This window comes from Streptomyces panaciradicis (assembly GCF_023516615.1).
In the GTDB taxonomy this organism is placed as follows: Bacteria; Actinomycetota; Actinomycetes; order Streptomycetales; family Streptomycetaceae; genus Streptomyces; species Streptomyces panaciradicis.
Genome location: NZ_JAMGBF010000029.1, coordinates 1 through 57671, shown reverse-complemented (window position 1 = coordinate 57671; position 57671 = coordinate 1). Strand labels below are relative to the sequence as shown.

Annotated in this window: 42 protein-coding genes and 1 pseudogene (1 of these 43 running past the window's edge); 19 read left to right on the top strand and 24 right to left on the bottom strand. The window is 71.6% G+C overall.

What is annotated here, in order from left to right; genetic code table 11:
* The 12 genes from M8J74_RS12770 to M8J74_RS12715 all read right to left on the bottom strand — a co-directional run.
* Positions 1 to 121: the 5' end (the start) of a nitroreductase family protein gene (locus M8J74_RS12770; RefSeq protein ID WP_249836490.1), read on the bottom strand. Its footprint begins 1304 nt before the window's first position; the window shows 121 of its 1425 coding nt (coding positions 1–121); the start codon lies at positions 119 to 121; its stop codon lies beyond the left edge, outside the window.
* 184 nt (positions 122 to 305) lie between these two features.
* Positions 306 to 1283 (bottom strand): lantibiotic dehydratase C-terminal domain-containing protein, encoded by a 978-nt coding sequence (locus M8J74_RS12765; protein ID WP_249836489.1) that lies wholly within the window; start codon positions 1281 to 1283, stop codon positions 306 to 308.
* Positions 1276 to 3939 (bottom strand): lantibiotic dehydratase, encoded by a 2664-nt coding sequence (locus M8J74_RS12760; RefSeq protein ID WP_249836488.1) that lies wholly within the window; start codon positions 3937 to 3939, stop codon positions 1276 to 1278. Before M8J74_RS12760 ends, M8J74_RS12765 begins: the two co-directional genes overlap by 8 nt.
* Positions 3939 to 5504: a SagB family peptide dehydrogenase gene (locus M8J74_RS12755; protein ID WP_249836487.1), complete on the bottom strand. Its 1566-nt coding sequence runs from the start codon at positions 5502 to 5504 to the stop codon at positions 3939 to 3941. The genes M8J74_RS12760 and M8J74_RS12755 overlap by 1 nt, the downstream gene beginning before the upstream one ends.
* Positions 5501 to 7153, bottom strand: coding sequence for a TOMM precursor leader peptide-binding protein (locus M8J74_RS12750; protein WP_249836486.1), 1653 nt, complete (start codon positions 7151 to 7153; stop codon positions 5501 to 5503). Before M8J74_RS12750 ends, M8J74_RS12755 begins: the two co-directional genes overlap by 4 nt.
* Positions 7146 to 9140 (bottom strand): hypothetical protein, encoded by a 1995-nt coding sequence (locus M8J74_RS12745; RefSeq protein WP_249836485.1) that lies wholly within the window; start codon positions 9138 to 9140, stop codon positions 7146 to 7148. The genes M8J74_RS12750 and M8J74_RS12745 overlap by 8 nt, the downstream gene beginning before the upstream one ends.
* 122 nt (positions 9141 to 9262) lie before the next feature.
* Positions 9263 to 9430 (bottom strand): thiomuracin/GE37468 family thiazolyl RiPP peptide, encoded by a 168-nt coding sequence (locus tag M8J74_RS12740; protein ID WP_159027190.1) that lies wholly within the window; start codon positions 9428 to 9430, stop codon positions 9263 to 9265.
* 65 nt (positions 9431 to 9495) lie between these two features.
* Positions 9496 to 9663: a thiomuracin/GE37468 family thiazolyl RiPP peptide gene (locus tag M8J74_RS12735; RefSeq protein ID WP_107067791.1), complete on the bottom strand. Its 168-nt coding sequence runs from the start codon at positions 9661 to 9663 to the stop codon at positions 9496 to 9498.
* 65 nt (positions 9664 to 9728) lie between these two features.
* The gene (locus M8J74_RS12730; protein ID WP_249836484.1) at positions 9729 to 9896 is read right to left on the bottom strand and encodes a thiomuracin/GE37468 family thiazolyl RiPP peptide; all 168 of its coding nucleotides are present in this window, start codon (positions 9894 to 9896) and stop codon (positions 9729 to 9731) included.
* Positions 9897 to 9972: 76 nt separating this feature from the next.
* Entirely contained in the window at positions 9973 to 11037 is a 1065-nt protein-coding gene (locus tag M8J74_RS12725; RefSeq protein ID WP_249836483.1) for an LLM class flavin-dependent oxidoreductase, read from the bottom strand.
* 377 nt (positions 11038 to 11414) lie between these two features.
* Positions 11415 to 11960 (bottom strand): EF-Tu/IF-2/RF-3 family GTPase, encoded by a 546-nt coding sequence (locus M8J74_RS12720; RefSeq protein WP_249836482.1) that lies wholly within the window; start codon positions 11958 to 11960, stop codon positions 11415 to 11417.
* A gap of 144 nt (positions 11961 to 12104) precedes the next feature.
* Positions 12105 to 13016: a LysR family transcriptional regulator gene (locus tag M8J74_RS12715; protein WP_249836550.1), complete on the bottom strand. Its 912-nt coding sequence runs from the start codon at positions 13014 to 13016 to the stop codon at positions 12105 to 12107.
* Positions 13017 to 13160: 144 nt separating this feature from the next.
* Here M8J74_RS12715 and M8J74_RS12710 point away from each other — a divergent pair, with 144 nt between their 5' ends.
* Complete coding sequence (locus tag M8J74_RS12710) at positions 13161 to 14279, top strand: PrpF domain-containing protein (RefSeq protein WP_249836481.1); 1119 nt, start codon at positions 13161 to 13163, stop codon at positions 14277 to 14279.
* Complete coding sequence (gene dctA / locus M8J74_RS12705) at positions 14276 to 15673, top strand: C4-dicarboxylate transporter DctA (protein ID WP_249836480.1); 1398 nt, start codon at positions 14276 to 14278, stop codon at positions 15671 to 15673. Before M8J74_RS12710 ends, dctA begins: the two co-directional genes overlap by 4 nt.
* 136 nt (positions 15674 to 15809) lie before the next feature.
* Here dctA and M8J74_RS12700 read toward each other — a convergent pair whose 3' ends face one another.
* Positions 15810 to 16727 (bottom strand): EamA family transporter, encoded by a 918-nt coding sequence (locus tag M8J74_RS12700; RefSeq protein ID WP_249836479.1) that lies wholly within the window; start codon positions 16725 to 16727, stop codon positions 15810 to 15812.
* A gap of 30 nt (positions 16728 to 16757) precedes the next feature.
* On the opposite strand from M8J74_RS12700, the gene M8J74_RS12695 reads away from it, so the two are divergent.
* Positions 16758 to 17282, top strand: coding sequence for a MarR family winged helix-turn-helix transcriptional regulator (locus tag M8J74_RS12695; protein WP_249836478.1), 525 nt, complete (start codon positions 16758 to 16760; stop codon positions 17280 to 17282).
* 66 nt (positions 17283 to 17348) lie between these two features.
* Here M8J74_RS12695 and M8J74_RS12690 read toward each other — a convergent pair whose 3' ends face one another.
* Positions 17349 to 18338, bottom strand: coding sequence for an alpha/beta fold hydrolase (locus tag M8J74_RS12690; RefSeq protein WP_249836477.1), 990 nt, complete (start codon positions 18336 to 18338; stop codon positions 17349 to 17351).
* Between the two features lie 140 nt (positions 18339 to 18478).
* Between M8J74_RS12690 and M8J74_RS12685 the strand changes: the two genes are divergently transcribed.
* Positions 18479 to 19087, top strand: coding sequence for a helix-turn-helix domain-containing protein (locus tag M8J74_RS12685; protein ID WP_249836476.1), 609 nt, complete (start codon positions 18479 to 18481; stop codon positions 19085 to 19087).
* 50 nt (positions 19088 to 19137) lie between these two features.
* On the opposite strand, the gene M8J74_RS12680 is transcribed toward M8J74_RS12685, so the two are convergent.
* Positions 19138 to 22545: a glycosyl hydrolase gene (locus tag M8J74_RS12680; protein WP_249836475.1), complete on the bottom strand. Its 3408-nt coding sequence runs from the start codon at positions 22543 to 22545 to the stop codon at positions 19138 to 19140.
* A 592-nt stretch (positions 22546 to 23137) separates the two neighbouring features.
* Between M8J74_RS12680 and M8J74_RS12675 the strand changes: the two genes are divergently transcribed.
* From M8J74_RS12675 to M8J74_RS12635, 9 genes are all read left to right on the top strand, one after another.
* The gene (locus tag M8J74_RS12675; protein WP_249836474.1) at positions 23138 to 24409 is read left to right on the top strand and encodes an ABC transporter substrate-binding protein; all 1272 of its coding nucleotides are present in this window, start codon (positions 23138 to 23140) and stop codon (positions 24407 to 24409) included.
* 219 nt (positions 24410 to 24628) lie between these two features.
* Positions 24629 to 25933: an ABC transporter substrate-binding protein gene (locus M8J74_RS12670; RefSeq protein ID WP_249836473.1), complete on the top strand. Its 1305-nt coding sequence runs from the start codon at positions 24629 to 24631 to the stop codon at positions 25931 to 25933.
* Positions 25934 to 26053: 120 nt separating this feature from the next.
* On the top strand, positions 26054 to 27001 hold the full coding sequence (locus M8J74_RS12665; RefSeq protein WP_249836472.1) for a carbohydrate ABC transporter permease: 948 nt from the start codon (positions 26054 to 26056) through the stop codon (positions 26999 to 27001).
* A complete protein-coding gene (locus M8J74_RS12660; RefSeq protein WP_249836471.1) occupies positions 26998 to 27906 on the top strand; it encodes a carbohydrate ABC transporter permease in 909 nt (302 codons plus the stop codon). Before M8J74_RS12665 ends, M8J74_RS12660 begins: the two co-directional genes overlap by 4 nt.
* Before the next feature lie 365 nt (positions 27907 to 28271).
* The gene (locus M8J74_RS12655; protein WP_249836470.1) at positions 28272 to 29675 is read left to right on the top strand and encodes a GH1 family beta-glucosidase; all 1404 of its coding nucleotides are present in this window, start codon (positions 28272 to 28274) and stop codon (positions 29673 to 29675) included.
* Between the two features lie 102 nt (positions 29676 to 29777).
* Positions 29778 to 30827: a LacI family DNA-binding transcriptional regulator gene (locus M8J74_RS12650; protein WP_249836469.1), complete on the top strand. Its 1050-nt coding sequence runs from the start codon at positions 29778 to 29780 to the stop codon at positions 30825 to 30827.
* An 80-nt stretch (positions 30828 to 30907) separates the two neighbouring features.
* A complete protein-coding gene (locus M8J74_RS12645; protein ID WP_203237791.1) occupies positions 30908 to 31210 on the top strand; it encodes a hypothetical protein in 303 nt (100 codons plus the stop codon).
* On the top strand, positions 31207 to 31593 hold the full coding sequence (locus M8J74_RS12640; protein WP_249836468.1) for a fic family toxin-antitoxin system, toxin component: 387 nt from the start codon (positions 31207 to 31209) through the stop codon (positions 31591 to 31593). The genes M8J74_RS12645 and M8J74_RS12640 overlap by 4 nt, the downstream gene beginning before the upstream one ends.
* Before the next feature lie 250 nt (positions 31594 to 31843).
* Positions 31844 to 32053, top strand: coding sequence for a hypothetical protein (locus M8J74_RS12635; protein WP_249836467.1), 210 nt, complete (start codon positions 31844 to 31846; stop codon positions 32051 to 32053).
* Between the two features lie 86 nt (positions 32054 to 32139).
* Here the strand turns inward: M8J74_RS12635 and M8J74_RS12630 are convergent, their stop codons facing one another.
* Entirely contained in the window at positions 32140 to 32733 is a 594-nt protein-coding gene (locus M8J74_RS12630) for a hypothetical protein (RefSeq protein ID WP_249836466.1), read from the bottom strand.
* A gap of 483 nt (positions 32734 to 33216) precedes the next feature.
* A complete protein-coding gene (locus tag M8J74_RS12625; protein WP_249836465.1) occupies positions 33217 to 33717 on the bottom strand; it encodes a hypothetical protein in 501 nt (166 codons plus the stop codon).
* A gap of 167 nt (positions 33718 to 33884) precedes the next feature.
* On the opposite strand from M8J74_RS12625, the gene M8J74_RS12620 reads away from it, so the two are divergent.
* Complete coding sequence (locus M8J74_RS12620; RefSeq protein ID WP_249836464.1) at positions 33885 to 34304, top strand: nuclear transport factor 2 family protein; 420 nt, start codon at positions 33885 to 33887, stop codon at positions 34302 to 34304.
* A gap of 95 nt (positions 34305 to 34399) precedes the next feature.
* On the opposite strand, the gene M8J74_RS12615 is transcribed toward M8J74_RS12620, so the two are convergent.
* From M8J74_RS12615 to M8J74_RS12605, 3 genes are all read right to left on the bottom strand, one after another.
* Positions 34400 to 35239 (bottom strand): oxidoreductase, encoded by an 840-nt coding sequence (locus M8J74_RS12615; protein ID WP_249836463.1) that lies wholly within the window; start codon positions 35237 to 35239, stop codon positions 34400 to 34402.
* A complete protein-coding gene (locus tag M8J74_RS12610; protein WP_249836462.1) occupies positions 35236 to 35826 on the bottom strand; it encodes a TetR/AcrR family transcriptional regulator in 591 nt (196 codons plus the stop codon). The genes M8J74_RS12615 and M8J74_RS12610 overlap by 4 nt, the downstream gene beginning before the upstream one ends.
* A gap of 945 nt (positions 35827 to 36771) precedes the next feature.
* Positions 36772 to 38043, bottom strand: a complete 1272-nt coding sequence (locus tag M8J74_RS12605; protein WP_249836461.1) for a helix-turn-helix domain-containing protein — start codon at positions 38041 to 38043, stop codon at positions 36772 to 36774.
* Positions 38044 to 38779: 736 nt separating this feature from the next.
* Between M8J74_RS12605 and M8J74_RS44820 the strand changes: the two genes are divergently transcribed.
* Complete coding sequence (locus M8J74_RS44820; RefSeq protein ID WP_249836460.1) at positions 38780 to 39418, top strand: helix-turn-helix transcriptional regulator; 639 nt, start codon at positions 38780 to 38782, stop codon at positions 39416 to 39418.
* An 85-nt stretch (positions 39419 to 39503) separates the two neighbouring features.
* Here the strand turns inward: M8J74_RS44820 and M8J74_RS12595 are convergent, their stop codons facing one another.
* Together M8J74_RS12595 and M8J74_RS12590 are read right to left on the bottom strand one after the other, a co-directional pair.
* On the bottom strand, positions 39504 to 40022 hold the full coding sequence (locus M8J74_RS12595; protein ID WP_249836459.1) for an RNA polymerase sigma factor: 519 nt from the start codon (positions 40020 to 40022) through the stop codon (positions 39504 to 39506).
* Between the two features lie 103 nt (positions 40023 to 40125).
* Positions 40126 to 41448 (bottom strand): phthiocerol/phthiodiolone dimycocerosyl transferase family protein, encoded by a 1323-nt coding sequence (locus M8J74_RS12590; RefSeq protein ID WP_249836458.1) that lies wholly within the window; start codon positions 41446 to 41448, stop codon positions 40126 to 40128.
* Between the two features lie 470 nt (positions 41449 to 41918).
* Between M8J74_RS12590 and M8J74_RS12585 the strand changes: the two genes are divergently transcribed.
* From M8J74_RS12585 to ccrA, 3 genes are all read left to right on the top strand, one after another.
* A complete protein-coding gene (locus M8J74_RS12585; protein ID WP_249836457.1) occupies positions 41919 to 50654 on the top strand; it encodes a non-ribosomal peptide synthetase in 8736 nt (2911 codons plus the stop codon).
* The gene (locus M8J74_RS12580) at positions 50647 to 54441 is read left to right on the top strand and encodes a type I polyketide synthase (RefSeq protein ID WP_249836456.1); all 3795 of its coding nucleotides are present in this window, start codon (positions 50647 to 50649) and stop codon (positions 54439 to 54441) included. Before M8J74_RS12585 ends, M8J74_RS12580 begins: the two co-directional genes overlap by 8 nt.
* Before the next feature lie 74 nt (positions 54442 to 54515).
* On the top strand, positions 54516 to 55751 hold the full coding sequence (gene ccrA / locus M8J74_RS12575) for a crotonyl-CoA carboxylase/reductase (RefSeq protein ID WP_249836455.1): 1236 nt from the start codon (positions 54516 to 54518) through the stop codon (positions 55749 to 55751).
* A 250-nt stretch (positions 55752 to 56001) separates the two neighbouring features.
* Here ccrA and M8J74_RS12570 read toward each other — a convergent pair whose 3' ends face one another.
* Entirely contained in the window at positions 56002 to 56433 is a 432-nt protein-coding gene (locus tag M8J74_RS12570) for a MarR family winged helix-turn-helix transcriptional regulator (RefSeq protein ID WP_372500163.1), read from the bottom strand.
* A 73-nt stretch (positions 56434 to 56506) separates the two neighbouring features.
* On the opposite strand from M8J74_RS12570, the gene M8J74_RS12565 reads away from it, so the two are divergent.
* Complete coding sequence (locus M8J74_RS12565; protein ID WP_249836454.1) at positions 56507 to 57172, top strand: MBL fold metallo-hydrolase; 666 nt, start codon at positions 56507 to 56509, stop codon at positions 57170 to 57172.
* Here M8J74_RS12565 and M8J74_RS12560 read toward each other — a convergent pair.
* Positions 57106 to 57671, bottom strand: a pseudogene (locus tag M8J74_RS12560) (enterobactin synthetase); the annotation flags it as partial. The gene M8J74_RS12565 and the pseudogene M8J74_RS12560 sit on opposite strands and share 67 nt — an antisense overlap.

Below are 57671 nucleotides of genomic sequence, written 5' to 3'. Positions count from 1 at the left end.
GCCGCGGCGCGCCCGGGTAGCTCTTGACCACCAACGGCGGGTACGCCCCCGGGTTCGCGACCTCGGTCGGCGTGTGGACGGTCTCGTGATAGCGCGTCGCCTGGTTACTGGCGGGACTCATCGGGCTCGCGGGGGTCGCAGCGTGCGCACCTGTCGCCGGATCCGCGGGGGCCGCAGCATTCGCGGGGGCAGCAGAGCCGGCGGGGGCCGCAGGACTCGCAAGGGTCTCAGGATCAGCGGGGACCTCGGGATTCGCCGGGGTCGTGGCGCTCACGGCGCTCGTGGGGCTCGTAGGGCTCATCAGGTCACACCGCGCACAGGTCGAACGCGGTTCTGGTCAGCAGCAGCCGCAGATGGGACTCCTGCGCCAGGCTGATGCCGAGGCGGTTGCACATCAGATGCGCGCAGCGCTCCACGATCAGCTGCGGCACCAGGTGGTTGATGTGCTCCAGGACGTCGGCGGGCGCCTCGAAGGCGGGATAGGCGTCCAGTTCACCGAGCAACTCCAGTCTGACCAGGGTGTCGTTGAGGTCCCGCGTGGCCGTCAGCCACTTGCCGGCCACGGAGCCGTCCGGCAGGGCCACACCCCGCGTCGACGACCACACCGCCTCCAGGCCGGTGCGCAGGTGGGCCTTGTTCGCGTCGAAGTGCTGCTCGAACTCCGTCGATTCCAGCAGGCGTGCCGCCCCGCCGCCGCTTTCCACCAGGAACCGTGCCTGGTAGGCGAGTTCGGGCAGGATGCCGGTGAACAGGGTGCGGTTGGCGGCCAGCATGGCGAAGGCGTCCATGGCGCGCTGTCCGGGCGTGCGACCGCGGGCGATCAGTTCGACCGCCAGCACGCTGGTCGCCATGAGCTGTTGCTCCACCGCCTCCAGCGAGCGGCCGGTGCCGAACACGTCGGTCTCGGGCACGTAGTCGATGAAGGCGACCGAGTTGTCCGGGTGCAACTCAGGGTCGTAGTCGGTCATGTGCTCCAGCTTGGCGAGGCCGGGCGCGGTGTCGGCGTATTCCTGCGCCGACATCGACGACCGCGACGGCGACGTCCGGTAGAACTCCGCGGCCGTCTCCTCGATGACCGAACGGACCTCCTGGACGTGGTCCGGAGAGGTCAGCACCCGCAGTCGCAGGTGCGGGCCGCCCTCCCAGTAGCGGAGGAAGAAGAAGCCGTCGGCGATGTCGGCCCGGCGCAGCCGTTCGGCCGCGGGCCTGACGATGCCGACGATCGCGGCATCCTGATCGGCGTGGTAGAAGAGGTGGGCGCTGACCCAGCTGCGCTCAGACATAGGTGACTCCGGGCTCGTTCAGTTCCACGATGTACTCGGCGACGTGCTCGCCGCGGACGTGGCCGGGGTCCGGCACCATCTCGCTGATCTGCACGATCGCGTTCGGCTCGGCGAGCCTGCGTTCCAACCCGAGCAGCAGCAGCATGCTCGCGAAATCCACGTAGTTCGGTTTGGTGTCGTTGCTCGGTGCCTGGCCGGTCTCGCCCTGGCCCAGCGCGGCCGGGTCGAGAACGGTGACGAAGCACCGTTCGGGGATGCCGTGTTCGGTCAGCCAGCCGGCCATCCGCAGCATCCAGGCCGCGTCGGTCGTGACGTCGGCCCGCCGGGGCAGCCGGTCGGCGCGGGTCATCCACATGGCGCGCCGCAGCACCACGTTGCCGACCATCAGCCGGGGCAGGTGGCGTACACCGCTGTCCGCGCGCGGGTCGGACGTCATCCTGAGCTCGGTGTGCGCGCCGAACCAGGTGTTGGACTCGCCGAACGCCTCCAGCATGAAGCGGGCGGCGGGCGGCAGCAGCCGGTCGGCGCCCAGGCCCGGGTGGACCGGGCAGATCCGTCTGCCCAGCCGCCGCGACATCAGCGACAGCAGGCCGTCGTCACCGCGCCGCACGTACAGGTCGTTCACCGGCAGCAGGGCGTCGGCCTCGCGCATGCTGCGCACCCCGGGATAGTCGACGACCAGCGGGACGCCGGGTTTGCGGACGTTGACCGCGGACCGGGCCACGGCTTCGAACTCGGCGAAGAGCATGTCGCCGCGGCTCGCGGCCAGCCCCGGTTCGGCGGGCAGGTCGGCGCGCAGGTCGAGCACGTCCAGGATCTGGCGCACCCGGTTGCGGCCGCGGCCGAAGCCGCAGCCGATGTTGTTCACCACCAGTTCCGGGCCGTGTCCGGCGTCGGCGAGCTGGCAGTAGACCGCGACGGACGTCGGGGTGCGGACCCACTCCGGCCAGTTCTCGGCGAGTGCCCGCACCTCCTCGGGCCGGATACGGACCACACCGTCGCGGTCGGGCGTACGCTCCCCCAGCAGCCGCTTGCTCGCGGTGCGCAGCCGGTACAGCTCGCGCACCGCCTCGACCGGACTGTCCGGGCCGGCGAACCGGCTGTGTGCCAGTACGGACGGCCCCGCCGACGCCGGATCCGGCCCGGACCCGGCGGCCTGCTCGGCCAGCACGTCCCGGTAGAAGACCAGCAGCGGCACCTCCGCGCCGTCCGCGTACCGGCTCTCGAACAGCGAACCGAGCGTGAGCTTGAAGGGCAGGTCGGGCCCGATCAGGCCGAGCAACGTGCGGACCGCGTCGAGGTCGTCCAGCAGCGGCTGCCAGCTGTCCCGGTCCAGCACGGCCGTCGTGCCGGGGTGGACCGCGTTCTCGTAGAAGCTGTAGCGGGCGAACTCCTGGGCTCGTTTGGGGTGGTCGGCGTGGGCGTGGTCGCCCACTTCGCGCAGTGCCGTGTCCAGACCGCGGATCACGGCGTCGCGGACGGCGACCCGGTCGGCGGGCGCGGTGATCGTCGGGTAGGCCGACAGCGCCTCGTGCACTCCGTGCAGGGTCCGGTCGAGCCGTTCCAGACCGGGCTGCCGGTGCTCGTGCAGCCAGGAGCGCAGGTCGGCGACCGGGTCCGGGGCCTGGTCGGCGAGCGGCGGGACCAGCTCCAGCAGGCCCAGCGCCACCAGCCGGCGCAGGAAGGCGTCGACCCGCTGCCCGTCGCTCGCCAGGGCCCGCAGCTTCCCCCGAAGGTCGTCCAACGTGAGGTCGGACGTGGTCAGTTCCCTCACCCGGCGCAGGATCGGGGTGAGGGCGAGGGTGTGCACGGACTCCACGGGTCGGCGGCCCAGGAACAGCAGTGCGCCGTCGACGGCGGTGGCGCTGGGGTTGATCCGCACCCGGCTGCCGCCCTCGAACTCCGGGCGTTCGCACAGGGCGCGCGCGATCCGGTGCAGCGACCCGACGCTGATCTCGGTCGCCGTCACCGTGGGCAGCCCGCCCCCGGACGGTCCTGCGGACCACTGCACGATGTCGTCGGCCCGGCCCCAGGCGGCCAGGCCGCTGCTGGTGAACGTGGAGTACGGACTGGTCTTCGCCGCCGACCGGGCGAGGTACTGCGCGAGGCGCAGCACGCTCTGGCGCTGCGGCGCGCGTCCGGTGCCGAACCACTTGCGCAGGGCCATGAACATGTCCGGGTTGGCGTGCACGAGGCCCAGTTGGAACGCGGGCACGCGGGCCGCGTCGCGCAGTGCCTCGTAACCCGCCGCCCAGTCCTCCTCGAGCCGGTCCGGCAACGCCGTGAGCAGGCGGTCGCGTTCGGCCACCCACGCCGCCCACTGCCGGAGCAGAGGAGCCACGTCGGCGGGTACGTCGGCCAGCCGGGCGGGATCGACACGGCGTCCGCGGTGCACGGCTCTGCGTACCGCGACGAGGCGGGCCTTGAGTTCTCCGTCGCCCGCGGCACCGATGGCCGTGTGCAGCAGGTCGGAGAGCACGCCGGTCGCGTCGGCGATCTCGGCGCGCAGCCGCACCAGTTGCTGTGCGGTGTGCCAGCCGCGCGTGCACCGCAGCCCGTCGAGCACCGCCACCGGGCTGCCGGCGAGCCGGACCACGGCGGCCGGGCCGAGCACATACCCCGCCGCGTCCGGGCGGGCTTGGCGCAAGGTGTCCATCAGTTCACCGCCTCGGGCTCGACGGGGACGATCACGCGCCCGCCCGGTCCCGTCCTGGCCAGCAGGATCTGGAAGACGGGGGTGTGGCGCCGCTCGGTCAGTCCGAGGGCCTGACGGACGCCTTCGGCGTGGTAGGCGTTGACGATGCGGCCGGACATTCCCTGGGCCGCGGCCGCGACGCACACGCGGTGGGCGAGCAGCCCGGCCTCCTGGCTGATCACGCGGTAGCCGCGGTCGCCGAAGGTGTCGAACGCCCAGTCGCGGTCGCCGACGAGATGGACGACGGCGTTCATGTGCTGGAAGACCGGTCCGGGGATGGTGACGCGTTCGATCGCCGTGATGGCGTCGGTACCGGTAGCGGGGCCGGTCGGGTGCAGCGCGCCGGTGTCCTGGTCGAGGCGGTAGCGGCCCGCCGGTATCCCGGTGAGGTCGCCGACGGTCAGGTAGATCTCCAGCGGGACGGGCGCGCCCGACGGCACCGCGTCGCTGGTGACGTCCGTGCGGACGCGGGCCAGGCGCGTCCACAGTTCGACGCCGTCGACCCGCGAGGCGACCGGCCGGAAGACACCGGGACCCGAGTCCCGCGTCCGCAGCACCTCGGCCAGGTCGACCTCCGGGACGTCGGCCCGGGGCAGGGGCAGCGGTACGGCACCGGGTGCGCCGGCCTCCCCGGCCCCGCCGGGCGCTTCCGGAACGGCCGTCGCGAAGGCCGCGGTGTCCGTGCGCAGGGACGCGCGGTTGACCTCCGTCAGGGTCGGACAGGCCTGCGCGACCCTCAGGCCGCTGTGGACCACGTCCGGCGCGATCGGGTCGATGGTCGCGGCCAGCGCGGCGGCGCTCTGGGGTGCTCCGGCACGCCGGATACCAGCACCAGCACCAGCGAAGTGGAGCGGCAGCACCATCAGTGCCGGTTCCTCGTCGGCGTCGAGGCCGAGCAGTTTGTGGACCGGCTCGTCGACGAACTGGTGGTGCACATGAGCCCGCAGTCCCATGGCCCGGGCGACCAGGTCGATGTTCCCGGTCAGCAGGCCGGCCTCCTGCGTGCACAGCCGATAGGCGTAGTCGCGGTAGATGTACGCGGTCTTGGCGAACAGCCCGGAGAGCACGAACACGGCCTCCGGCGGCGCACCTTCGGTCCCGGCCGCGCTGGTCAGCAGCCGCCGGTGATCACCCTCGCGCAGCAGCACCAGTGCGTGGTGGGGGGCGTCGTAGTGGTAGACGCCGTCGGCGAGGCACACGTACAGCTGCACGCCGAACAGGCAGCGCGCGGAGGCGACCATCCGGTGGTAGGGCCAGGTCCCGTCGGTGTCGAACTCCTGCCGGGAGATGCCGTAGCCGTAGTGCAGCAGCGTCGACAACGCCGTCTCGTCGAGTGCCGTCACCTCGGTCAGCTTCCGGGGCACCCGGGTCGTCAGCGGACGGCGGGGCCGGCCCCGGTAGATCTTGAACTTCAGTGGCTCGTCCGGGTTGCCGTACTCCGACTGCCGGGTCGCCATCGCGACGGCGAGATCCTCCAGGCTGATCCGCCAGAACTCCCGGCCCGCGCCGTCTGCGCGCTCGGTCACGGAAACGGATGCGGGTGCGGGTTGCGCACCTCGGGGAGCCGGGGCAGTCCGGTCACCCGCCGGGCCGCGTGTCCGAAGGTCATCGGCACCGAGCCCGGTGCTATCACCTTGACGCATCTGAAGCCTCCCGCTGTCTGTTCCGTGGAGGTCGTGTCGACGGCGACGACGTCCATGCCGGCCGCGGCGAAGCGCCGAACGGCCTCGTCGAGATCCGCGCCGATGTCGGTGTTGCGCGGCCACCGCCAGCGTTCGAGTGCCTGCTGCCAGCCCAGCGTCCGCGGGGCGTCGAGCAGGAAGGAGTACCGGTCGAAGGCGGCCGGGCCGGCCGCGCAGAGCAGATGGTCCGCCATCGACACGACGTCGTCCGGATGGTCGGCCAGGTGCTGGGCGCGCTCGCGCCAGCCGGGGTCGAGCGCGAGGACGGTGACGTACTCCACGGTCTGGCTCAGTTCGTGCAGCGCGGCGAGGATCGCCTCGGCCGGGCGCAGTCCGCTGCCGCCGGTCGAGACGGCCCTGGGCCGGCCGGTACCGGTGACGTCCTCGGCGAACGTCCAGAACGACGGGATCCCGTGGTCCTGGGTGGTGTCGAAGACATGGACCCGGTAGCCCTGGCGTTCGATGCGCTCGGCGACGAGAGGGATCCGCCGGTCGGGCACGGTGGCCAGGTCGATCTCGGGCAGCGGTGTCCGCCCGTACCAGGCCATCAGGAACGCGTCGCGCTCGGCGACTTCGAGGACGCCGTGCAGCACCGCCTCCTCGTAGCAGCCCCCCAGCGCGCAGCCGCTGGAGATCTCGCAGGCGAACCCGTGGCCGCCGCCGGACGACGTCCGCAACCGGTAGTACACGAAGCTCTCCGGCACCAGCACCGGCCGGTCCTGGCCGAACGAGTAGCCCCACACCCAGTGCGTGACCGCGTCCTCGGTGAACTCCCGGTAGGGGAAGCCCGGGGTCGAGAACCGGTCGGCGGGATACAGGCCGAGCGAGCGCGGGTCGACCGCCACGTCGGCCACGTCGGCGTAGGCGGCCGTGACGGCGGTCCGCTTGCCCGGCGCGTAGGCGGCGAGGCGTTCCAGCGATTCCGCCACCGCGATGGACCACGCCGAGCCGAAGTCCCGGGTACGCCCGTATCCGGACGCCTCCTTGGAGACGCCTGGTACGGCCAGCACGGCCTCGGTGAACGGGAACGAGTGCTGCGTGTAGGAGGTGACCGACGGAATCAGACCGCTCTCTCCGTCCACGTACAGGGCGGCGAGCGCGTCCCGGTCCAGCGGGCGGACGCGGCTCGACTCGGGCGACAGCTTGGGCCGCGCCCGCCTGGGCGGCTTCGCGCCCTGCTCGGTGTCGGGGGGCAGGGCCGAACAGCGCGGGCAGTGCGGGTCGGTGAGGAAGGCGTGCCGGGACAGCGCGAGGGTGGCCCGGTCGACGATCCAGTACCGCCGCTCCTCGGACCCGGCCGAGGCCAGCCCGGCGACGGCGTCCGCGAGGAAGGTCGGCAGCTCCCCGTCCGGCACCTCGGCGGCCAGCTCGGCGGCGCGCTCGGCGGACGTGGCCGCGGCGCGCCGCGTCCTCAGACACTCCGGGCAGCCCGGCGCCCACGGCCCGACGACCACCTGCCGGGGTTCGACGAGCACCTGCGGCCGATCAGCCATGGACGACCACGGCTCGTACCACGAACGGACACGTCCGGGCGAGGAAGGGATCGTGGTCGAGCGGTACGGCGACCACGCGGCCGCCCTCGCGCGTCAGGGCCGCCACGGCCTCTTCGAGGCTCACGGAATCCGGCATCGCCCCGCTCCGGTCGGCCTCCGCGATGTCACCGCGCAGTTTCGCGGGCAGGTCGTGCACCGGCGGCGGCGCATAGGCGGGCTGGTCCGCGGCCTGGGACTGATAGGCGAGCAGCGTCCGCTCCAGTCCCTTCTCCAGCGCGGCGCCGGTCTCCAGGTCGCTCACGTAGGCGACGGTGCCCCTCGGGGTGGTGAACGCGAACGTCGGCAGTCCGAGGGGACCGGACAGGTCGTAGACCTCGAAGGACTGCCCGACGATCTCCAGCAGCTTGAGGTAGCGCGCCGCGCGCGGGCTCAGCTCGGCGCCGTCCATGTCCAGCCTGCGGAACGGTTCGGCCGCGGACGACAGCGCCGCCGCGACGTTCTCGCCGGCCGCCGCGACCACCGCGGCGCGCACGGCTTCGTGCCAGTCGCGTCCGGAGGCGGCCCTCGGTGGGGTCTCCGTCGGGAAGACCGCCGTCGCGTCGACCGCGACCGGTTCACCGGTCAGCACGTCCAGGCCGTGCAGCCGGTCGCCCCTGCGCGGGTCGGCCATGACGGCCGCGTAGCGCTCCAGGGCGTTCCGGACCGCCCGCTGGCGCGACTCCACGACACTCTCGCCCCAGCCGTGCACCGGGAACGGGCCGCCGGCCCGGCCGGCCGGGTCGGACACCACGACCTCGCTGACGAACAACGGCAGTTGCTCGTAGTCCCGCTCGGTGATCTCGGCGAACATGCCGGTCCGCGGGTCGACGCAGTCCACCGCCCGCCGGGCCAGCTCCTCGTCGTCGACGGGCGCCGCGGCCGCCAGCGCGGCCGGCCGGGCCGGGTCGTCGGGAACGGCGGGCAACGCCAGCGGGTGGGGCAGGAAGGCGTGGTGGGAGGTTTCCAGCGTCTCCAGGTCGAACCGGACCAGCTGTTCGGCACCCGCGCCCTCGTCGATCCCGGTCAGGTGCCGGAAGGCGGCGAAGCACAGGTGGTTGGCGACCAGCGCGACGGTGGGGCCGCGCAGGAAATCGCTCGGCACCGCCTCCGGGTGGTCGCGCAGATCCGCGCCGACGGTGTTGGGCGCCAACGCGCACAGCCGCCGCCAGGCCGACTCCCAGGCCGTGGTGTCGCCGTCCTTGCCGATCACCGGTCCGATCCAGGCCTCGTCACCCACCACGATCACCTGCGCGGACGCGGCGCCCGCGGCACCGGCGGCGGCGCTCAGCAGGCGCGCGCGTTCCGTCATGGGGCGATCGGCGACATGCAGCACCATGGCGGCGCCGGCGGCCACTTCGTCGAGGTGCCCGTCGTCGACCTCCCTGTAGGCGATCCCCTGCTCCGGGTCCCGTGCCTGGGCCACCGCGAGGTGCTCGGCGACGCGATCACGGTCGAACGGCGACTCGGCGAACGGCGCGAGCACGGGCGTGCGCACACCGGCACGCAGTTGGGAGTTGGCCAGGGCCTGCAACAGCGGACCGGACCCGGCCAGTACGACGGTGCTGTCCCGGTAGCGCTCGAAGCGCAGTTCCGGCGAGTCGGTGAAGTACTCGACGAAGGCGATGTTGGCCGCGTAGGTCTTGGCGAGGTCGGGGGTCAGCGAGTGCGGACGGTCGTCCAGCACGTTCTTGACGTACCCCTTGCCGTGCAGGAGCAGGATCAGCTTGGCAAGGGCGTTGCGGCTGGACTCCGGCACGGCCGCGCACAGTTCGCCGAGGGTCCTGGTGCCGTCCAGCATCGGCGCGATCCGCTGGATCCACTCGTACGTCGACGCGCCCTTGAGCATCGACCCGCCGAGGTTGCTGCGGATGTACGCGCCCTCCTGGACGCGCATGACGTAGACATCCCCGCGCAGTCGCGGCCGCACCCGTTCGACATCTACTTCCATGACCACCGCTTCTTCATGAACTCATTGATGACTGGTCAGCAGGAGGACCGAGAGCCACCCGGTCCCCGTTTCGGATTCACGCACCGGCTAGAGCACATGTGCCGGAAGGTTCAGCACCCCGATCAGGTGCAGGAGCAGCACGGGCAGCAGCAACAGCAGCTGCTCTGACCGCCGGAAGCGGACAGCTCCGTGAGGCCGTAACCGGCCGTCACCGAGGCGGGCACCACCTTGCCCAGGTCCACCAGCTCGAAGGCACTGTCATCCAGCACCAACTCGTCGAATTCCTCCATGTCTTGCACCCCCTTTCCTGCGCCGTGTCGAGAAGGGAAAGTCCGCACCGGAAACGTTCGCCGGATCAGGTGCAGGAGCAGCACGGGCAGCAGCAGCAACAGCTGCTCGCACCGCCGGAAGCGGACAGCTCCGTGAGGCCGTAACCGGCCGTCACCGAGGCGGGCACCACCTTGCCCAGGTCCACCAGCTCGAAGGCACTGTCATCCAGCACCAACTCGTCGAATTCCTCCATGTCTTGCACCCCCTTTCCTGCGCCGTGTCGAGAAGGGAAAGTCCGCACCGGAAACGTTCGCCGGATCAGGTGCAGGAGCAGCACGGGCAGCAGCAGCAACAGCTGCTCGCACCGCCGGAAGCGGACAGCTCCGTGAGGCCGTAACCGGCCGTCACCGAGGCGGGCACCACCCTGCCCAGGTCCACCAGCTCGAAGGCACTGTCATCCAGCACCAACTCGTCGAATTCCTCCATGTCTTACACCTCCCTTTGCACTGCTTTCATCTGTGTTTTCCTGACAAGTGAAATCGCTGCGACAGCCGCTTTCATGTCACAGCTTTTTCACCTCCGGCAGCACCTTGTCGCAGAAGAGCTCCAAGGTCCGCCGAGCCTCGGGGAGCGGCATCGCGCCGAAATCGATCTGCCACAGGATCTGGTCGACGCCGCCGATGTGGTCATTGAAGGCGCGGATGCGCTCGATGACGGTGGCGGGAGATCCGACGATCGCCCCGCCCTCGGTGTAGAGCTTGGCCGGCCGCAGACCGCGCAGCATCCAGCCGAACCCGGAGTAGCCGCGGTAGGCCGAGGACTCCCGCTTGTCCCACGGGCTCACGGCCTCCGCCCACACGTCCAGGTAGCGCCGCAGATAGGTCTCGGCGATCTCCGCGGCACGTTCGTCGGTGTCCGCGACCACCAGCGGCAGGCTGGCCGCGACCCGGGGCCGCAGCCCGGAGCCGGCGTGCGCGGCCTGGAACGCGTCGCGGTAGAGGGTGAGGTGGTCACGGAACTCGTGCGGCGAGATCAGCGGCGTGATCAGCAACCCCAGCCCCTCCTCGCCCAGCCAGGTGAAGCTTTCCGGGGTGCGGACCGCGGCGCCCCACATCGGCGGATGCGGCCGCTGGGTGGGCCGTGGCAGTCCCGTCACGTCACGGTAGGAGAAGAACGGCGTCTGCTCGCTGACCTTTTCCTCGGTCCAGATACGCCGCACCGCGCGAATCGACTCGCGGAATCGGTCGGTGCTCTCGTCCATCTCCAGACCGAGGGCGTCGAACTCGTCGGGCAGATAGGCCCGGGCGAATCCCACATCGAGCCGGCCACCGCTGATCGCGTCCACCTGAGCGGCTTCCGCGGCCAGTTGAATGGGATGGTGGAAGACGGGCAGCACACATCCGGTGATCAGCCTGACCGACTTCGTCCGGGCGGCCACAGCGGACAGGAAGCCCAGGGGGCTGGGGCAGTAACCCCCGTAGTAGTGCAGATAGTGCTCGGTCATCTTGACCGAGTCCAGGCCTCCCATTTCGGCCTGGACCGACAACTCCAGCGCGTCGCTGAAGTAGACCTGTGGAGATTTCGTCTCCGGCGTGCAGTCAGGAAGAAAGGAAAGCCCGAAGCGCACCGATACCACTCCCTACCAACCTGATCCCCATCGGATCGACGTGGGACAAGCACCCACGCGATCCCGGGCCTGTCGGCGCCACCGGGGTGTCTCACGGAGGACGCTACGCCGGGCCGCCGAGGCATTTGAGCCGCGGCAAGGTTCCTTTTCGAGGATGAGGGTTCTCACGCACGAGCCGTCCAACTGCCCCCGCAGCCACCCCGCTCAGGAGGAAAGGCCCAGGTCACAGGAGATCGCTCCGATCCGGGCAACTGCGGAGCCTGCCGGACGGCGCGAACAGATCAGGCAACTCCGCCGCCGACTGCTTGCTCGGGCCACGGGTCGCCGCCGTGCCTCTCCCGCAGCGGTCCGCCGGTGGCGTCGCTCGCGTGCACGGCTCAACGCGGCAGATGCGTCACGATGCCTGATCCGGCGGCACGACCGCGGTGACGGAATGCGAAGGACTGACCGTGCTGAAGTACGACAGGCTCTTCGAGTGCCACTGTCACCTCGGCTCCGTGAAGGGGCCGGACCACGTCGGCGCCCTCGGGCAGGGTGACGGTCCCCCAGACTGCTGCGGTGCGGACGTAGAAGCAGAGACGATCGCCGGAGGCAACGTCCGCGCCGCCTTGCTCCTCGGACAGCAGGGTGATGTCGGCAGTGAAGCCGCTGCGGGCGCTGACCGATCCTGGCGTCGCGAGCACCTGTCCCCGCCTGACGGCATCCGCGGCGACACCACGGAGCCGCACCCCGACGTTCATCCCCGCCCTCGCCTCCCCGATGGAGGCGCAATTCATTTCGATGCCCGCGATGCGAGCGGTCGCGTTACCGCCCGGGCCGATGATCTCCACCACGTCACCCTGGTGCGCCCGGCCACGCTCGATCCGCCCCGTCGCCATGACCACCCTGCCCTGTCGCAGACAGAACACGTCATCAACGGGCATGAGAAACGGCCCTTCTTCTGCACCCGCCAACGACGCTCCTGGAAGTCCGCTCATCAGAACCCCTGCTCCCCCGTGACCGTGTGTGGCGACTACGAAAGGCCCGGGAGGGGAACACCGACCCTCGTCCTCAACGGCACAGCGGTGTCATTCTCTCGGTGTTCGGGCCGCCGCGGTGTCTCGGAGGAGTGTGGCGAAGGTCAGGGCGGCCGGGGTGAGCGAGTGGTCGGCCATGCGGACCAGGAGGATGCGGCGGACGGGGGCGGGCGGTTGGAGGGGCAGCATGTGGACGCCGGGCCGGATGCCTTCCAGGGCGAGGGTGGGAGCGAGGGCGACGCCGATGCCGGCGGCGACCATGGCCTGGGCTTCCTGGTAGTCGTGGGCCTCGTAGGCGATGTGGGGCTCGAAGCCGACGGCGCGGCAGCTGCGGGCGAGGGCTTCGGCCACCGGGTGGCGGTCGGCGCGGGTGATCCAGGGGTCGTGCGCGAAGTCGGCGAGTGAGGCGGTGGCGCGGCCGGCGAGTGGATGGTGGTCGCTGACGAGAAGGGCGGGTGGGTCGTCGAGGAGTGGGGTGACGACGATGTCCTCGCGGTCGATGCGGCTCCAGTCGTAGTCCCACATCAAGGACATCTCGATCTCCCGGTTCTCCAGCATCGTCCAGAGCCCGGCGATTCGGGCGCTGCGGACGGTCAGCCGTACGTCGGGGTGGGCGTCCCGGAAGGCGATCACGGCTTGTGGGAGGAGGGAGGCGCCGACCGTGGGGAAGGTGCCGATGCGCAGTGTGCCCGCGCGCAGACCGGCGTAGTCGGCGAGTTCGTTTTCCGCGGCGCGCAGTTCGCGTTCGATCCGTTGCCCGCGTTCGGCGAGCGCGCGCCCGGCGTCGGTGAGGGTGACACCTCGGGCGTGGCGTTCCAGCAAGGGCTGGCCTGCCTCCGCTTCCAGACGGCTGATCTGCTGCGATACCGCCGACGGGGTGTAGTTGAGAGCGCGTGCCGTCGCGGTCACCGACCCGCGCCGGGCGACCTCGGTGAACAGCAGGATGCGCCGGACGTCGAGCATGCCGTCACCCCCACCGTTCACTTCAGCTTAATAGCCATGCAGATTTGCGAGATTGTACTTCACGCTGCCGTAACCCACCGTGGAGGACACCACGCACGGCGAGACCGTCGGTGGACTTCCCCTTCCATGTGTGAGGAGTCAGTTGTGCTGCGTCTGCAGGGCGAGATGATCCGCGGAGGTACCAGCAAGTGCTGGATCTTCGACCACCGCGACGTGGCCGCCACGGGCGTGGACGTCGACGCCCTGCTGCTCGCCGCCTTCAACGCCGCCGACCCCCGTCAGATCGACGGGGTGGGCGGCGCGTCGTCCACCACCTCCAAGGCCGCCGTCGTCCAGGCGTCTCCCCGGCCCGACGTGGACGTCGAGTACGCCTTCGCACAGGTCGGAATCGGCGACGAGCGCGTGGAGTGGGCCAGCAACTGCGGCAACTGCGCCACAGCCGTCGCCCTGTACGCCCTTCACCACGACCTCGTCCCGATCACGTCGGACACCACCACCGTCCGCATGCTCAACGTCAACACCGGGGCACGCCTCACCGGCACGATCCCCACACCCGGGGGCATCGCTCCGGAGGAGGGAAGGGCCGAGGTACCGGGCACGTCGGCACGAGGGGTGCCGGTCCTGCTCGGATTCCAGGACCCCGCGGGCTCGACGACCGGCCGCGCTCTGCCGACCGGCAGGACGCTGGACGAACTCAGGGGCCCGGACGGCCCCGTCGAGGCGTCCCTGGTGGACGCCGGCGCCCCGGCCGCCCTGTTCGAGGCCAAGGCGTTCGGCCTCGACGGCACGGAAACCCTCACCGACTTCGCCGCCGCGGTGCCCGCGCTGACCCTGCTGCGCCGCCGAGCAGCGCTGGCCATGGGTCTGGCCCGCGAAGGCGATCCGGTCAGCCACGCGGTGCCCAAGGTGGGCATCGTCGCCAGGCCCTCCCCTTACCGCACCACCCAGGGCACACTCATCGACCATGACGAGTACGACCTGGCCGTGCGCATGGTCTCGATGCACGCCCCGCACCCGGCGATCGGCCTGACCTCCGCCGTGGCCCTGGCCACGGCCGCCGCCACCCCCGGCACCCTCGCCCACCGCGTCGCCCGGCAGACCGCCGACGGCACACTGCGCCTGGGCACCCCCGCAGGCGTGATCACCACCCAAGCCGTCCCCGCACCGGACGGCGCGTCCCCCACGGTGCTGCTGCACCGCGCCGCCCGGCGCATCGCCCGAGCCGAACTCCTCGTTCCCGTCCTGGAAGGACGCCCCGCATGAGCCGCAACGACGCCGCCCCGGGTACCGCCACCGCACCGCCGGGCCGCACCCGCCGGGTGCTGTCCCACCTCTACGTCCAGTGCCTGATCGCCGTCCTGCTCGGTGCCGCCGTGGGCGCGTTGTGGCCGTCGGTCGGCGCCGAACTCAAGCCGCTGGGCGACGCCTTCATCGCGCTGGTGAAGATGTTCATCGCGCCGATCATCTTCTGCACGGTCGTCCATGGCATCGCCTCCATGGGCAACGCCCGTGCGGTGGGCCGGGTGAGCCTGAAGGCCCTGATCTACTTCGAGGTGCTGACCACGGTGGCCATGGTGATCGGCCTGGTCGTCGTCAACGTCGTCAAACCGGGCAGTGGACTGCACGTCGACATCTCGACCCTGTCCGCCAAGGGTCTGCCCCCGGAAGCGACCACGGCCCACGAGGGCTTCGCCGACTTCGTCCTCGCCATCATTCCCGCCACCCTGGCCAGTGCCCTGACGGGCAACGAGATCCTGCCGGTGCTGCTGGTGTCCGTGCTCTTCGGCTTCGGCCTGCACGCCAGTGGGGAAGCGGGCCTGGGCATCGCCCGGGGCATCGAGAAGTTCTCCACGGTGCTGTTCACGCTCATCCGGTGGATCATGCGACTGGCGCCGATCGGCGCGTTCGGCTCGATGGCCTTCACCATCGGCAACTACGGCCTGGGCACTCTGCGCCACCTGGGTCTGCTGGTCGGCTCGTTCTGGCTGACCGCCCTGTTCTTCGTCCTGGTCGTCCTCGGGACCGTGATGCGCCTCAACGGCCTACGACTGCTGCCCTTCCTGCGCTACATCAGGGAGGAACTGCTGATCGTGCTGGGCACCTCGTCCACCGAGCCCGTCCTGCCGCGCATGATGGGCAAGCTGCAGCACGCGGGAGCCTCCAAGCCGGTCGTCGGGATCACGCTGCCCGCGGGCTACTCCTTCAACCTCGACGGCACCGCCATCTACCTGACCATGGGCTCCGTCTTCCTCGCGCAAGCCCTCGGCATCGACCTCAGCATCACCCAGCAGCTGACCATGCTCGCCGTCATGCTGCTCACCTCCAAGGGCGCCGCAGGCGTCACCGGTTCCGGCTTCATCGCCCTGGCCGCCACCCTCAGCGCCGTCCCGCACGTCCCGGTGGCCGCCCTGGCACTGATCTTCGGCATCGACCGGTTCATGTCCGAGGCCCGCGCCCTGACCAGCCTGGTCGGCAACGGCGTCGCCACCCTCGCCGTCGCCCGCTGGGAGGGAGAGCTCGACGAGGACCGCGCCAGGGCCGTCCTGCGCGGAGAGATCCCCTATGCCCCGGCCCTCACGCCCTCTGCGGGGCCGACGGAGCCGCATCCGATACCGGCGCCCACACCGGCCCACACCCCCGTCCCCGCCACACACTGACGTACATCGCGAGGATCGCACCGCGGGCCGGCCGGGAGCAGACGCTCCGGGCCGGCCCGCTCATATACGCAGCGCGGGCGGCCGCTCCTGCGGAGCCTTCATCAGCAGACTTCCGCGCCCCTCCCGCGGAAACGGGCTACCGCACCGTGCGCTCCTTGTGCGGGGCAGCCGCGGCCGCTCCACCGCTTACGCGCCGCCCGGCGCGTGCGGGTCTGCCGAGGACGACCCCGGCCAGGACGAGGACCAGACCGCACACTTGCTGCAGGGTCAGCGACTCCCCCGCGACCGCGACACCGAGCAGTACGCCCGTGACGGGATTGAGCAGGCCGATCAGCCCCACGGTTCCCGCGGGCAGGTGCCGCAGGCCGGCGAACCAGACGGCGAACGCCAGCGCGGTCGCGACGAGGGCGACGTAGCAGAAGGCGAGGAATCCCGGCGCGGTCAGCCGGGGCGGGGCGCCTTCGACCGCCACGGCGGCCGGCAGGAGCAGGAGGCCGCCCGCGGTCAGCTGCCAAGCGGTCGACGCGGTCACATCCACCCCGGCACCCCACCGCCTGGTGAGGAGGTGTCCGAAGGACGACACCAGCACCGCGGCGGCCGACGCGAGGACCCCGGGCACGCCCACGTCCGCCGCTCCCGTGAGCAGCATCAGGCAGACGCCGGCCAGTCCGATCCCGGCGCCGGCCAGATGGGCCGCTCTGGGACGCTCCGACACCAGGAGCCAGGCCATGAGCATCATCGTCAGCGGGGACACCGCCATGACGGTCGAGGCGATACTCGTCGGAAGCAACTGCGAGGCGGCGTAGACGAGGACGAAGAAGACACTCACGTTGAGCAGCCCGAGCACCGCGGAACGCCACCACCACGCACCCCTCGGCCGTCGCCTGCACAGGGCGAGCATGACCACACCGGCGGGCAGGGCGCGCAGGGCGGCACCGTACAGAGGGCGGTCGGCGGGCAGGAACTCGCGTGTCACGAAGTAGTTGGCTCCCCAGGCCACCGGGGCGATCGCGGTCAGCGCCACTCGGCCGATATTAGCTTCCACGGAAGGCATCTTACTTCCACGGAAGCTATAATGTCTTCCATGGAAGACACTCAGCCGATCGATCGTGTGGCCCGCATCCAGGCCGACTGGCGACGGGAGCTCCCCGACGTCGACGTGTCCCCGCAGGCAGTGATCGGGCGACTGCACCGGCTGGCCGATCGGCTCACCGGCGAACTCCGCCTCGTGTACGCCCGGTACGGCCTCAGCGAGGGAGAGTTCGACGTACTGTGCGCTCTGCGCCGCGCCGGCGAACCCTACGAACGCGCACCCGGCGAACTGGCCGCGCACACCATGGTGACCACGGGCGCCATGACGAAGCGGATCGACCGCCTCGAACGGGCCGGGCTCGTCACCCGCCGCCGCTCCGACGACGACCAGCGCGGCCGGATCGTCGCCCTGACCGACCCCGGACGCAAACTCATCGACCAGGCGTTCACCGAGCACATGGGCAATGAACGCCGCCTGTTGGACCTGCTGACCGGTGCGGAGGCCGAGGCGCTCGAAAACCTGCTCACGACGTGGCTCTCGCGCATCGAGCAGCCGCACCGCCCCGACAACCCCTGACCCACCGCTCGCCCGCCTTCAGCCGGCCCCGGCACAGGGCCTGACGATGTGCGGCCACCACCTGGTTCAGTCCCGGAGGGTGGTGAGCCACTCGGTCAGCAGGCGGTTGACCTCGTCGGGGCGCTCCTGCTGGATCCAGTGGCCGCAGCCGTCCAGGAGATGGGCGGCCGACAGGCCGGGGAGGGTGGTGGGGTAGGCGTCGATGGCATCGGCCATCCATGTGGTGGAGGCATCCAGGGCCCCGCCGATGAACAGGGACGGCTGCTTGACCGGGGCCGCGCGATACGGGGCGAGGTCCTGCCAGTCCCGGTCCATGGCCCGGTAGCGGTTGAGCGCGCCGGTGAACCCGGTGCGCTCGAACTCCCCGGCGTAGACGTCCAGATCGTCCTCGCTCAGCCAGGCCGGGAGGACTCCCGTGGGGAAGCGGTCGCGCAGCCGGCCTCCGTCACGGGTGACGAAGTGCGGGTCCGGTTCGCCCTGGGCCGGCAGGGTGTCGGCGGACAGGGCCGCGTAGAAGCCGGCGAGCCAGCCCCGCACATCGGGTTCGATCTCCGCCTCGGCACGGCCGGGCTCCTGGAAGTAGGAGACGTAGAACTCCTGCTCGGGACCGCCGATCCGCCCGAAGACGTCGGTCGGGCGGGGGCCGCCGGAAGGCGCGTAGGGCACGCTCAGCAGGCTGACGGCACGGAAGACGTCGGGGTGCAGCAGGGCAGAGGTGGCGGCGATGTTGGAGCCCCAGTCGTGCCCGACGATCACCGCGCTCCGCTCGCCGAGGGCGCGCACGACGGCGAGGTTGTCCTCCACCAGGTCGAGCAACCGGTAGGCGTCGATGGCCTGCGGCCTGGAGGAGCGGCCGTAACCGCGCACGTCGATCGCCACCGCCCGGTGGCCGGCCGCGGCGAGGGCCGGGAGCTGGCGGCGCCAGGAGTACCAGGACTCGGGGAAGCCGTGCACGAGCAGGACCAGCGGACCGGCGCCCTGCTCGACCAGGTGCAGACGCCCGGCGGGGGCCTCGATGACGCGGTGGCGCGGCTTCGCGCTCGGCTGGGACGGCATGGGCTGCTCCTCGGTTCGCGGCGGACGCGGCTGCCCGTCGATCATGCGGCGCCGCACCCGCCCGACGCGATCAGTCTTGCCATCCTGGCAAACTCGCAGGACACAGACGTTATGGAGCACGGCAGGAAGGAGAGGGACCGGTGGCGGTCGACGACGTGGACGGCACCCTGGCCGCGATGGGGCCCCGGCTGCGGGCCGCGCGGGAGCACCGCGGCGCGACGCTCGCCGCTGTCAGCTGCGCGACCGGCATCTCGGCGAGCACCCTGTCCCGGATCGAGACCGGCCGGCGCAAACCCACCCTGGAGGTACTGCTGCAGTTGTCGAAGGAGTACAACGTCGGTCTGGACGAACTGGCCGGCGTCGCGCCCGCGGCCGCGCCGCGCACCACGGCGCTCCCCAGCTTCGGCGACGACAAGGCGGTGCTGCCGTTGACCCGGTACGTCGGCGGCCTGCACGCCCACAAGCACGTCCTGCCCGCCCCCGCGGACCCGCCCACGCGGCCCCGCCAGGTCTCCCACGACGGCTACGAGTGGCTGTGCGTCCTGTACGGGCGGCTGTGGCTCGCTCTGGGCGACCACGACCTCATCCTCAAACCCGGCGACACCGCCGAGTTCGACACCCGCACCCCGCACGGCGTGGCGAACACCAGCCTCGACGGACCGGTCGAATACCTCATCATGTTCGGACCGCAGGGCGAACGCCTGCGGCCGCGCACCCAGCCGACCGGGGCCCGGGGTCGCCGACAATGACAGGTGCCTGGCCCCCGGTGAGGAGGGCCAGGCGGGTCGTACGTGGTCGGTCACTTGTAGGGCAGATGCAGCACCGAGAGGTTGCCGGTGCCCAGGGCGCCGGCGCTGGTGCCGAGGGCGTTCCAGATCTTCGCCTGGACCTTTCCGTCCTTCAGGTCACAGGTCGCGCCGCTGGACGAGGCAAGGCCCTTGGACTGCGTGTAGTGCTCCCATCCCGCCACCGGATCGGTGGCGAAGTAGTTGTAGGTCTCCACGCGGTCCCACGAGCCGTCCCCGGTGCAGTCGTAGGACAGCCGCAGCTGGACGGCGTTGCCGACCGCGGTGTTGGCGTCGACCGCGAGGTCGAACGTCGGCGTGCCGCCGTTGTAGGTGAGGTTCACCTTGTCGGCGGTCAGCGTCACCGGCTGGTACGGGCTGCCGTCGTGGTTGGCGCCGTCACCGGCGGCCAGTGAGACGCTGCCGGCGGCGCTCGTGTCGGGGGTCAGCGACCCGTCGCCCTGCAGGTAGAGCGTCGGCGAGGTGATACCCGCGCCCGTGCTCGTCGCCGTGGGTGACGCGGTCGGGCTCGCGCTCCCGCCGCCGTCGGTCATCGTGTAGGGCAGCTTGAACACGGACAGGTCGCCGGTGCCCAGCTTGCTGGGGTTGCTGCCGAGGGCGTTCCAGATCTTGGCCTGGACCTTGCCGTTGGCCAGGTCACACGCCGTGCCGGTGGCGGAGACCAGGCCCGAGGTCTGGGTGTAGTGCTCCCAGCCCTGAACCGGGTCGGTGGCGAAGTAGTGGTAGGTCTCCACCCGGTTCCAAGTGCCGTTGCCGGTGCAGTCGTACGACAGCTGCACCTGGACGGCGTTGCCGACGGCGCTGCCGGCGTCGACCGACAGGTCGAACGTCGGGGTGCCTCCGTTGAAGGTGCCGGTCAGAGCGGTGGCGGTCAGCGTGACCGGCTGGTACGGGCTCGCGTCGTGGTTGGCGCCGTCTCCGGCGGCCACCTGGACACTGCCCGAGGCGCTCGTGGCGGCGGTCAGCGAACCGTCGCTCTGCGCGTACAGGGTGGAGGAGTTGCCGCCGCCGGGGGGCGGGGAGGTGCTCGCCGGCGGGGTGGAGATGTCCGTGCTCGGCGGCGGGGAGTCCGTGGCCGGCGGGGCGCCGTTGCCGCCCTTCCAGTTCTGTGCTCCGGTGGCGACGGTCTGTCCGGCGCCGACCTCGACGGTGGTTCCGTCGGAGAAGTGGACCGTCGAGCCCGTGCCGGTGGCGTCGGCGGCGACGTAGGTGCGGGCGCCGTTCTTGACGAAGACCGAGCTGAGCGGGCTGTCCGAGGTCACGGTGGTGTCCACGGTGCCGAGGGCGGCGAGGTTGCGGATCCAGTGGAAGGTGTGCGCCTTGCTCTCGCCCTCCTCCGAGGTGAAGGAGTTGTTCGCCTTGAAGTTGGCGAGGGCCGCGGCGGGATCACCGAGGGCCTGGTACTCGTACCAGATGTCGGTCCAGATGGTCGGCTGGGTCTTGCCGCTCTGGGTGAGCATCTCCTGATAGTTGGCCTTGACGTAGGCCGGGTCGTAGCCCAGGTACAGGTGGCCGCCGGTCACCGGCAGCAGGTTGATGCCCTGGATCTGCTCGGGTGCGCTGGAGAACCAGGTCGAGTAGGCACCGCCGTTGCCCCACACCATGCCGACTTCCTTGTGCTTGAAGTCGGTGGGGTAGATCTCGTCCTTGGTGTCGAACCAGTAGTCCTGAATGGCGGCGGCCTGCGTGGTGTACATGTAGATGCCGGCGTCACGGACGGTCTTGTTGCCGGTCGCGATGCCCCACTGGATCAGCGCGTTGTCGAAGTTCATGCCCTCGGACGAGGACTCCTGGTTGTTGCCCGCGGCGAAGGAGCCGTGGCCGGAGGCCCAGTCGTGGCCGCTGTAGATGTCGAAGTCGCGCAAGTAGGGGAAGCGCTTGTCCGTCCGGTCGTAGTTGTTGGCGTCCCGGATGAGCAGGTCGACCATGCCGCCGTACTGGCTCGAGGCGGCCCAGGCCGGGTCGAACTTGGCGAGCGTGGCGGCGGCGGCGATGTAGTAGCCGTAGTGGAAGTGGTGGTCGTTGAGTTCCTGGTCGGACCCGTAGGAGGCCGGGTAGCCGATCAGGGTGCCCCAGTTCTTGTCGTAGTAGAAGAGATGGCCCGTCTCGTTCTGCGAGGCGGTGAACCAGTCGTTCAGCTTGGACTTGATCGCGGACAGAGCGGCGTCGCGCACCGCGGTGTTGCCGGTCTGGTCGGCGATCTCCGCCAGGCGGGCGGCGCGGCCGAGGCCCTTGCCCGTCCAGTAGGTGTCGTCGCTCTGCTGGCGGGTCGGGTCGGCCTTCTCCGCGTCGAGGTAGTTCTGGAGCGTGGTGGCGTCGGAGCCGGAGCTGTCGGCGACGGCCGGTACCTCGGGCAGGACACCGTGGAAGACCATCGAGGTCGTGAAGGAGTCGATACCGGTGAGGATCTTCAGCGCGCCGCGGGAGGAGACGTACTTCTGAGTCAGCGGGGTGTCGCCGGTCAGGTGGCGCCACTGGTGCGGCATCAGGGCGGCGACCGTGCCGGTCCCCGTGCCCTCCATCGCCTTGGTGGTGTACTTGTACGTCGTCGTGACGGTGCTCGTGGCGTCGTCGTAGCTGTAGGAGACCGCGGTACCCGTGACGTGGTGGTGGGCGTACTTGGCGTACTCGTCCACGAGCGCGGAGCGGTCGGTCGCCGAGGTCGAGGACGTGGTCGGGAGGACCGCGACGGAGAAGTAGTCCTTGCCGCCCAGCGAGGAGGTGAGGGTGCTGCCGCTCACGGACCAGGTGGAGCCGGTCGGGGCGAAGGCGACGTAGTCGTGGCCGTTGACGGTGTAGCCGATGGTGCCACCGGAGTTGGACCACACGCTCAGGGTCGCCGTGGAGGAGCCCTTGATCTGCGCCTTGCCGCCGGTGGCCCGGTAGTAGGAGAAGGGCAGACCGGAGCCGATGGTGGCCCGCAGCGTGTGCGCGCCGTCCGTGAGCACGGGGCTGACGGTCCAGTCGCTCCAGTCGTCGACCTTGACCTCGGGAGCCGCGAGGCCCTCGACACCCACGACGAAGTCCTCGTCGTAGTTGAAGTGGTACTCGCCGACACCCGTGGCGCTGCCGGAGATCGCCGGCGTGGTGCTGTACGAGACGCCCAGTCCGCCGGAGCCCGCCTTGAAGCCCAGCGGCTGCGCGAACAGCGGCTCGCCGTATGCGCAGTTGGTGCGCTTCCACAGGATCGACGACCACCAGTCGTTGGTGGGTACGGCGCCTGACGGGGCGTTGGCCGTCACCCAGTGCCGGGGATTGGTCGACAGGTCCCCGCAGCCGGACGGAAGGGGGCCGGGCGGCGTCGTGGTGTAGCTGCCGTGGCCCACCGTGTCGGCGCGTGCGTCCTGCGAGACGAGCACGGTCAGTGCGGCACCGAGCAGGGCGACGACCACGCCGAGCACCGCGGTCCGGTACAGACGGAAGGATCTCTGGGCATGCCACCGAGCGCCTGGCGCGGCTCTCGGTGGGGTGGGGTGGCCCGCTGGCGCGGGCGGCGGGTGACTTGCTGGGAGCATGACAGAACTCCTGGTCAGAGGGGCCGTCGCGAGCCGCCCGCGACGGTGACGAATGGACGTGCTCGTGCGTGTGACGCCCTCGGTGGCCCACCGGCAGAGCCTTCCGTCTGCGGTAGGTGGGCCACCCGCGAGGGGGTGAACAGCCGCGTGGATACGGTCGCGCTGTGCCGTGAACGCATCCGCACGACCCGCCTTTGAGAGCGTTCTCAGAATGGGAGGCTAGGGATGCTTTCCCGACACTGTCAACACTTCGCGCAACGACTGTTCACCCGTCCGTGACGTCCGCGAAACAGCAGGCCACGCAAGACACGCGCTTACGTGCCGCTTCGCCCGCACCCCTTGACTGTTCTTTCCGGCATCTCCACTGTCAGAACGGTTCGAGAGCGCTCTCAGAACACGGGCGAACTCGGCTTCCCTTCCCCGACGCCTGGAGACCTCTATGCATTCGCGCAGCTCAGCCCGCCTGCGAGCACTTGCCGTGACGGCCACCGCCACTGCCGCCTGCCTCGTCGCGACCTCGTGCAGCGGCGACTTCGGGGACGGGAACTCCGGCGGGCAGAAAGTGACCTTGCACATCGGCGTCTCCGGCTCCTTCGGCTTCGAGGAGGCCGGGCTGTACGCCGAGTACATGAAGGCCCACCCGAACATCGTCATCCAGCAGACCGACACGCGGAACGAGGGCCGGTACTGGCGGGATCTGCGGGCGAGACTCGACTCGGGCTCAGGGACAGCGGACATCCAGAGCCTGTCGGCGGAGCGCATGCCCGAGGTCGTGCACAGCCGGGCCGGATCGTTCACGGACCTCGGCAAGGCAGGTCTCGGCGGCGCCGACCAGGGGCCGGCGCCGTGGAGGACCGCCGCCGCCACGACCGCCGACGGCCGGGTGCTGGCCGCCGGTACCGCCATCGAGCCCGAGGCGATCTGCTACCGCACCGACCTCCTGCGCACCGCCGGGCTTCCCACGCGACGGGACCGCCTGGCGGCCGCATGGTCCACCTGGGACGGCTATCTGGCACTCGCGAAGAAGTACGCGGCGAAGGCCAGACCCAGCCGGACCTGGACGGACAGCGCCGCCGCCCTGTTCACCGCCGAGCTCGGACAGCAACGCGTGCGGTACACCGACGAGAGCGGCGCCGCGGTCTTCGCGAAGAACCCCGCGGTGCACAGGGCTTGGAAACACGCGGCCGGACTCGTCGGCGGCGGACTGTCGGCGAACCTGCGCCAGAACAGCGCCGCGTGGGACAAAGCGCTCTCCTCCGACAGATTCGCCACTGTCGTCTGCACGGCCGGAATGCTCCGGCGCATCGAAGCCGAGGCCGGGGACCGCTACGCGGGCAAATGGGACGTCGCAGCCGGCCCCGGACGGTCCGGCAACCTCGGCGGCTCCTACCTCGCGATCCCGAAGTCGGCGAAGCACCCGAAGGAGGCCGCGGCTCTGCTCAAGTGGCTCACGGCCGACCAACAGCAGGTCAGGGTCTTCACCCGGAGCGGCCTGTTCCCCTCCGGACTGCGGGCCCAGGCCCAGATCAGGCTCGCCCAGGACCCGTACTTCAACAACGCGCCCGTCGGAGAGATCTTCGGCCAGGCGTCGGCCGGCACGCCCGTACAGCCGGCCGGCGCCGACGAAACCCCGGCTCACCAGGCATTCGTCGATGCGCTGGCAGCGCTGGAAGGGCACAAGATTTCTGCGGAGAAGGGCTGGCGGCGGGCCCTCGCCGACGCCGACAGAGCCATGAAGCGACGGCCCTGACACCCGGTGCGCACCGAGCCGGTCCGGCGCTCGGGCACCACCGTTGCGCGCACCGTTATGCGTTCGACTCTTGACGGGAGCGGCGTGGGTCCGGAAACTCTGAGCACCGCTTGAGAGCGCTCTCAAAAATCTGAGGCGCCCGGCGCGTCAGCGTCCGCTCCACTCGCTCCGCATCGAACTCCGCACACCGCACTCCGCCCGAAGCCATGGAGGCTTTCCATGTCCATCTCCCGAGCCGCCAGACAAGCCACCCTCAGACTCGGGGCGGTCGCACTCGCCGGCACCCTGCTCGCCGCCTGCGGGTCCGGCTCATCGGATTCCTCCGCCCAGAACGGCGGCAAGGTCACGCTCACCGTGGACCTGTTCGGCACGTTCGGCTTCAAGGAGGCCGGTCTGTACGCCGAGTACCACAAGCTCCACCCGAACATCACGTTCAAGGAGTCGAGCACCGAGAACGAGGCCGACTACTGGAAGGCACTCCAGACCCGGCTCGCCGGCGGAGGCGGTCTCGCCGACGTCCAGGGCATCGAGGTCGGCCGCATCGCCTCCGTCACCCAGCAGCAGGCCGACAAGTTCGAGGACCTCAACTCCTACGGCGCCAAGAGCCTCAAGAACGACTACTCGGCGGCCAAGTGGAACGCGGCCGGCACCCCCGACGGCCGCACCCTGGGCCTCGGCACCGACGTCGGCCCCGAGGCCATCTGCTACCGCACCGACCTGTTCATGAAGGCCGGCCTGCCCACCGACCGCGACGAGCTGGCCAAGAAGTGGGCCACCTGGGACGACTACCTGGCGCTGGGCAAGCAGTACCAGGCCAAGGCGGGATCCTCCAGCCACTGGATGGACAGCATCGGCAGCCTCTACTCCCTGATCGTCGGGCAGCAGAAGGAGCGCTACTACGACGCCTCCGGAAAGCTGATCTACAAGGACAACCCAGCCGTCAAAACGGCCTGGGACACCTCCGTCAAGGCCGCCCAGGACGGGCTGAGCGCCAAGCTCGCCCAGTGGACACCCGCCTGGAACCAGGCGTTCAGCAGCGGATCCTTCGCCACCATCGGCTGCCCCGCCTGGATGCTGGGCTACATCAAGGGCCAGGCCGGCTCGGCCGGCAACGGCACCTGGGACGTCGCCCCGCTGCCCGGTGGCGCCGCGGGCAACTGGGGCGGTTCCTACCTCGCCATCCCCAAGGGCTCGCCGCACGCCAAGGAGGCGTACGCACTCATCAAGTGGCTCACGGCGGGACCGCAGCAGGAAAAGCTGTTCAAGAAGCAGGGCAGCTTCCCGTCCAACACCGCCGCCATCAAGGCGGTCAGCGGCGTCACCGACCCCTACTTCAGCAACGCCCCGGTCGGTGAGATCTTCGGCAAGGCCGCCGAGAGCGCACCCGTCCAGGTGCTCGGCGTGCACGACAACGACGTGAACGTGCAGATCACCAACGCGCTCGGAGAGGTCGAGCGCAAGGGGACCAGCTCCGCCACCGCCTGGAGCCACGCCGACAAGGGCGTCGAGAACGCGGTCGGCTGACCGGCCCTCCCCCGTGACGGGGCGCGAAGGACCACCTCCCCGACAGGCGGCCTCCCGGCACCGGTCCTTCGCGCCCCTCCCCTGACGTCCGACAGACCTCTCCGATCCAAAGGTCTCCTCATGACCCTGACCGCCTCCGCCCCCAGGCGCACCGCGCGGCCGCCGGCCACGCTGCGCCAGCGCCTGGCCCGGCTGTCGCCCTACGCCTACGTCACCCCGTTCTTCGCCCTGTTCGCCGCCTTCGGGCTGTTCCCGCTGATCTACACGGCCTACGTCTCGCTCTACCGGGTCGAACTCCAGACACCGGACCAGATGGAGTGGCGGGGCCTGGACAACTACACCGCGCTGTTCGGCGACGACAACTTCTGGACCGCGCTGCGCAACACCTTCACCATCGGGGTCATCTCCACCGTCCCGCAGCTGCTGATGGCCCTCGGCCTGGCCCACCTGCTCAACTACAAGCTGCGCGGCCGCACCTTCTTCCGCGTCACCATGCTGCTGCCCTACGCCACTTCCGTGGCCGCGGCCACCCTCGTCTTCGCCCAGCTGTTCGGGCGCGACTTCGGACTCATCAACTACCTGCTCCACCTGGTCGGCATCGGTCCCGTCGACTGGCAGTCCGGCACCGTCGCCTCGCAGATCGCCGTCTCCACCATCGTCACCTGGCGCTGGACCGGGTACAACACGCTGATCTACCTCGCCGGCATGCAGGCCATCCCGTCCGATCTGTACGAGGCCGCCGAGCTCGACGGGGCCTCCCGCTGGCGGCAGTTCCTGCACGTCACGCTGCCCGGTCTGCGTCCCACGATCCTGTTCACCATCGTGGTGTCCACCATCGGCGCCACCCAACTGTTCGGCGAACCCCTGCTGTTCGAGGGGAGCATCTCCGGCGGCATCTCCCACCAGTACCAGACCCTCGGGCTCTACATGTACGAGCAGGGCTGGGGCTTCTTCCATCTCGGCCGTGCCGCCGCCATCGCCTGGGTGATGTTCGTGCTCATCGTCCTGCTGGTGCTGGTCAACACTGCCGTCGCCCGTCGCCGCAGCGGCAAGGAGAACCAGCGATGACCACTCTGACCGCGCCGCGCAGCACCGGCGAGACCACCGCTCCGGCCGCCCGCCCGGCCCGCCGTCCACGCGGCAGGCGGGCCGGAGGCCACGAGCGCGGCGGGCGTCTGGCGTACGCGATCCTCATCGCGGCGGCCCTGTTCTCCGCCTTTCCCTTCTACTGGACGATCGTGGCGGCCACCCGCTCCAACGCGGACCTGGCCAAGACCCCGCCGGCGCTGCTGCCCGGCGGCAACCTGATGCACAACTTCGACCAGGTGCTGCAACAGGCCGACATCGGCAAGGCGTTGCTCAACTCGCTCATCGTCTCCGGCTCGGTGACGGTGGGAACCGTCCTGTGCTCCACCCTGGCCGGCTTCGCCTTCGCCAAACTGCACTTCCGGGGACGCAACGCGCTGCTCGCCCTCACCATCGGCACGATGATGATCCCGCCGCAGCTCGGGGTCATCCCGCTGTTCATGGTGATCGCCAAACTGCACTGGGTGAACCAGCTCCAGGCCGTCATCCTGCCCGGCCTGGTGTCCGCCTTCGGGGTCTTCTTCATGCGCCAGTTCCTGGTGCAGGCGCTGCCCGACGAGCTGATCGAGGCCGGCCGGGTCGACGGCGCGTCGACCGCCCGGATCTTCTGGAGCATCGTCATCCCCGTCGCCCGGCCCGGTATGGCCGTGCTCGGCATCCTGACCTTCATGGCCTCCTGGAACGACTTCTTCTGGCCGATCATCGCCCTGACCTCGCAGCAGCCGACGGTGCAGGTGGCCCTGCGCCAGCTGGGCGGCGGTTACGTCCACGACCAGTCGGTCGTCATGGCCGGCACGCTGCTCGGCACCCTGCCCGTGCTGCTCGTCTTCGGCCTGCTGGGCCGACAGATCGTGGGCGGCATCATGCAGGGCGCCGTCAAGGGGTAGGCGCGGTTCCCCTCCCGCCGCCCCTGGTAGCGGGCGGCTCGTGCCCGCCCCTCGGCGGCCCCCGATCTCCCGCCCTCGTGCCCCGGCACGGCCCATCCGCCCCGCTGGCCGCGTCGGGCCCCGGCCGGGACGATCGGGGGTCGCCCCCACCCGGTCCCCAGGCCGGAACCACCACCCCTGTAGCCGACACGGACGGGTCACGGCGGCCGGAACTGCTTTGTTCCTCCGCCACGCATTCTTTGCCACGGCCGCGTGCGTCACGACCTCCTGCGTCACGACCTCCTGCGTCGCGCCTTTCCACGTCGCGGCCCTTCTCTTGACGGCCCTTCTCTGACTCTCGTTCGCCACGACACCACGGAGCCCGGATGACCACCACCGCCCCCCACACCACCCCCGCGGCCGGAGCGGCCTTTCCACCGGCGTTCCGGTGGGGTGCTGCCACCGCCGCCTACCAGATCGAGGGAGCCGCGAACGAGGACGGCCGGACACCGTCCATCTGGGACACCTTCAGCCGGACGCCCGGCAAGGTCCGCAACGGCGACACCGGGGACATCGCGGCCGACCACTACCACCGCATGCGGGACGACGTGGCGCTCATGGCCTCCTTGGGCCTGACCGACTACCGCTTCTCCGTCTCCTGGCCCCGCGTCCAGCCGACCGGGCGCGGCCCGGCCTCCCAGAAGGGCCTGGACTTCTACCGCGCCCTCGCCGACGAGCTGCTCTCCCGCGGCATCCGCCCCGTGCTGACCCTCTACCACTGGGACCTTCCCCAGGAACTGGAGGATGCCGGCGGCTGGCCCGAGCGCGACACCGCCTACCGGTTCGCCGAGTACGCCGAACTGGTCGCCGGGGCGCTCGGTGACCGCGTACAGACCTGGACGACGCTGAACGAACCGTGGTGCGCGGCCTTTCTCGGCTACGCCGACGGCGTCCACGCGCCGGGTCGCACGGAACCGGCCGCGGCACTGCGGGCCGCCCACCACCTGAACCTGGGCCACGGCCTGGCCGTCGGCGTGCTGCGCGACACCATCCCCACGTCGGCCGAGGTGTCGCTGACGCTGAACCTCGCGGCCGTCCGTCCGCTCACCAACAGCCCCGCCGACGTGGATGCGGCCCGCCGCATCGACGCGCTGGCAAACCGCGTCTTCCTGGACCCCGTCTTCCACGGCCGCTACCCCGAGGACCTGCTCGCCGACACCGCGGACCTCACCGACTGGGCCTTCGTCCAGGACGAAGACCTGCGAGTGATCTCCCGCCCCCTCGACAGTCTCGGCATCAACTACTACTCCCCCACCGTGGTTGCCGCCGGCTCCCACCCTCTGCCCTCCCCCTGGCCCGCCGCCCAGGACCACGTGCGGTTCGTACCGGCCCCGGGCCCCCGCACGGCCATGGACTGGCCGGTGGACGCAGGCGGCCTGTACGAACTGCTGACCCGGCTGCGCGACGAACTGCCGCACACGCCGGTGCTCGTGACGGAGAACGGCGCCGCCTACGACGACTACGTCGACCCGAGCGGAGCCGTGCACGACCCCGAGCGGATCACCTACCTGCGGGAACACCTGGAGGCCGTCCACCGCGCGATGGAGGCCGGGGCCGACGTCCGCGGCTACTTCCTGTGGTCGCTGCTGGACAACTTCGAGTGGGCCTACGGCTACGGCAAGCGGTTCGGCATGGTGCACGTCGACTACGCGAGCCAGCGCCGCACTCCGAAGGACAGTGCGCTGTGGTACGCGCAGGTGGTGGCCTCCGGCGGGGTGCCCCGCGAGTGAGCGGGCGACGAGCCGAGGATCATTGAGAGCGCTCTCTAAATTCGGGTGCACTCCGCAGGTCACGGGAAGCTACGCTGTTCCCGTCCCTGAGAGGAGCGTTCTTTGTCCGACCAGATCTTCGCTCGTCGCCCCACCCTGGAAGCCGTCGCCGAACGGGCCGGTGTCTCCCGAGCCACCGTCTCCCGCGTGGTGAACGGAGGCAGCGGGGTGCGCGAGGCTCTGGTGGAAAAGGTGCGCCGCGCCGTCGAGGAACTGGGGTATGTGCCGAACCAGGCGGCCCGTACCCTGGTCACCCGGCGTACCGGCGCGGTCGCCGTCATCGCCGCGGAGCCGGAGACCGAGGTCTTCACCAACCCCTTCTTCGCCGAGCAGTTGCTCGGCATCAGCCGGGAGCTCGCCGCGCACGACCATCAGCTCGTGCTGCTGCTGACGGAGGAAGCGGCCGACTACGAGCGGGTCGGGCGCTACCTCGCCGGCGGCCACGTGGACGGCGCCGTGCTGTTCTCCCTGCACAACGACGATCCGCTGCCGGAGATCGTCCGCCAGGTGGGCATCCCGACCGTCTTCGGCGGCCGCCCCGGATGGCCGGGCGCGGAGGCGGACCGCAGCCTGCTGTACGTCGACTCCGACAACCGCGGCGGCGCACGCGAGGCGGTGAACCATCTCATCTCGCTGGGCCGCGGCCGCATCGCGACGATCACGGGGCCGATGGACCAGGTGGCGTCGGTGGACCGGCTCGACGGCTACCACGACATGCTCATGGACGCCGATCCCCGGCTCATCGTGGAAGGCGACTTCTCCGAGCCGGGCGGCGCACGGGCGATGACCGCACTGCTCGACCGCGCCCCCGAACTGGACGCCGTCTTCGTCGCATCCGACCTCATGGCCCTGGGCGCGCTGCGCGTCCTGCGGGAGCGCGGCTACCGGGTACCGGAGGACGTGGCGGTCGTCGGCTTCGACGACATGGCCAAGGTGGCCGAGCACACCGACCCACCGCTGACCACCGTCCGCCAGGACATCGAGGAGATGGGCCGGCTGATGGTACGACTGCTGCTGCGCAGCCTCGACCGCCAGGCGAAGGACGCCCCCGTCGGCCGTCCGCTGTCGTCCGTGATCATCCCTACCCGGCTGGTGCGGCGCGCGACAGCGTGACGACGCCGGCCCGCGTCGCCGGACGGGGCGTTTCGTCTCTCACGAGACGGACGCGTGGTATCACTGCTACCGTCGATACCATGTCGGAATCCAAGAAGGCGATGAGCCTGCGTTTCCCCGATCCTGCGCAGCAGGCCGCCATCGCGGCGGCGGCCAAGCAGGCCGGGGTCAGCATGCAGGAGTACATCCTCTCTGCGGCCTACGACCGTGCGACCGCCGTGGAGCGGAGGTTCCTGGACGGCTTCCAGGCATCCATGGCCCGCAGTGGTGCGGCTTTCGCGGCCGAGCCCAGCAGCGTGGATCCCACAGCCGACCAGCGTGCCGCCGAGCAGGAAGCGCGTCGAGACCTCGACCAGCGCCAGGAACGAGGCAACGCCGCGTGAGCCAACCCGACCGGCTCCACCCGCTCGACGTGACCTTCCTCCTGCACGCTGCCGAGCTGCTCGACGGCGATCCACAGGTCGACGACTTCGGACCGCTGTACGCCGCGGTCGCCCGAGTCAACGCCAGGGCGATGGAGCGGGACATCTACGGGTCCCTGTATCTCAAGGCCGGCGCACTGCTGCAGACCCTGGCGAGACTGCCGTGCCTGGAACACTCCAACGAACGCTTCGCCTGGCACGCGACCGAGGCCTACCTGCTTCTCAATGCGCGCGAACTCGACTACCAGCCCAAGGCAGCCGTCGCCCTCGTACGTGACGCGGCATCCGGAACGCTCGGCGTCGCCCTGATCGCCCGCCAGCTGCGCGACTGGACCGCCGCGTAACCCTTTCTCCCCTGCGGCCGGGCAAACGGTCCAGGTACTCACCCAGCTCTTCTCCTCATTTCTGAGCCGGAGGGCTCTCCCCCAGTCATCTGCGCGCCCCGCAGTCGTTCAACCTCACGGTGCCCGTGCCGTTTGGGCCGGACCGCTCGTTCCAGAGGGAGGGTGACGACGTCACGACATGGGCCAGTCGCACACCTGCCCTGCGCATCCGATCCGCTGTCCGCCGCGGAATCAGGCCGAGAGGTGAACGATGGAACAGTCGGAGTACGTCCAGCCGGATCGCGCGGTCGCAGTGATGTATGCGGTGTGCGCTGCTTGCCGTTTCATGGGGGAGGTGGTCACGGTGGACGAAGACGTGAACACCGTCTTCGTCCAGGCTCGCTCCCATGCTCAAGCGGCCCATATCGGTGAGTCGATGACGGGCGTCGAGATCGTCTGGGACGTCATCCCGGCGATCTGAGGGGCGGACTGCTCGTGCGCCTCTGAACAGAGGCCGTGCAGGCGGTGCCGGGAGGTGGCGGCACCGCCTGCTGTCGCGTGAGTGAGTCAGAAGCAGGGGTGGGTGTCTGCAGTCCCGACGGTCAGACCGGTGCTGAAGAGCGTGGTCTTGAGGGTGGAGTTGAGCGCGCCGGCCGCTTCCTTGGTGAGCTTGAGCGTGACGTTGGTGGCGTCGGCCTTGTGCTTACCGAGCTTGACGTGGGCGGTGGACAGGTCGAGCTTGAAGACGGGGACCCGTGTCTTCGTACCGGCGACGAGGCCGGTCAGTCGTCCCTTGGTGAGGTCGATGGTGAAGTTCTTGACCTCCAGCGAGCGGCCGTTGAAGACGTTGGTGAACTTCAGGCCGCCGCTGTGCTTGATCGTTCCACCGAGGGGGCTGGTGGTCAGGGAGCCGCCGGTGATCGGGTAGCCGGCCTTCAAGGTGGGCTGGCCGCCGACGGTGGTGAGGCTGGGCTTGCCGGGGCGGGTGACGATGGGGGCGATCCCGTTGGACAGCAGCGCCTTGGCAATCGCCGGAGCCACCGTCACGGAGGTCTGGCCACCCTTGACATGGACGGTGTGCGGGGTCGCCGAGGCGGTGGGCGCCGCGATCACCAGGGCCGCGACGGTGGACGCGGCGGAGACAAGTACGGTGCGGGTCATGGCAGTTCACTCCTGAGGCTTGCTGTACCGGGTGAAGCGGATGACGGGGACGTATTCCGCCACTGCCGAGGGAGTGGATGCAGTTGGCAGCCCAGCAAATCAAAGGTGGACGATTAATCCCTTTGGCGACCAATGCGCAGATGTATAAAGCGACCTCAAGTGCTGAAACCCCCCGTTCCTCTTAAATCGTTCGGTGGCCTGAGCCGGCGGTGACCAGGCCATTGTCCGATGGTCTGCTCACGCAGGGCTTCGCCGACGGGGATGAGGCATGTCTCAACGCGGCCTACCGGCTTGGGGTGCACTGCTTTTCACGATCACCTTGCGGACACGGCGCGGGATGATGCGCTTGATGCATCGACTGGAGGAGGACGGTGAAGCACACTCACGAGGAGAAGCTGGCCTTGCCTCCCGTGCTGCCGATCGCTTCTGACGCGCCCGGAGGCTAACCGGAGGCTGCCGTTGGTGTGGAGAGCCGGGACCGGTTCACAGGTAGCAGCCGTTGGGCCCGAGCAAGGGGGTGGTGTCGACGGGGAGTCCGCGGTCGGGATCGACCACCATGGAGGTGGATGCGAGGGTCAGGCGGCTTTCGCAGAGCTCCGCGCTGGTGCCGGCGTAGTAGCCGATCCAGATGTCGACGCGGCGCGTGCCCGAGCGGTTCCAGTCGTCGCGGCAGGCTCCGCACAGGTCCTCCATGATGAAGTATTTCTTCACGTAGGAGAGGTAGATGCGCGTCCCGACGGGGAGCGCGGGAGCATAGGCGGCGACGGTGATGGGGTCGTCGTAGGTTCCGACGCCGCCGGCTGTCGAGTGCCGGGGAGCGCTGCCCGGGTAGGCGATGGCACCGCCTACGGGATCGTTGTCCCCCGCCGCGAAGGCGGTGACCTCGGTTTCATAGGTGGTTGCTGCGTTCGAGGGTCCGGCCGTGCCCAGTACGACGGCGAGGGTTAACGCGGTGACGGGCAGCACGGTGCTGAGGCGTTTCATGTCTCTTCCTCGATGTGGGGGGAGATTGGCGACGGCTTCTGTCGCTTCGAACTGGCTGAGAGGCGGAAGTGGTGGAGGGCGCAGGTTGGAGGCATCGACAGTGCGTGTCTGCCTCGGCGGTGTCGGCGCCGCCGTATGGGCAGACAGCGACCGGGCATCATGTCGCCATGATCCAGAACGACCGGTACGCGCCTGAGGCGTTCCCGCAGCATCCCGACGTCACCGAGGCGATCGTCCGGGAACGGCGCCTCCACGACCCCTCCGTCCGCCTCTCCGGCTCCCGCGCCGAAGCACTCCTCGACCCCGACTTCATCGAGGTCGGCGCTTCCGGGCGGCGGTGGACGCGCGCGGAGATGGTCGCCGCCCTGCCCACGCTCCATGGCGGCGCCGAGAACAGCACACCGATCACCGCAGAGCGCTTCGAGAGTGCGATCCTGGCCCCCGGTATCGTCCACCTGACCTACGACACCCGGATCGGGGACCGGCACGCCCGCCGTTCGTCGATCTGGCGCCGCGACGCCGCCGGGGAGTTCCGGCTCTACTATCACCAGGCCACGCCGGTGCCGGATGAGACGGCCAGGCCGTAAGGGCCGTCCTGGGGCCGTCTGCACCTTCCCGTCGGACCCCGCCCACTTGCCCGGAACGGAGTGGGGTGCTCGTTGCGGGCATGGACAGCGCGCAGTTACGCCGCAACCTTGAACTGGCGGCGCAGGTAGGCGTCGAAGAACCGGGCGCCCAGCAGGCGCCGGCTGTGGACCAGGAACTTGGCGGCGGGCGTGACGACGTAGCGGGTGCGCGGGTGCGCGCCGGTGGCGGCGTGCTCGATGACTTCGGCGACGGCCTCGGGCGGAGCGGACAGCAGCTTCGACTGGTAGCCCTGGGCCATCTGCCGGTCGGCGGCCTCATTGAGGCTGTCGTAGGGTCCGGTCGGGGCTGCGGAGTCGGCCAGGGTGTGGGCCGCGGTGTCACCGAAGCCGGTGCGGATCAGGCCCGGTTCGATCAGGCTCACTTTGATCCCGAAGGGTGCGACCTCGAAGCGCAGTGCGTCGGTGAGGGCTTCGACGGCGTACTTGCTGGCGTGGTAGTAGCCGCCTGCGGGGAAAACGAGCCGGCCTCCCATGGAACCGACGTTGACGATGCGGCCGCGCCCGGCGGAGCGCATGCCGGGCAGCACCAGCTGACTCATCCGGGCCAGACCGAAGACGTTGGTCTCGAACTGGCGGCGCACCGCGTCCAGGCCGGTCTCCTCGACGGTGCCGTACGCGCCGTAGCCGGCATTGTTGACCAGGACACCCACCGAGCCGTGCTCGGTCTCGATCGTCTTGACGGCATCGGACATCGACTGTTCGTCCGTGACGTCCAGGGCCATGGTGCGCGCTCCGGCCGCGGCGAGATCGGTGAGGGATTCCGGGCGGCGGGCGGTTGCGTAGACGGTCAGTTCCGGGTGGGCGGCCAGGCGCAGGGCCGTGGCCCGCCCGATGCCCGAGGAGGTTCCGGTGATCAGTACGGCGGTGGTGGTCATGATGCTTCCTTGTCGGGCTGGGGATGGTCCAATCCGGTGACGAACAGTGCGACGCCGTGGCACAGGCGCCGAGCAGGGGCCTCGGGGTCGGTCAGGTCGGCCTCCAGACCGCGGGTGAACGCCAGGAGCAGTTCCGCCACCTCACCGGCGTCCGCCTTGCCCAGATCGGGGCGGGCGGTGGCGATCGCCGAGACGAGCAGGTCACGCATCGCGTCGTTGTAGCCCTCGACGAGGTCCGCCGACTGACGGGTCTCGACGCCGAGGAGCTCGGCCGCGTGCGCGGGGCTGTCGTGCCAGAGCCGGGCGGCCAGCCCCAGCTTCGCCTCCAGCACTCCGGTCAGCTGCTCCGTCAGGTCTCCCGGGGTGGCGGTCGCGGCACGGGCGTCGGCGAGGGCCGCGTCCAGCAGCCTGGCGGCCAGGCGCCGGAAGGCGTCCTGCTTGTTGCGGACGTACTGGTAGACAGCGGGGCGCGACATGCCCGCCTCGCGGGCGATGTCGTCCATCGTGCTGCGCCGCACGCCATGGCGGGTGAAGCACGCGTAGGCAGCATTCAGGATCTGATCGAGCCGATCCTCGTCATCGAACATGCTGACAATCTTTGCATGGAATGTCAGCTTGTTCAAACGGAGGCGTGGACGACGAGGTCTACCTCACTCCGACCGGGACTGCCGTGCACTTCGAGAACGGACACGACGTCCCCGAAGCGCAGAGTGCCGGCGGGACGTCATCACGGGTGCGCGGCGGCCAGCCCGTCGCTCGCTCGGCACCGAGCTCGACGCCGTTGTCGGTACGTGGACATCAGCCGGCCCGAGGCCACTCGTTATGGCCAGCCCCTCAGGCCGCACAAGGATCGAGCCGGGCGATGAGTGCGCGGCCGACCCGCTGGAGTTCCTCGTAGCTGTCGACGCTGTCGAATCGGCCGCCGGGCCGGGGTAGAGCGAGCTGCTGGCGGAAGAGCGGGCTTTGCGAAGGAGCCCATGCGGTCCAGGCGGGCCGTGACGTGGTTCGCCGCCGCCCCGTTCTGTTTCCAGGGGCCCGCAGGAGGACGTCCGGGACGGCCGGGGCCTCGACTTCGCCACCGATCGCCCACACCACGGCGACGGCGGCGGGCCGTACGTGCGCATCGGTGTGGGCGGTCAGCAACTTGATCGTGTCTAGTGAGAAGGCCGTCGCCGGGCCGAACGCCTCCAGAGTGGGGCCGTCGCCCTCAGGGGGCGTCCGGTCCCCTGAGGGCCGGCAGGGGTCACGCGGTCGTGTTCGGACTCAACGCCAGGCCGTCCAGGGCCCGTTGCAGGCTCACGTTCGGCACGTGGGCCGCGGACATCATCGACTCGATAGGCCCCTCCAAGCGCAGGGGTGGTGCCCGTGGTTCTGCCAAAGGCGCTCTCCTTCGAGGGCGTGGGGCAGGACACCGAACCTCCCGGCAGGTCCGCGGGCCAGCGCTGATCCATGGGCGCCCGGTCGGACAGGGAACGGGACATCGGCCGCGCTGACCGTCCACCGCGAAAGGGCGCCCGGGACACCCTTACGGCTCACCCTGACGAACGCGGTGCGCCGTGGACGGCGTTCGCCGGGTGGGCAAGGCGCAGGTCCGCCAGCGTCTGGGCCAGCGACTGCCAGATGTGCGCGGCCAGGTCCAGGTTGTGGGAGTCGGTCGCCTCACGGCCCAGCCGCTGCAGGACGGCGATGCCTTCCTCGGCCCGTCCGGCAAGGATCATCAGCTGGCCGTCGAGGACCGACAGCCGCACGCGGTCGCGGTAGGGCAGCAGCGAATTCTCCCCCTCGGCCAGGAGTGCGTCTCTGATCGCGCGGGCCTCGTCCAACCGGCCCCGGTGAAAGGCGAGATGGGCCCGCAGTGCACGCAGTTCCTGGGCCTGGACGGGGGTGCCGATCGGATCCACGGCGAAGGCGACCTCGGCCAACCAGCGCTCCGCCGGCTTCAGTTGGGGTGGTGTCATCTCGAGCGCCGCTGCGGTCGCGGAGAGCCGCAGGCGGGTCCACAGGGACAGGTCGTCCGTGCTCTTCAGGAGGTGAAGGGCCTTGTGCAGCTTGGTCCGTGCGGCGGCGTGGTCGCCCTGGCGGTTGCTGACGGTGGCGGCGGTCCACCACCCTACGGCCGCCTGCGTCGGCGTGGCCGCGGGCAGCAGATCCCGTTCGAGTTCGTCGACGTGCTGTGCGGCCGCGTCCAGTCTGCCCAGCTCCGCCTCGATGCCGGCGAGCAGGGTCAGGGCCGCCGCGGTGTCGGACACCGACAGGTCCTGCGAGCGGGCCAGGGACAATGCCTGTGAAGCCTCCGTTTCTGCCGTGTGCATGTCACCCACGGAGCGGGCGCACTCGGCGTACGCCACGTGGGACCGCACCAGCAGTTCGGGAACCTCCAACAGCTCGCTCAGCTCCAGGAGCTGCGACAGACGAGCCTGCTGCTGCACGTAGTCACCGAGGCGGCCGGCGGTGCGGCTCAGCAGCCACAGCGCCTGCCAGCGGGCGGCGGGATCGTCGCCCGGGTCCTCGTCGACCGCCCGGGAGAGGGCGGCGACGTCGCTCGTGCCGGACGGCGCCGACAGCGCGACCGCCAACTCACGGGTCAGGGACCGCGGAGGCGGAGGCGCCGTCAACTCGCAGACCTCCACACCCAACCGCGCGGCGAGATACGCCGTCGCACGCTCGGTGGGCGGTCGTTCTCCCGACTCCAAACGCGACAGGTACCCGGTCGACATGCCGTCACCGACCAGTCCTGCCTGACTCAGTCCCCGCTCCAGCCGGAGCCTCCTGAGCCGACGGCCGAAGTGCGGCTGCTCGAGCATCTCCCACCTCTGCTCCCGTGACGCGCCAGACCTCCGCCCTCGGCCGGTTCGATCGGAGACCTGAAGTTGCCAGCACTCTACGAAGCCCGCGAAAGGGCTTGCAAGGGAAAAACAACGCGACACCTGCCTGGTCGAGACCGCGTGTCGCGGTGTGACAGCCCGAGGTCAACACGTCAACATGGGTCCCAAACTCTCTTTGCATCAGGGGAGTTGACACGTTGCCCACGTCACTTGGCAAACCCTTGCCAGGGGGGTTGCCGCAGCTTAGCCTCGAAGGCGCCGACTTGATGTGACGCCCTCGTTCGTCTCGTGGAGGTTCTCGTGCCACACCATGGTCGACCGGATCGAACGCCGAACGGCGCGGCATCCGCTGCACGGCGGAGCCTGGCCTTCGGACCGAGCGGCGACCTCTGATGAACGTGACAACGTTATCCGGCCATCGGCCGATCTCCACCGGGAGTATTCGCTCGCCCTGACCAGCCGTCCGGGCTTTCGCGCCCCCTCCCCCATCCCGACGGAACGTCACACCGCCGCCGACCAGGTAGCACCCATCCCGCGCGCCGGACCCCGCCGACACCCGGCACCGCCGCGCTGGTTCGTTCCGCGCCCACCCCCCTCCGCATCCATTGCGCAGCAGAAGGACGGTACGTCCGTGGCAACCACGAGTTTCCCCGACGCCTCGCCCCGCAAGCACCACCGAGCCGCCGAACCGGCTCCCCCCGCGCACCGCACCTCCGTGGCCGACTCCTCGCCTCCCGCTTCCAGAGCCGTCTGCACGGCCCGTGCCTTTCCCGGAAACCTCGTCATCACGGCCGCAGAGCCGGAATTCGCCGGCCAATTCGGCCTCAGCACACGGGAGATATGCGGGCGCCGCCTTCTCGACCTCCTGTACTCGCCCGCGCCCAGCCGTCTGCAGGAACAATTCATCGCTCTCTCCTCGGGCCGTCGTCCCCGATTCACCGAAAAGGTCACGGGAAAGGACGGGGCCGGCGGACTCTTCCACGCGGACATCACAGCGATCTCCGTGCGAGGCCGGAGGGGTGAGACATCCGGCGTCGTCGTCCTCCTGCACCACTGCACCTCCGCCGCGCCCGCACCACTACAGGCCTCCGAGCCGAGTCCGGCCGATGACGAACCGGTGCTCAACGCGCTCGACGCGCAGGTACTGGAGGGTGTCGCCCGAGGCGAGTCGACCGTGCAACTCGCCTCGCGCCTGTACCTGAGCCGACAGGGAATCGAGTACCGCATCGGTCAGATGCTGCGCAGGTTCGACGCCCCGAACCGGCCCGCGCTGGTCTCCCGCGCCCATGCGTTGGGGGTGTTCGCCCCCGGCCAGTGGCCACCGCGTGTGCTGCCCACACGTATCAAGCCATAGGACGGAGTCCCCCGACGAGGGCCGTGACCATCACAGATGGCGCCACGGCCCCTCGTCGTGCCGCCGCTGTCGCGACGGACGCGGTTCAGGCCGCCGAGGGCTGCCAGGCCTCCTGGAAACGGCGGCGGGCCCGGAAGAGCCGGGAGCGCACGGTGCCGAGGGGCAGCTCCAGCACTTCCGCCATCTCCTCCTCGTTGAGGCCGTAGGCCCGCAGCGTCAGAACCTGCCGGTGCGCCCGGGACAGGCGGTCCAGTACGTCGGAGATGTGCACGGCGTCCAGCGGGTTGGCCGGATGCTGTGACTCGACTTGTGAGCAGGTCTGCTCCTCGCCGAACCGCTTGGCGGTGCGCACGGCCTCGCGGACCGTCACCGCGCGCACCCACCCGTAGAAGGCCACCGGTTCGCGCAGAGAGCCCAGACCGCGGTAGATGGCGAGCAGGGCCTCCTGGGTGGCGTCGGCCGCGTCGTCCCGGGTGATGGACCGGCAGATACGGGCCACGTAGGGCGTGATGTGGTTCAGCAGGTGGTTCATGGCGTGTTCGTCGCCCGCCTGGGCGCGCGGCAACAGGGTGAGGGGGGACGGGAGTTCGCTGACGGTGGGCATGTCGGAGGACGGCTCCTTATGAGCGACCGGGCGTTGCGGGGAGCGGGCGACCGTGCCCGTCGGGGGCGTGGCGGTGTCCACTCCGCGTGCGGGCAGAGGGTGTTCAGCCCACGTCCGTGGTGGCGGGCTCGCGGCGGGGCTCGGACGCGAAGGCGAGAAGGTCGTCGAGCACCTCGTCGCGGAAGGTCCGCATGAAGGTCGGGCTGAAGCAGGCGGTGCTGTGCGGGAACTCGATGGACAGGCGCCCTTCGAAGGAGACCACGCATGCCATGACGGGACTGCGCCCGGCCTGCGGGAAGTAGTTCTCGCGCCCCGGCACCAGGCGGACGTCGACGGCGCGCAGACCGTCGGGCAGCCGTGGCCCGGGGACGACGCCCATGTTGGTGACGATGACCGTGGCCAGTTGGAGGGCGGGGTTGCGGGGGATCTCCGGGGTGATGCGCATCTCGTGGAAGTGGTCGCCCCTGGCGATGAAGTCGTTCACCCGGGCGTGGACGGTGCGCGCCAGATCCACTGGGTCGGAGGTCTCGGACACCTCCAGGGTCTGCAGATGCGTGGTGACCGCCGGCACCATGACGGACGCCGGCAGCGGCGGAGTCAGCCGGGAGCGCAGGTCCACGGGAGACAGGCAGCCCAGGGTGCGCGGGCCGTCGCCTTCCAGTCGCCGTCGGGCGGTTCTCAGCAGGGCGGCGGCGATGAGCGCGTGCACGGACACACCCGCCTCCCGCGCCCGCCCGCGCAGGCGGGCGGTGCGATCGGTGTCCAGGGTCAGCCGGCACACCTCGATGTGCCCCTCGTCGCCCGCTCCCCCTCCGGTGCGTGCCGGGTCGTAGCGGACGAGCTCGACCGGGCTCTTCTTGGCCTGCGCGATGCGGGCGTCGAGGTACGTGGCGGTGTCGGCCTCGTCGGTGGGCGGCAGCAGGGCGCTGACGGGTTCGGGCCACTCCGGGACGTCCGCCGTGCCGGCGTCGGCACGTCCGGGCTGTGGTCGTTCGTCGGTGACGAGCGCGCGGTAGTGGTCCCACACCGTGTTGTGGAGTGTGATGCTGCTGTGCCCGTCGGTCACGGTGTGGTCGACGACCAGGACGAACAGGTGCTCCGTGCCACCCGGTGCGCTGACCAGGACCGCTCGTGACAAGGGCCCACCCACGGTGAGGGGTCTGTTCAGCTCCGTCGCGTAGGCCTCCTCCAGGTCTGCGGTGCGTGTCTCCAGGCGGGGCCGCTCGGTCTCGTCGAGCAGGGCCAGCGCATGGCCGCCGCCGTCCGCGACGATCCGCGCACGCAGGGTCGGTTGCGCCTGCGTCACAGCGTCGAACGCGGCGGCCAGCGCCACGGCGTCGACGCGTCCGCGCAGCGCGCAGGACAGCACCGCCCTGCTGCGCTGGCCCACATAGAGCGTCTCGACCGGACACAGCGGACGGTGCATGACCAAAGCCCTCTTTCGATCGTCCAACGGGTGGCCCGGCGGCGCGGTCGGTCAGTCGCCCGAATGCGGCCGCGGGTGTGGGGAGTCGTATTCGAGAGTGCACCGCGCGCCGTCGCCGAATCCACCCGGGCAGGCGCCCAAAAGCGAACTCTCGTGTTTTCCCTAAAAGTTGGTGCCACATGCACACTCCCCGGCCCGGCGTTCTTTGGGGAATTCCCTGAATTGCCGCTCGCGGGCCGGCTCCGCCTTGACCGGGCCGATCTCGGTGGCGCACCGTGATGTCCTGTAGAACCGGAGCCAGGGTGACGCGTGTTCACCCGGTCCCCTCTGTGCGACCTGCCTTTCCCGCTTGGTCGGCCCCCTGCGCGCACTCAGACGCGAGGGCGGCACGAGGCGGCGGCCGCACTGCTCCGATCCGGTCGTGCCGTCGCCGGCCGGGACACTTCGGCTTGCCACGTGAGGGTTGTGCTATGTCACTCCAGCAGGACGAGCGGAGTCCGCTGTCCGGGGCCCAGGAGGGTCTCTGGTACGCCGGGCGGCTCGCGTCGGACAGCGCCGCGTACAACACCGGCGAGGCGGTGGAGATCCACGGGCCGCTCGACACGGGCCTGTTCGAGACCGCGCTGCGCCGTACGGTCGCCGAGGCGGGCACCTTCGCCCTGCGGTTCGTCGACACCGAGGACGGCCCCCGCTGCCACCGGGCCGACGACCCGGACGACTGGCCTCTGCACCACGTCGACGTCCGGGACGCCGACGATCCCGGGGCGGCCGCCTGGGAATGGATCCACGCGGACCTGGCGACCCCGGTGGACCTGGAGAAGGGTCCGCTGTTCTCGCACGCGCTGCTGACCCTCGCCCCCGACCGGTACATCTGGCTGCTGAGGGCCCATCACATCCTGCTCGACGGCTACAGCTACAAGCTCCTGGGCCGGCGTCTTGCCGAGGTGTACAACGCGCTCGCCGCCGGACGCGAACCGGACGCCTCCGGCTTCGCGCCGGTGGGCCGACTCCAGGAGGAGGAGGCCGCCTACCGCGCCGGCGACCGCCACAGCCGGGACCGCGCCCACTGGGCCGAGCGCCTGGCCGGGCTGCCCGAACCGGCGCACCTCACCTCCCGCACGGCCGCCGCGACCGCCCCCTTCCTGCGCCGCACGGCCGAGTTGACGCCGTCCGAAGTGGCCGCCCTGGACGCGGCGGCCTCCCGTCTCGGCGTCGCCCGCGCCGACCTGCTGGCCACGGCCACCGCCGTCTACCTGCATCGCATGACCGGCGCCGAGGACCTGGTGCTCGGCCTGGCCACGATGAGCCGCCTCGGCAGCGCCGCGCTGCGCACACCGGGCACCGCCTCCGACGTCCTGCCCCTGCGGGTGCGCGCCACCGCGAGGACGCCGCTCACCGAGGCGGCCCGGGACGTCGCCGAGGAGCTGCGCGCTCTGCGCCGCCACCAGGCCTACCGCGGCGAGTACCTGCGCCGCGACCTGGGACTGCTGGGCACCGGGCGCCGGCTGTACGGACCGGTGCTGAACATCGTCCCCTTCGACGAGTCGCCCGTGTTCGACGGCCAGCCCACCACCTGGCACCACCTGTCCGGCGGCGCCGTGGAGGACCTGCAGATCTCGGTGCGGCCCGGCACCGACGCCGGCGGCCTGTGGCTGGCCTTCGACGCCAACCCCGCCCTGTACGAGGAGGACGAACTCGCCCTGCACCGCGAGCGGTTCCTCGCCGTGCTGCACCGGCTGGCCGAGGCCGCGCCGACGACCGCGCTGGGCGAACTGGACGTCCTGCTGCCGGGTGAGCACCCGCGCGACACGGCCGCTCGCACGTATCCGGTCGAGCGCACCCTCACGCAGTTGTTCGAGGAGCAGGCGGACGCGCATCCCGAGCGGACCGCCGTCACCTGTGGCGAGGTCCGACTGACCTACGCCGGGCTCAACGCCGAGGCCAACCGCCTGGCCCGGCTGCTGACCGAGCGCGGCGCGGGCCCCGGCCGGGTGGTGGCGCTGGCGCTGGAGCGCGGCGCGCGGCTGCTGCCCGCCCTGCTGGCCGTCCTCAAGACCGGCGCCGCCTACCTCCCCCTGGACCCGGGCCACCCGGCCGAGCGGCTGCGGCTGGTCGTCGAGGACACCGGCCCCGTCGCCCTGGTCACCGAACGCGCCCACGCCCACCTCGGCGCTGCCTCGGTGCCCACCGTCCTCCTGGACGACCCGCAGGTCATGGCGAACCTCGCCGCCCGCCCGGCCGAAAACCTGACCGACGCCGACCGGCACGGGCCGACGAGCCCCGCCGACATCGCGTACATCATCCACACCTCCGGCTCCACCGGCCGCCCCAAGGGCGTCCCCGTGCCGCACGCCAACGTGGTGCGGCTGTTTGCCGCCGCCGCGGAGCACTTCACGTTCGGCGCGGACGACGTGTGGACGCTGTTCCACTCCTACGCCTTCGACTTCTCCGTGTGGGAGATGTGGGGCGCGCTGCTGCACGGCGGACGCCTCGTCGTCGTCCCCTACGCCGTCAGCCGCTCCCCCAGGGACTTCCTCGAGCTGCTGCACGGCGAGCACGTCACCGTCCTCAACCAGACGCCGTCCGCCTTCGAGCAGTTGATCGACGCCGACCTCGAACGCGGCGGGGACAGCGGGGCGTTGCGCTACGTCGTCTTCGGCGGTGAGGCCCTGCGCCCGGCGCGGCTGCGCCCCTGGGCCGACCGGCACGGCCTGGACCGGCCCCAGCTGGTGAACATGTACGGCATCACCGAGACCACCGTGCACGTCACCCACCACCGCCTGACCCGCGCCGACCTCGACGACCCGCGGCGCGGCAGCGTCATCGGCCGGCCCCTGGCCGACCTGCGCGTCCACCTCCTCGACGCCGAGGGACGACCGGTCCCGCCCGGCGCGAGCGGCGAGATGTACGTCTCCGGCGCCGGGGTGGCCGCCGGCTACCTGCACCGGCCCGAGCTGACCGCCGAGCGCTTCCTCGACGACCCCTTCGCCCCGCCCGGCACCCGGATGTACCGCTCCGGGGACCTCGCGCGGCGCCGCCCGGACGGCACCCTCGACTACCTCGGCCGGGCCGACGCCCAGGTGCAGATCCGCGGCTTCCGCGTCGAGCCGGGCGAGATCGAGGCCGTCCTGGCCGTCCACCCCCGGGTGGCCCGGGCCGCCGTCGTCGTCCGCCGTGCCGACAACGGCGCCCAGCACCTCGTCGCCTACGTCCTCACCGCCGGCAACACGCCCCTCGACCCGGCCGAGCTGCGCGCCCACGCCGCCGCCCGCCTGCCCGAGCACATGGTCCCGGCCGCCTGCGTCACCGTCGACGCCCTGCCGCTGACCGCCAACGGCAAGCTCGACGTGCAGGCCCTGCCCGCACCGGACTTCACCGCCGCCGCCTCCGGCACCCGCCCCCGCAACCCGCAACAGGCCCTGGTGTGCGCCCTGTTCGAGGACGTACTGAAGCTGCCCCGGGACAGCGTGGGCGCCGACGTCAACTTCTTCGACCTGGGCGGCGACTCGCTGCTCGCCACCCGCCTGCTGGCCCGGCTGCGGCACGACACCGGCGCGGAGATCCCCATCACCGCCCTCTTCGAGACCCCGACCCCGGCCGCGCTCGCGGCACGGCTCGCCGCCGACGCGGCCGACCGCGCAGGCGCCCCGCCCCGGCCCGTCCTGGGGGCCGCAGTACGTCCCGAGCGGGTGCCGCTGTCGTTCGCGCAGGAGCGCATGTGGTTCCTGCACCGGCTCGGCGACCGGGCCGCCACGTACAACATCCCGCTCGTGGTGACCGCGCCCGCCGACCTGGACGCCGACGCGCTGGAAGCGGCCCTCGGCGACCTGGCCGACCGCCACGAGAGCCTGCGCACGCTTGTCGCCGAGCACGACGGCACACCCCACCAGCGCGTCCTGCCGCCCGGTGCGCTGCGCCCGCCTCTGCACCGCGTCGACTGCCCCGCCGCGGAGAGCGCCGCCCACGTCGAAGCCGCCCTGCGCCACCGCTTCGACCTCACCGCCCAAAGCCCCCTGACCGCCTGGCTGCTGGGGCCGGCCGAGGACCGCACGCTGCTGCTCCTGCTGCACCACAGCGCCGCCGACGGCTGGTCGCTGCGGCCGTTCGCCGAGGACCTGGGTACCGCCTACACGGCCCGCCGCGCCGGACACGCCCCCAACTGGACGCCGCTGCCGGTGCAGTACGCCGACTACGCCCTGTGGCAGCGCGCCCTGCTGGCCCCCGCACCCGACGGCACGGGCCGCCTGGAGCGGTTGACCGCGCACTGGCGCACGGCGCTGGCGGACCTGCCCGCGGAGTGCTCCCTGCCCGCCGACCGGCCCCGGCCCGAGACACCGCGCGGCACCGGCGCCCACCTGGAGTCGGTCGTGGACGCCGCCCTGCACCGCGACCTGCTCGCCCTGGCCGACCGCGAGGGCACCAGCCTCTTCATGGTGCTGCACGCCGCCCTCAGCGCCCTGCTCACCCGCAGCGGCGCGGGCGAGGACATCGTCCTGGGCACCCCGGTCGCGGGCCGCACCGAACCCGCCCTGGACCAGCTGATCGGCCTGATCACCAACACGCTGGTGCTGCGCGCCGACACCTCCGGCGACCCCGCCTTCCGCGACCTGCTCGCCCGGCTGCGCACCGCCGACCTGGCCGCCCTGGACCACCAGGACCTGCCCTTCGACCGGCTCGTCGACGAGCTCAACCCGCCCCGCCACCCCGGCCGCCACCCCCTGTTCCAGGTGATGCTGGCCCTGCAGAACAACGACCTGGCCGTCCTCCAACTCGACGGCCACCGTGTCCGGTTGCGGCCGACCGCCACCGGCACCGCCAAGTTCGACCTCTTCGTCGACGTCCTGGAGCGGCACACCCCCGAGGGCACCCCCGACGGCCTCACCCTTCACATCGAGTACGCCACCGACCTCTACGACGCCTCCACCGCCGAGGCCCTCGGCCGCGCCCTGCACGACGTCCTGCGCACCGTCGGCGCCGATCCCGCCGTGCGCGTCGGGCAGTTGCCCGCGGTCCCCGAGCGCACGCCGGTCCCGGCCGGGCCCGCCGTCGGGGAACTGGAGGCGGCCGCGCTGTCCGTGCCCGGCATCCGCGCCGCCCGCGCCCTGACCGCCCCCGACGGCCGGACGCCGCACCTGTACGTGGTGCCAGGACGCGCCGACGCGGCGGAACGCGTCGAGGAGGTCCTGGACTGCGCGGGCCACACCACCGTCCGGATCACCGCGGTCAACGCCCTGCCCCACGACGAGGACGGCCGGCTCGACACCGGCGCACTCACCGCCCTGCCCGCCGTCGACCGCACCGCGGCCGACGCCTGGCGCGAGCGCCTGACCCGCCTGCCGGGGGTGACCCACGCCGAGGTGAGCGTGGAGGACATCGGCGAGGAACTGGGCCGCCGCCACGCCGGAGTCACCGATCGCGCCCCGGACACCACCGGCGCCGAGCCCGGCGTCGGCAACGCCCCGGCGTCCGCCGTACCGGCGCTCAGCGAGGGCTCGGCGCTCGTCGAACCGTCCGTCTCCAGCTGGGCGCAGGCCCTGCGCCGGGCCGCCGAGCGGGCGCAGGGCGACATCGTCCACGTCCACGCCGACGGCAGCGAGCACCGGCGCAGCTACGCCTCCCTCATCCCCGAGGCCTCACGGGTCCTGGCGGGCCTGCGCCGGGCCGGACTGCGCCCCGGTGACCAGGTGATCCTCCAGTGCGACGCCACCGAGGACTTCCTGGCCGCGCTGTGGGGCTGCGTCCTGGGCGGTTTCGTCGCCGTCCCGCTGACCGTCCCCGCCTCCTACGACACGCCCTCGGCGGCGCTGACCAAGCTGGAGGGCATCTGGCGGATGCTCGGCCGGCCCTGGATCGTGTGCTCCGCCGACCGCGAGAGCGGCCTGCGCGGCCTGGCCGCCCGCCAGGACTGGCCCGGCCTGCGCCTGACCACCGCCGACGAGCTGCGCGAGGCGCCCGAGGACCACGACTGGCACCCCGCCCGGCCCGACGACATCATCCTCATGCTGATGACGTCCGGCAGCACCGGCCTGCCCAAGGCGGTGCGGCTCACCCACCGCAACGTGCTCACCCGCTCTGCCGCCACCGAGCAGATGAACGCGCTCGACGCCTCCGACGTCTCCCTGAACTGGATCCCCCTCGACCACGTCACCGGCGTGGTGATGTTCCACCTGCGGGACGTGTACCTGGGCTGCCGCCAGATCCACGCGCCCACGTCCTGGATCCTGCAGGACCCGCCGCGCTGGATGGACCTGGCCGACCGGCACCGCGTCACCGTCACCTGGGCACCCAACTTCGCGTTCGGTCTCCTCGCCGAACAGGCCGACCGCTTCGCCGACCGCACCTGGGACCTGTCGCCGATGCGGCTGGTGATGAACGCGGGCGAGGTCGTCGTGGCCGCCGCGGCCCGCCGCTTCCTGCACGCACTCGAGCCGTTCGGCCTGCCGCAGGACGTGATGCACCCCGGCTGGGGCATGTCCGAGACCTGCTCGGTGGTCACCGACGCCGTCCTGGCCCCCCGACCCGTGCCCGGCGAGGGCACGTTCGTCAGCTGCGGCCTGCCCTACCCGGGCTTCGCCATGCGCGTCGTCGACGACTCCGGCACCGTCCTCGCCGAGGGTGACGCCGGCCGCCTCCAGGTCCGCGGCACCTCCGTGACCGGCGGCTACCACGACAACCCGGGCGCGAACGCGGAGGCGTTCACCGAGGACGGCTGGTTCGACACCGGCGACCTGGCGTTCCTGCGGGCCGGGGAGCTGTACATCACCGGGCGCGCCAAGGACGTCATCATCGTCAACGGCGTCAACCACTACAGCCACGAGATCGAGGCCTGCGTCGAGGAACTGCCGCACGTGGTGCGCAGCTTCACCGCCGCCGTCGCGGTGCGCTCCGACTCCTCGGCGTCCACCGACGAACTCGCCCTGTTCTTCCACCTGTCCCCCGAGGCCTCCGACGGGGACACCGCCGCGGCCCTGCGGGAGATCGCCGGCAAGGTGACGCGGGAGATCGGCGTCAGCCCGGCCTTCCTCGTCCCGGTCGCCCAGGACGCCGTGCCGAAGACGGAGATCGGCAAGATCCAGCGCACCAAGCTGCGCAAGAGCTTCGAGGCCGGCGCGTTCGACGAGCAGGTGCGTGCCACCGAACTGCTGCTGGGCACCGCCGCGACCGTGCCCGACTGGTTCCTGCGGCCGGTCTGGCAGCGGGCGGAGCACCACGCCTCACGGCAGGCCGTGCCTGGCCGTCACACCCTGGTCCTCGCGGGCGACGACCCGCGCTCCGTGCGGATCGCGGAGCGGATCGCCGACACTCTGCGCGCCACGGGCGAGCGCTGCACCGTCGCCTCCGACGGCACGTCCTACGCCCGCCTCGACGCCGCCCGTTACCGGATCCGCCCCGGCGAGCACGACGACCTCGCCACCCTGCTCGACCGGCTGGAGCACGACCAGCGGCCGGTCGACGCCGTGATCCACCTCGGAGGGCTGCACGACGGCGACGCCCCCTCGACCACCGCGCCGACGGCACCGCACGAGGCGAGCGGCACGCTGTCCCTCCTCGCCCTGGCCCGGGCGCTCGCCTCCCGGACCGCCCGGCAGCACCCCGTCGACCTGGTGTACGCCACCGCGGGCGCCCTGGGGGTGCGGGCCGAGGACCGGCCCCACCCGGGGCACGCCATGGCGGGCGCCCTGCTCAAGTCGCTGACGGAGGAGCTGGGTCGGCTGCGCGGCACGCACGTCGACCTGCCGCCGGACGCCGACGAGGACGCTCCCGCGCTGCTGCTGGCGGAGGCGCACGTGTCCGCCGACGCCGCCGAGGTGGCGTACCGCGACGGCTGCCGCCATGTGCGCCGTCTGGCCCCGGTGCCGGACGCGCCCCCGCGTCCCCGGTCGGCCGCCACCGATGGGTTCACCCTGGTCACCGGCGGCCTGGGCGGCGTCGGCGGCGAGGTCGCGGCGCATCTGCTGCGCACCCCGGGCACCCGGCTGCTGATCCTGGGCCGCACTCCCGAGGACGCCCTGGACGCCCAGGCCGACGGGCCGCGGCGTGGGGAGGTGCTGCGGCGGCTGCGCGAGCGGGGCGAGGTCCGCTACGTGTGCGCCGATGTCACCGACGAGTCCCAGGTCCGTGCCGCCGTGGACGCGGCCGCCCAAGCGTGGGGCGTGCCCCTGACGAGCGTGCTGCACCTGGCCGGGACGCTCCTCGAACGCCCGGTGGGTGAGCTGGACGAGGACACCTGGCGGCAGGCGGTGGCCGCGAAGGCGGGCGGCGCGTGGACACTGCACCGCCTCACCGCCGACCACCCGGTCACCTCCTTCGTCACCTTCTCCTCCGTCAACGGCTTCTTCGGCGGGGCCATGAACGCCGCCTACGCAGCGGCCAACGCCGCGCTCGACGCCCTGGCACTGCACCGCCGAAGCCTCGGGCTGCCCGCGCAGTCCCTGGCCTGGAGCATGTGGCGCGAGCGGGGCGTCAGCCGCGGCTACCGGCTCACCGCGCTGACCGAGGCCCGCGGTTACCGGCTGCTGGACGCGCAGGCCGCACTGCGCTCCTTCGACCTGGCCCGCACGCTCGACGCCCCCCACCTGCTGATCGGTGCCGACCGCACCGCCCCCTGGGTGCGCAGCCATGTGGCGGCACCGGTACGGCCGGTACGGCGCCCGGCCGCGCGCGTCGGCCTGGCCGACGGCACCGACCTGGGCGCCCTGTATCGCGCGGCGGGCGACGCCGCCCGTGCGGCGCGCCTGGCCGACGACTGGGTGCTGCGCTCCGCCGGCACCGCCGACCGGCCGGAACGAGCCGACGGGGAAGAGGACGCCCGGCGGCTGGAGAGCAGGCTCGCCGAGGTGTGGTGCGCCGTGCTGGGCCGCGACCGGGTGGGGCCGGACGAGAACTTCTTCGACCTGGGCGGCAACTCGCTGCTGCTGGTCACCGCCCAGAACGCGGTCAACAGCGCCTTCGACGCCGACGTGTCGGTGGTCGACCTGTTCGCCCACCCCACCGTCCGCGACCTGGCGCGCCACCTGGCGGCCACTGCCACCAAGCCGTCGGCGGGGCAGGACACCGCCGACGCCCGGACGGACGGCCCGGCCGGACAGCCGTCCGCCGAACCCGCGCCCAGCGAGCTGGACCGCGCCAAGGAACAAGCACAACGGCAGCGAGCGGCCCGTGCCCGCCGCACCGCACGCCACGGAAAGGACCGCGGCCATGCATGACGACCCCGCAGCACACGCCGAGGAGGACGCCCCCGCCGTCGCCGTCATCGGCATGGCGGGCCGCTTCCCCGGCGCCGACGACCTGGACGCCTTCTGGGACAACCTGGCGGCCGGCCGGGAGTCGATACGGCCCGTCAGCGACGAGGAGTTCCTCGCCGCGGGCGGCGACCCGGGCGATCTCGACGACCCCTCTCTGGTGCGCATGGCCTCCGTGGTCGAGGGCATCGACCGCTTCGACTCCGGCTTCTTCGGCTACAGCCCGGCCGAGGCCGCCGTCGTCGACCCGCAGCAGCGGCTGCTGCTGGAGACCGCCTACCACGCTCTGGAGGACGCCGGATGCCTGGTCGAGGGCCGTGACACCGGGGCGTTCGGCGTCTACGCGGGCAGCGGCGACAGCCGCTACTACCCCGCCCATGTCCACCCGCGCTTCGCCGGACAGCCCGGCTCGGTCGCCCTGGTGCACGCGGCCACCGCCAACTCCCTGGGCACGCTCGCCACCCGCGTTTCCTACGAACTGGGCCTGACCGGCCCGAGCCTGTCGCTGCAGACCGCCTGCTCCACCGCGCTGGTCGCCGTGCACACCGCCTGCCAGGACCTGCTCGACTACCGGTGCGACACCGCGCTGGCGGCCGCGGTCTCCCTCAACCCGTCCGCGGTCCTCGGCTACCGCTACGTACCCGACGGGCCGTTCTCCCCCGACGGCCACTGCCGCGCCTTCGCCGCCGACGCCGCCGGCACCTCCTCCGGCGACGGCGTGGGCGCCGTCGTCCTCAAGCGCCTGGAGGACGCCCTCGCCGACGGCGACCGCATCCGCGCCGTGATCCGCGGCAGCGCCGTGAACAACGACGGGCGCCGCAAGGTCGGCTTCAGCGCGCCCAGCACGGCCGGACAGACCGAGGTCATCCTCGCCGCGCAGGCCCAGGCCATGGTCGACGCGGGCACCATCGGCCTGATCGAGGCACACGGCACCGCCACCAAGCTCGGCGACCCCATCGAGGTGGCGGCCCTTGCCGAGGCGTTCCGGCACAGCACCGAGGCGCGCGGCTTCTGCGCCCTGGGGTCGGTGAAGACGAACATCGGCCACCTGGGGGCGGCCGCCGGCATCGCCGGTCTCATCAAGGCCGTGCTCGCCCTGGAGCACCGTCAGATCCCGCCGAGCCTGCACTTCGACCGGCCCAACCCGCTCATCGACTTCGACTCGGGCCCCTTCCGGGTGCCGACCGCCCTGGAGGACTGGCCGGAGCGCGAGCACCCGCGCCGGGCCGCCGTCTCGGCGTTCGGCATCGGCGGCACCAACGCCCACGTCATCCTGGAGGAGCCCCCGCCCACCCCTCCGGCCGCGCCGCGCCCGCCCGAGGACGGCCGTCGCTTGGTCCTGCCCCTGTCCGCGCGCACGCCCGGCGCCCTGCGCGGCCAGGCCGACGCCCTCGCCCGGCACCTCGACCGCCGTCCCGACCTGCGCCTGGACGACATCGCGCACAGCCTGCGCACCGAACGGCCCGCCCTGCGCCACCGCCTGACCGTCACCGCCTCCTCCCGCGAGGAGGCCGTCGACGCCCTCCGCGCCGCCGCGCCGCTGACCCCGCCCGCCGACGACCGACCCCGCGTGGCCTTCCTGCTGCCGGGCGGAGGCACCCAGTACCCCGGGATGGGGGCGGAGCTGTACCGCGAGAACACCGTGTACCGCGACACGGTCGACGAGTGCGCGCGCGTCCTGCGGCCCGTCCTCGGCGGCGACCTGCACACCACGCTGGTCGAGCGACGCCCGGGCGACGACACGGACGCCTTCCTCGGCCTGGTGGTGACCGAGTACGCGCTGGCCCGCACGCTGATGGAGGCGGGCGTACGCCCGGACGCCCTCATCGGGCACTCGCTCGGCGAGTACACGGCGGCCTGTCTGGCCGGGGTGATCGACCTGGAGGAGATGCTGCCTCTGGTCACCGAGCGCATCCGGCTGATCAGCTCGGCGGGCGGCGCCACCACCGGCATCGCCGCCGCGGTGAAGGACGTCCTGCCGCTGCTCGACGAGCAGTTGTCCCTCACGGCCGTCAACGGCCCCACCGCGTGCACCGTCGCCGGGCACCTGGACGCCGTCGCCCGCTTCGAGGCCGAACTCACCCGCCGGGACATCCCGTTCCGCCGGCTGCGCATCCCCGTCGCCGCCCACTCCCACGTCCTGGACCCGGTCCTGCCCGCCTTCGAGGACCACCTGCGCCGGGTCACCCTGCGCCCGCCGCGCATCCCCTACGTCACCAACGTCACCGGCGACTGGGTCACCGACGCCCAGGCCACCTCCGTACAGCACTGGCTGGACCACACCCGGCACACCGTGCGGTTCGCCGACGGCATCGCCGCCCTGTGGGAGCGCCTGCACCCGGTGCTGGTGGAGATCGGCCCCGGGGACACCCTGACCAAGCTGGCCGCCAACCGGCTCGCCGACCGGGCGCCGGTGACGGTGACCACCATGCGGCACGCCAAGGCCGAGGCGGCCGACGGCTTCGTACTCGCCGAGGCCCTGGGCCGGCTGTGGAGCGCCGGCGTCGACGGTGCCCTGCCCCCGGCTCCGGACACCGCCCGACGGGTGCAGCTGCCGCCGTACGCCTTCGAACGCCACCGGCACTGGATCGACGCGCCCGGCGCCCGGACGGACGCCACCGCGTCCGAGGACACCGCGCCGGCCGGCGACGCGCTCGCCCCACGCCCCCGGCTGACGACGCGGCACGTACCGCCGCGCACCGACCGCGAGCAGGCGGTGACCCGGCTGTGGGAGGAGACCCTCGGCATCGCGGGCATCGGCGTGCACGACAACTTCTTCGACCTGGGCGGCGACTCCATGCGCGCCGTGCTCCTGGCCGGCCGGCTGCGCCAGACGGGCGTCCTCGACGTGCCCGCCGCGAAACTGCTGGCCGCGCCCACCGTCGCCGGACTGCTCGCCGAGGAACCGGCGGACACCCCGCCCGGCACCGCTCCCGCCACCGCGCTGGGCCCGCTGCTGCCCCTGCGCGCGGAGGGCACCGCCGTCCCGCTGTTCTGCCTGCACCCCGGGGCGGGTGTGTCCTGGCGCTACACCGGCCTGCTCCCCCACCTCGGCGGCGACCAGCCCGTGTACGGCGTCCAGGCACTGGGCCTGGACGGCACCCGGCCGCCCGCGCCGGACGCCGCCGCGATGGTCACGGCCTACCTGGATCTCGTGCGCCAGGTGCAGCCGCACGGCCCCTACCGCCTGCTGGGCTGGTCCTACGGCGGTTTCGTGGCCCACGCCATGGCCTGCGCACTGCAGGAGGCCGGAGAGCGGGTGGATCTGCTGGCCATGCTCGACGCACCCCAGCCGCACGGCACCGCCTACGCCCCCGGGACGGCCGAACGCCAGGTCGCGGCGCTGCTGTCCCGGGTGGCCGGCCTGCCGGTGGCGCCGGGGGCCGGGGCCGCGGACGTGGAACGGGTCCTGGAGCGTATCGAGGCCGAGGCACAGAGTGCGCCGATCACCCGGGAGCAGGCCGCCGCGATCGCCGCGGTCATGCGCAATAACCTGCGCATCGCCCCGCAGTTCAGGCCCGGCCGCTTCCGCGGGGACGTGCTGTTCTTCAGCGCCGCCGAGGAAACGGTCACGGACTTCGCGGCCGACCTGGCCGTCCAACCGGGCAAGGCGGACGCCTGGCGCCCGTACGTCCACGGCACCCTCCACGACCACCAAGTGCCCTGCGGCCACTACGAGATGACCGAGCCCGAACCGATCGCCCGCATCGGCGAGACGGTCGCCAAGGCGCTGCGCGCCCTGAGCGACTGAACCCCGGCCGTGCGCTCCCGCTCCGTAAGGCCACCGTCCACCCGAGTAAGCCCCGACCCTTCAGGAGATCCCGCGTGACCGCGACCCAGGACCTCTACGAGCTCGGCGACGCGCCCGAGATCGGCACCGTCCCCCGCCGGATGTACGCCTCGCTGATCCGCCGGGAGCGCTACGGGCAGCCCGTCGACGCCTTCCGCACCGAGGTGGTGGACGTTCCGCCCGTGGGCCGCGGGCAGGTCGCGGTGAAGGTGATGGCGGCCGGCATCAACTACAACAACGTCTGGGCGGCCCTGGGCGAGCCGCTCGATGTGATCACCGCCCGGCAGAAGGCGGGCGCCACCGAGGACTTCCACATCGGTGGCTCGGACCTGTCCGGGATCGTGTGGGCCGTCGGCGAGGGCGTGCGCGGCGTCGCGCTCGGCGACGAGGTCGTGGTCCTGGCCAACCGCTGGGACGAGTCGGCCGAGGATGTCCGCCTCGGCGCCGACCCGGCCGTCTCCTCCACCCAGCGCGTGTGGGGCTACGAGGAGAACTACGGCTCCTTCGCCCAGTTCGCGGTCGTCGACGACTACATGTGCCACCCGAAGCCGGCCCGGCTGTCCTGGGCGGAGGCCGCCTGCTACATGGCGACCGCCGCCACCGCCTACCGCCAGCTGTTCGGCTGGCAGCCGCACACCGTGCGCCCGGGCGACCCGGTGCTGATCTGGGGCGGCGCGGGTGGCCTCGGCTGCATCGCCATCCAGCTCGTGCGGCACGTCGGGGGGATCCCGGTGGCGGTGGTCTCCAGCCAGGAGCGCGGTGAGTTCTGCCTCAAGCTCGGCGCCGAGGGCTTCATCGACCGGCGCGAGTTCGACCACTGGGGGCGGCTGCCGGACACCTCCGACGAGGCGGCCATGGCCCGTTGGCTGAGGGGCGCCCGTGCCTTCGGCCGGCGGTTCTGGGAGGTGCTCGGTGAGCGCCGCAGCCCGCGCATCGTGCTGGAGCATTCCGGCGCCGACACCGTACCCACGTCGATGTACCTGTGCGACAACGGCGGCATGGTCGTCCTGTGCGGCGGCACCACCGGCTACAACGGCGACGTGGATCTGCGCTTCCTGTGGATGCGGCAGAAGCGGCTGCAGGGCTCGCACGTGGCCGGCGCCCGCGAGGCGCGCGAGGTGACCCGGCTGATCGCGCAGGGTGTCATCGACCCGTGCCTGTCCCGGACCTTCGCCTTCGACGAGATCGGCCTGGCCCACCAGCTCATCCACGACAACCGCCACCCGGCGGGCAACATGGCGGCCCTGGTCAACGCGCGCCCCGAATCCTGACGCCGGCGACGCACCCGCACATTGGCCCGCCGGCTGTCCGCCCGCGGCGCGGGGAGCGGGTGCGGGCCGCCGACCTCGCCCAGCGCGTCACCGCGGCCGCGCACGCCGAGGGCGCCCGCGAGCACAGCGCGCTCATCGGGGGCGGACTTCTCCGTTGCGGACAGCGCCAGGGAGGCGTTGCGGTGGGCGAGTTCGGCGGCAGCGGCGACAGCCCTCCGTCCGGACGGAGGGCTTTCCGGTCGTGCTTGGCTCAGCGGTCGTTCAGGCGGCCGGCGAGCCGGGCGATCAGGGGGACGCACGCGCGCAGGTGTTCCTGCTCCCGCGCGCTGAGCGTGTCCTCGATGGCCGCGTCGAGCCAGTCGGCGCGCCGGGTCCGCTCGTCGCTCAGCCGGGCGCGCCCGCGGTCGGTGAGGTGAAGCAGCAGTTTGCGGCCGTCGGAGGGGTGCGGTTCGGCGCGCACCAACCCGGCGCCCAGCAGGTCCTTGACGGTCTTGGCGGCGGACTGGTGTGTCACACCGCGCAGATGGGCGAGGTCGGCGGTGGTGTACGGACCGCCGCGGTCCAGGTACCCGAGGACGGCCGCCTCCCCTGCGGGCATGGTGTCGGCGGTCCGCGCGGCGCGCACCAGTTCCCCGACGGCGCGCCGCAGGTCTTCGGCGAGGGTGTCGTCCATGGCGCTCATCCTAACGACCTCCTGAACCCATACTGTACAGTTAAGTTGTACAACTTGCCTGCATAGTTTGGAGGGGCCCGCGATGCGGCTCATCAAGTACGGACATGCCTGCGTCGGCCTGGAGGAGGACGACCGGCGCCTGGTCGTCGACCCGGGCGGTCTGACCGACCCGCGGGTGCTCGACCGGGCGGACGCCGTGCTGGTCACCCACGAGCACTTCGACCACTTCTCCGAGGAGAACCTGCGCCGGGCCGCCGAGGCGAACCCCGCCCTGCGGATCTGGACCAACGCCTCCGTGGCCGGCCTGCTGGAGGGCCTGGGACATCGGGTGACGACCGTCGGCCACGGCGAGGCGTTCGAGGCCGCCGGCTTCGCCGTCGAGGTCCACGGCACCTGGCACGAGACCATTCACCCCGACATCCCGCGCGTGGGCAACGTCGGCTTCCTCGTCGACGGCAGCGTCTTCCACCCCGGCGACGCCCTGACCGTCCCGGACACCCGCGTGGACACCCTGCTGCTGCCGGTGCACGGCCCCTGGTCCACCACAGGCCGGCTGATCGACTACGTGCGCGAGGTCGCGCCCCGGCACGTCTACGCCGTCCACGACGGCGCCCTGAACGACACCGGCGTCGCCATGGTCGGCGGCCTCCTCGGCGCGGGCGGCCCCGGCACCGGCGCCCCCTACGAACGCCTCGCCGTGGGCAGCGCCGTCGCTCTTCCCTCGGCGTCGGCCCAGCCCAGCGCGTAACTGAACACGCCCGCGCCGACGGGCAGGACCCGTACCCGCACCGCGTACGACGCACTCGCGCGGGGGGCGACCCACAGCGCGTCGCCGCACGCCTCGATCCGCAGATCCCTCAGCGTCCCCATCGGCGGGGTCACGCTCTCGCCCGGCGCGAGGCACAGGGCCTTCCACGCGGCTTCCTTCGCGGAGAACAGGTCCGTCAGCGACCAGGGCCGGCCCCGGGTGCCCGAGGCGGTGCCGAGCAGCCGCTCCTCGTCCGGGTCCAGCACCAGCCGTGCCGCGCCGCACGGCAGCGGCCGCAGCTCCAGATCACACCCGACGGGGAGGTCCGCGCCCGGGGCAGGGGCCACGGCGGCGGCGATCCCGGCGCTGTGCGAGATCGACGCCGCCGGCCCGGGCGCGAACACCGGCAGGCGGCCCTCACGGGGGATGTCGCCGCAGGCCGTGCCCACCGCGCGCAGGGCCCGGCGAGCGGCCTCGCGTCCGGCCAGGAACTCCCGGC

What these genes read in the sequence shown, in the direction of transcription:
- M8J74_RS12765 (WP_249836489.1), bottom strand. Translation starts at nt 1,283, where the DNA reads ATGTCTGAGCGCAGCTGGGTCAGCGCCCACCTCTTCTACCACGCCGAT.
- M8J74_RS12760 (WP_249836488.1), bottom strand. Translation starts at nt 3,939, where the DNA reads ATGGACACCTTGCGCCAAGCCCGCCCGGACGCGGCGGGGTATGTGCTC.
- M8J74_RS12750 (WP_249836486.1), bottom strand. Translation starts at nt 7,153, where the DNA reads ATGGCTGATCGGCCGCAGGTGCTCGTCGAACCCCGGCAGGTGGTCGTC.
- M8J74_RS12745 (WP_249836485.1), bottom strand. Translation starts at nt 9,140, where the DNA reads ATGGAAGTAGATGTCGAACGGGTGCGGCCGCGACTGCGCGGGGATGTC.
- M8J74_RS12740 (WP_159027190.1), bottom strand. Translation starts at nt 9,430, where the DNA reads ATGGAGGAATTCGACGAGTTGGTGCTGGATGACAGTGCCTTCGAGCTG.
- M8J74_RS12735 (WP_107067791.1), bottom strand. Translation starts at nt 9,663, where the DNA reads ATGGAGGAATTCGACGAGTTGGTGCTGGATGACAGTGCCTTCGAGCTG.
- M8J74_RS12730 (WP_249836484.1), bottom strand. Translation starts at nt 9,896, where the DNA reads ATGGAGGAATTCGACGAGTTGGTGCTGGATGACAGTGCCTTCGAGCTG.
- M8J74_RS12720 (WP_249836482.1), bottom strand. Translation starts at nt 11,960, where the DNA reads ATGCCCGTTGATGACGTGTTCTGTCTGCGACAGGGCAGGGTGGTCATG.
- M8J74_RS12715 (WP_249836550.1), bottom strand. Translation starts at nt 13,016, where the DNA reads ATGCTCGACGTCCGGCGCATCCTGCTGTTCACCGAGGTCGCCCGGCGC.
- dctA (WP_249836480.1), top strand. Translation starts at nt 14,276, where the DNA reads ATGAGCCGCAACGACGCCGCCCCGGGTACCGCCACCGCACCGCCGGGC.
- M8J74_RS12700 (WP_249836479.1), bottom strand. Translation starts at nt 16,727, where the DNA reads ATGCCTTCCGTGGAAGCTAATATCGGCCGAGTGGCGCTGACCGCGATC.
- M8J74_RS12695 (WP_249836478.1), top strand. Translation starts at nt 16,758, where the DNA reads ATGGAAGACACTCAGCCGATCGATCGTGTGGCCCGCATCCAGGCCGAC.
- M8J74_RS12690 (WP_249836477.1), bottom strand. Translation starts at nt 18,338, where the DNA reads ATGCCGTCCCAGCCGAGCGCGAAGCCGCGCCACCGCGTCATCGAGGCC.
- M8J74_RS12670 (WP_249836473.1), top strand. Translation starts at nt 24,629, where the DNA reads ATGTCCATCTCCCGAGCCGCCAGACAAGCCACCCTCAGACTCGGGGCG.
- M8J74_RS12665 (WP_249836472.1), top strand. Translation starts at nt 26,054, where the DNA reads ATGACCCTGACCGCCTCCGCCCCCAGGCGCACCGCGCGGCCGCCGGCC.
- M8J74_RS12660 (WP_249836471.1), top strand. Translation starts at nt 26,998, where the DNA reads ATGACCACTCTGACCGCGCCGCGCAGCACCGGCGAGACCACCGCTCCG.
- M8J74_RS12655 (WP_249836470.1), top strand. Translation starts at nt 28,272, where the DNA reads ATGACCACCACCGCCCCCCACACCACCCCCGCGGCCGGAGCGGCCTTT.
- M8J74_RS12645 (WP_203237791.1), top strand. Translation starts at nt 30,908, where the DNA reads ATGTCGGAATCCAAGAAGGCGATGAGCCTGCGTTTCCCCGATCCTGCG.
- M8J74_RS12635 (WP_249836467.1), top strand. Translation starts at nt 31,844, where the DNA reads ATGGAACAGTCGGAGTACGTCCAGCCGGATCGCGCGGTCGCAGTGATG.
- M8J74_RS12630 (WP_249836466.1), bottom strand. Translation starts at nt 32,733, where the DNA reads ATGACCCGCACCGTACTTGTCTCCGCCGCGTCCACCGTCGCGGCCCTG.
- M8J74_RS12625 (WP_249836465.1), bottom strand. Translation starts at nt 33,717, where the DNA reads ATGAAACGCCTCAGCACCGTGCTGCCCGTCACCGCGTTAACCCTCGCC.
- M8J74_RS12620 (WP_249836464.1), top strand. Translation starts at nt 33,885, where the DNA reads ATGATCCAGAACGACCGGTACGCGCCTGAGGCGTTCCCGCAGCATCCC.
- M8J74_RS12615 (WP_249836463.1), bottom strand. Translation starts at nt 35,239, where the DNA reads ATGACCACCACCGCCGTACTGATCACCGGAACCTCCTCGGGCATCGGG.
- M8J74_RS12610 (WP_249836462.1), bottom strand. Translation starts at nt 35,826, where the DNA reads ATGTTCGATGACGAGGATCGGCTCGATCAGATCCTGAATGCTGCCTAC.
- M8J74_RS12605 (WP_249836461.1), bottom strand. Translation starts at nt 38,043, where the DNA reads ATGCTCGAGCAGCCGCACTTCGGCCGTCGGCTCAGGAGGCTCCGGCTG.
- M8J74_RS12595 (WP_249836459.1), bottom strand. Translation starts at nt 40,022, where the DNA reads ATGCCCACCGTCAGCGAACTCCCGTCCCCCCTCACCCTGTTGCCGCGC.
- M8J74_RS12590 (WP_249836458.1), bottom strand. Translation starts at nt 41,448, where the DNA reads ATGCACCGTCCGCTGTGTCCGGTCGAGACGCTCTATGTGGGCCAGCGC.
- M8J74_RS12585 (WP_249836457.1), top strand. Translation starts at nt 41,919, where the DNA reads ATGTCACTCCAGCAGGACGAGCGGAGTCCGCTGTCCGGGGCCCAGGAG.
- M8J74_RS12580 (WP_249836456.1), top strand. Translation starts at nt 50,647, where the DNA reads ATGCATGACGACCCCGCAGCACACGCCGAGGAGGACGCCCCCGCCGTC.
- M8J74_RS12570 (WP_372500163.1), bottom strand. Translation starts at nt 56,433, where the DNA reads ATGAGCGCCATGGACGACACCCTCGCCGAAGACCTGCGGCGCGCCGTC.
- M8J74_RS12565 (WP_249836454.1), top strand. Translation starts at nt 56,507, where the DNA reads ATGCGGCTCATCAAGTACGGACATGCCTGCGTCGGCCTGGAGGAGGAC.